The 57,671-nt window shown below is 41.3% G+C and carries 51 protein-coding genes and 2 pseudogenes (1 of these 53 running past the window's edge); 14 read left to right on the top strand and 39 right to left on the bottom strand.

The genetic code is table 11. From position 1 onward, the window contains the following. Both L4D78_RS23735 and L4D78_RS23730 read left to right on the top strand, forming a co-directional pair. Positions 1-750 carry the 3' portion of a porin gene (locus L4D78_RS23735; RefSeq protein ID WP_428469218.1) on the top strand. Its footprint begins 282 nt before the window's first position, so 750 of the gene's 1,032 nt are visible here — the last part of the coding sequence; its start codon lies beyond the left edge, outside the window; the stop codon is at positions 748-750. Positions 751-781: 31 nt separating this feature from the next. Next, the gene (locus L4D78_RS23730; protein WP_428469217.1) at positions 782-1,216 is read left to right on the top strand and encodes a DoxX family protein; all 435 of its coding nucleotides are present in this window, start codon (positions 782-784) and stop codon (positions 1,214-1,216) included. A gap of 189 nt (positions 1,217-1,405) precedes the next feature. Here the strand turns inward: L4D78_RS23730 and L4D78_RS23725 are convergent, their stop codons facing one another. The 3 genes from L4D78_RS23725 to L4D78_RS23715 all read right to left on the bottom strand — a co-directional run bounded on the left by L4D78_RS23725 (position 1,406) and on the right by L4D78_RS23715 (position 5,317). Next, positions 1,406-2,614, bottom strand: coding sequence for a phosphoribosyltransferase family protein (locus tag L4D78_RS23725; RefSeq protein WP_428469216.1), 1,209 nt, complete (start codon positions 2,612-2,614; stop codon positions 1,406-1,408). 306 nt (positions 2,615-2,920) lie between these two features. Then, positions 2,921-4,441 (bottom strand): ISNCY family transposase, encoded by a 1,521-nt coding sequence (locus tag L4D78_RS23720; protein WP_428469215.1) that lies wholly within the window; start codon positions 4,439-4,441, stop codon positions 2,921-2,923. Between the two features lie 240 nt (positions 4,442-4,681). Further along, positions 4,682-5,317, bottom strand: coding sequence for a hypothetical protein (locus tag L4D78_RS23715; RefSeq protein WP_428469214.1), 636 nt, complete (start codon positions 5,315-5,317; stop codon positions 4,682-4,684). 603 nt (positions 5,318-5,920) lie between these two features. Here L4D78_RS23715 and L4D78_RS23710 point away from each other — a divergent pair. Then, a complete protein-coding gene (locus tag L4D78_RS23710; protein WP_428469213.1) occupies positions 5,921-6,316 on the top strand; it encodes a VOC family protein in 396 nt (131 codons plus the stop codon). A gap of 213 nt (positions 6,317-6,529) precedes the next feature. On the opposite strand, the gene L4D78_RS23705 is transcribed toward L4D78_RS23710, so the two are convergent. The 8 genes and pseudogenes from L4D78_RS23705 to L4D78_RS23670 form a co-directional block, all read right to left on the bottom strand. Further along, a complete protein-coding gene (locus L4D78_RS23705; RefSeq protein WP_428469212.1) occupies positions 6,530-7,210 on the bottom strand; it encodes a M23 family metallopeptidase in 681 nt (226 codons plus the stop codon). Positions 7,211-7,423: 213 nt separating this feature from the next. Further along, positions 7,424-7,543, bottom strand: a pseudogene (locus L4D78_RS23700) (putative quorum-sensing-regulated virulence factor); the annotation flags it as partial. A gap of 347 nt (positions 7,544-7,890) precedes the next feature. Continuing rightward, positions 7,891-8,967 carry a Wadjet anti-phage system protein JetD domain-containing protein gene (locus L4D78_RS23695; RefSeq protein ID WP_428469211.1) on the bottom strand — a complete coding sequence of 359 codons (1,077 nt, stop codon included), beginning with the start codon at positions 8,965-8,967 and terminating at the stop codon, positions 7,891-7,893. A 133-nt stretch (positions 8,968-9,100) separates the two neighbouring features. Beyond that, a complete protein-coding gene (locus tag L4D78_RS23690; protein ID WP_428469210.1) occupies positions 9,101-12,457 on the bottom strand; it encodes an ATP-binding protein in 3,357 nt (1,118 codons plus the stop codon). Then, on the bottom strand, positions 12,450-13,130 hold the full coding sequence (locus tag L4D78_RS23685; RefSeq protein WP_428469209.1) for a DUF4194 domain-containing protein: 681 nt from the start codon (positions 13,128-13,130) through the stop codon (positions 12,450-12,452). The genes L4D78_RS23690 and L4D78_RS23685 overlap by 8 nt, the downstream gene beginning before the upstream one ends. 1 nt (position 13,131) lies before the next feature. Then, the gene (locus L4D78_RS23680; protein ID WP_428469208.1) at positions 13,132-14,637 is read right to left on the bottom strand and encodes a DUF3375 family protein; all 1,506 of its coding nucleotides are present in this window, start codon (positions 14,635-14,637) and stop codon (positions 13,132-13,134) included. Between the two features lie 106 nt (positions 14,638-14,743). After that, entirely contained in the window at positions 14,744-15,580 is an 837-nt protein-coding gene (locus tag L4D78_RS23675) for a BrxR family transcriptional regulator (protein WP_428469207.1), read from the bottom strand. A 127-nt stretch (positions 15,581-15,707) separates the two neighbouring features. Next, entirely contained in the window at positions 15,708-16,004 is a 297-nt protein-coding gene (locus L4D78_RS23670; RefSeq protein ID WP_428469221.1) for a hypothetical protein, read from the bottom strand. 195 nt (positions 16,005-16,199) lie between these two features. Here L4D78_RS23670 and L4D78_RS23665 point away from each other — a divergent pair, with 195 nt between their 5' ends. Continuing rightward, positions 16,200-17,030 carry a hypothetical protein gene (locus L4D78_RS23665; protein WP_428469206.1) on the top strand — a complete coding sequence of 277 codons (831 nt, stop codon included), beginning with the start codon at positions 16,200-16,202 and terminating at the stop codon, positions 17,028-17,030. A 106-nt stretch (positions 17,031-17,136) separates the two neighbouring features. Here the strand turns inward: L4D78_RS23665 and L4D78_RS23660 are convergent, their stop codons facing one another. The 5 genes from L4D78_RS23660 to L4D78_RS23640 all read right to left on the bottom strand — a co-directional run bounded on the left by L4D78_RS23660 (position 17,137) and on the right by L4D78_RS23640 (position 21,697). Beyond that, on the bottom strand, positions 17,137-17,352 hold the full coding sequence (locus L4D78_RS23660) for a DUF3820 family protein (RefSeq protein ID WP_428469205.1): 216 nt from the start codon (positions 17,350-17,352) through the stop codon (positions 17,137-17,139). A 22-nt stretch (positions 17,353-17,374) separates the two neighbouring features. Continuing rightward, positions 17,375-17,989, bottom strand: a complete 615-nt coding sequence (locus L4D78_RS23655; protein ID WP_428469204.1) for a fumarylacetoacetate hydrolase family protein — start codon at positions 17,987-17,989, stop codon at positions 17,375-17,377. Between the two features lie 102 nt (positions 17,990-18,091). Further along, entirely contained in the window at positions 18,092-18,685 is a 594-nt protein-coding gene (locus L4D78_RS23650; protein ID WP_428469203.1) for a YceI family protein, read from the bottom strand. 92 nt (positions 18,686-18,777) lie between these two features. Next, positions 18,778-20,730 (bottom strand): alkaline phosphatase D family protein, encoded by a 1,953-nt coding sequence (locus L4D78_RS23645; protein ID WP_428469202.1) that lies wholly within the window; start codon positions 20,728-20,730, stop codon positions 18,778-18,780. A gap of 94 nt (positions 20,731-20,824) precedes the next feature. Continuing rightward, positions 20,825-21,697 (bottom strand): LysR family transcriptional regulator, encoded by an 873-nt coding sequence (locus L4D78_RS23640; protein WP_428469201.1) that lies wholly within the window; start codon positions 21,695-21,697, stop codon positions 20,825-20,827. 125 nt (positions 21,698-21,822) lie between these two features. Here L4D78_RS23640 and L4D78_RS23635 point away from each other — a divergent pair, with 125 nt between their 5' ends. After that, positions 21,823-23,193 carry an MATE family efflux transporter gene (locus tag L4D78_RS23635; protein WP_428469200.1) on the top strand — a complete coding sequence of 457 codons (1,371 nt, stop codon included), beginning with the start codon at positions 21,823-21,825 and terminating at the stop codon, positions 23,191-23,193. 262 nt (positions 23,194-23,455) lie between these two features. Here the strand turns inward: L4D78_RS23635 and L4D78_RS23630 are convergent, their stop codons facing one another. The 6 genes from L4D78_RS23630 to L4D78_RS23605 all read right to left on the bottom strand — a co-directional run bounded on the left by L4D78_RS23630 (position 23,456) and on the right by L4D78_RS23605 (position 29,375). Further along, positions 23,456-24,274, bottom strand: coding sequence for a MurR/RpiR family transcriptional regulator (locus L4D78_RS23630; RefSeq protein WP_428469199.1), 819 nt, complete (start codon positions 24,272-24,274; stop codon positions 23,456-23,458). A gap of 28 nt (positions 24,275-24,302) precedes the next feature. Then, positions 24,303-25,031: an amino acid ABC transporter ATP-binding protein gene (locus L4D78_RS23625; RefSeq protein WP_428469198.1), complete on the bottom strand. Its 729-nt coding sequence runs from the start codon at positions 25,029-25,031 to the stop codon at positions 24,303-24,305. Continuing rightward, on the bottom strand, positions 25,018-25,668 hold the full coding sequence (locus tag L4D78_RS23620) for an amino acid ABC transporter permease (protein WP_428469197.1): 651 nt from the start codon (positions 25,666-25,668) through the stop codon (positions 25,018-25,020). Before L4D78_RS23620 ends, L4D78_RS23625 begins: the two co-directional genes overlap by 14 nt. A 13-nt stretch (positions 25,669-25,681) precedes the next feature. Then, positions 25,682-26,350 (bottom strand): amino acid ABC transporter permease, encoded by a 669-nt coding sequence (locus tag L4D78_RS23615; RefSeq protein ID WP_428469196.1) that lies wholly within the window; start codon positions 26,348-26,350, stop codon positions 25,682-25,684. A 13-nt stretch (positions 26,351-26,363) separates the two neighbouring features. After that, positions 26,364-27,155 (bottom strand): transporter substrate-binding domain-containing protein, encoded by a 792-nt coding sequence (locus L4D78_RS23610; RefSeq protein ID WP_428469195.1) that lies wholly within the window; start codon positions 27,153-27,155, stop codon positions 26,364-26,366. Positions 27,156-27,563: 408 nt separating this feature from the next. After that, entirely contained in the window at positions 27,564-29,375 is a 1,812-nt protein-coding gene (locus L4D78_RS23605) for an ABC transporter ATP-binding protein/permease (RefSeq protein ID WP_428469194.1), read from the bottom strand. Positions 29,376-29,605: 230 nt separating this feature from the next. On the opposite strand from L4D78_RS23605, the gene L4D78_RS23600 reads away from it, so the two are divergent. Beyond that, complete coding sequence (locus L4D78_RS23600; protein ID WP_489686024.1) at positions 29,606-30,811, top strand: multidrug effflux MFS transporter; 1,206 nt, start codon at positions 29,606-29,608, stop codon at positions 30,809-30,811. A gap of 103 nt (positions 30,812-30,914) precedes the next feature. On the opposite strand, the gene L4D78_RS23595 is transcribed toward L4D78_RS23600, so the two are convergent. From L4D78_RS23595 to parM, 5 genes are all read right to left on the bottom strand, one after another. Further along, the gene (locus L4D78_RS23595) at positions 30,915-31,391 is read right to left on the bottom strand and encodes a peptide-methionine (S)-S-oxide reductase (protein ID WP_428469219.1); all 477 of its coding nucleotides are present in this window, start codon (positions 31,389-31,391) and stop codon (positions 30,915-30,917) included. Positions 31,392-31,648: 257 nt separating this feature from the next. Continuing rightward, positions 31,649-32,035 carry a hypothetical protein gene (locus tag L4D78_RS23590; protein ID WP_428469193.1) on the bottom strand — a complete coding sequence of 129 codons (387 nt, stop codon included), beginning with the start codon at positions 32,033-32,035 and terminating at the stop codon, positions 31,649-31,651. Between the two features lie 2,580 nt (positions 32,036-34,615). Beyond that, a complete protein-coding gene (locus L4D78_RS23585) occupies positions 34,616-35,530 on the bottom strand; it encodes a GNAT family N-acetyltransferase (protein ID WP_428469192.1) in 915 nt (304 codons plus the stop codon). 165 nt (positions 35,531-35,695) lie between these two features. Next, complete coding sequence (locus tag L4D78_RS23580; protein WP_428469191.1) at positions 35,696-36,421, bottom strand: hypothetical protein; 726 nt, start codon at positions 36,419-36,421, stop codon at positions 35,696-35,698. Beyond that, the gene (gene parM, locus L4D78_RS23575) at positions 36,414-37,445 is read right to left on the bottom strand and encodes a plasmid segregation protein ParM domain-containing protein (protein WP_428469190.1); all 1,032 of its coding nucleotides are present in this window, start codon (positions 37,443-37,445) and stop codon (positions 36,414-36,416) included. Before parM ends, L4D78_RS23580 begins: the two co-directional genes overlap by 8 nt. A 476-nt stretch (positions 37,446-37,921) precedes the next feature. On the opposite strand from parM, the gene L4D78_RS23570 reads away from it, so the two are divergent. Further along, positions 37,922-39,535, top strand: coding sequence for a hypothetical protein (locus L4D78_RS23570; protein WP_428469189.1), 1,614 nt, complete (start codon positions 37,922-37,924; stop codon positions 39,533-39,535). Positions 39,536-39,626: 91 nt separating this feature from the next. After that, on the top strand, positions 39,627-40,019 hold the full coding sequence (locus L4D78_RS23565; RefSeq protein ID WP_428469188.1) for a hypothetical protein: 393 nt from the start codon (positions 39,627-39,629) through the stop codon (positions 40,017-40,019). 80 nt (positions 40,020-40,099) lie between these two features. On the opposite strand, the gene L4D78_RS23560 is transcribed toward L4D78_RS23565, so the two are convergent. Continuing rightward, on the bottom strand, positions 40,100-40,705 hold the full coding sequence (locus L4D78_RS23560; protein WP_428469187.1) for a short chain dehydrogenase: 606 nt from the start codon (positions 40,703-40,705) through the stop codon (positions 40,100-40,102). A 147-nt stretch (positions 40,706-40,852) separates the two neighbouring features. Between L4D78_RS23560 and L4D78_RS23555 the strand changes: the two genes are divergently transcribed. Further along, positions 40,853-41,737, top strand: coding sequence for a LysR family transcriptional regulator (locus tag L4D78_RS23555; RefSeq protein ID WP_428469186.1), 885 nt, complete (start codon positions 40,853-40,855; stop codon positions 41,735-41,737). A gap of 33 nt (positions 41,738-41,770) precedes the next feature. Here L4D78_RS23555 and L4D78_RS23550 read toward each other — a convergent pair whose 3' ends face one another. Beyond that, positions 41,771-42,916 (bottom strand): winged helix-turn-helix domain-containing protein, encoded by a 1,146-nt coding sequence (locus L4D78_RS23550; protein ID WP_428469185.1) that lies wholly within the window; start codon positions 42,914-42,916, stop codon positions 41,771-41,773. Between the two features lie 241 nt (positions 42,917-43,157). Here L4D78_RS23550 and nifW point away from each other — a divergent pair, with 241 nt between their 5' ends. The 3 genes from nifW to L4D78_RS23535 all read left to right on the top strand — a co-directional run bounded on the left by nifW (position 43,158) and on the right by L4D78_RS23535 (position 44,464). After that, positions 43,158-43,433: a nitrogenase-stabilizing/protective NifW family protein gene (nifW, locus tag L4D78_RS23545; RefSeq protein WP_428469184.1), complete on the top strand. Its 276-nt coding sequence runs from the start codon at positions 43,158-43,160 to the stop codon at positions 43,431-43,433. A gap of 123 nt (positions 43,434-43,556) precedes the next feature. Continuing rightward, positions 43,557-43,709, top strand: coding sequence for a hypothetical protein (locus L4D78_RS23540; protein WP_428458418.1), 153 nt, complete (start codon positions 43,557-43,559; stop codon positions 43,707-43,709). A 593-nt stretch (positions 43,710-44,302) separates the two neighbouring features. Further along, on the top strand, positions 44,303-44,464 hold the full coding sequence (locus tag L4D78_RS23535) for an Eag protein (RefSeq protein WP_428469183.1): 162 nt from the start codon (positions 44,303-44,305) through the stop codon (positions 44,462-44,464). Between the two features lie 150 nt (positions 44,465-44,614). Here the strand turns inward: L4D78_RS23535 and L4D78_RS23530 are convergent, their stop codons facing one another. Genes L4D78_RS23530 through L4D78_RS23495 form a run of 8 tightly spaced genes read right to left on the bottom strand, consistent with a single transcriptional unit; the run spans position 44,615 to position 51,552 of the window. After that, complete coding sequence (locus L4D78_RS23530) at positions 44,615-45,283, bottom strand: GntR family transcriptional regulator (RefSeq protein WP_428469182.1); 669 nt, start codon at positions 45,281-45,283, stop codon at positions 44,615-44,617. Between the two features lie 53 nt (positions 45,284-45,336). Continuing rightward, the gene (gene citX / locus L4D78_RS23525) at positions 45,337-45,855 is read right to left on the bottom strand and encodes a citrate lyase holo-[acyl-carrier protein] synthase (RefSeq protein WP_428469181.1); all 519 of its coding nucleotides are present in this window, start codon (positions 45,853-45,855) and stop codon (positions 45,337-45,339) included. A gap of 45 nt (positions 45,856-45,900) precedes the next feature. After that, the gene (gene citF, locus L4D78_RS23520; protein WP_428469180.1) at positions 45,901-47,301 is read right to left on the bottom strand and encodes a citrate lyase subunit alpha; all 1,401 of its coding nucleotides are present in this window, start codon (positions 47,299-47,301) and stop codon (positions 45,901-45,903) included. Then, positions 47,286-48,176: an HpcH/HpaI aldolase/citrate lyase family protein gene (locus L4D78_RS23515; protein ID WP_428469179.1), complete on the bottom strand. Its 891-nt coding sequence runs from the start codon at positions 48,174-48,176 to the stop codon at positions 47,286-47,288. The genes citF and L4D78_RS23515 overlap by 16 nt, the downstream gene beginning before the upstream one ends. Beyond that, the gene (citD, locus tag L4D78_RS23510) at positions 48,169-48,441 is read right to left on the bottom strand and encodes a citrate lyase acyl carrier protein (protein ID WP_428469178.1); all 273 of its coding nucleotides are present in this window, start codon (positions 48,439-48,441) and stop codon (positions 48,169-48,171) included. Before citD ends, L4D78_RS23515 begins: the two co-directional genes overlap by 8 nt. Positions 48,442-48,452: 11 nt before the next feature. Further along, positions 48,453-49,361 (bottom strand): triphosphoribosyl-dephospho-CoA synthase, encoded by a 909-nt coding sequence (locus L4D78_RS23505; RefSeq protein WP_428469177.1) that lies wholly within the window; start codon positions 49,359-49,361, stop codon positions 48,453-48,455. A gap of 14 nt (positions 49,362-49,375) precedes the next feature. Further along, the gene (locus tag L4D78_RS23500) at positions 49,376-50,239 is read right to left on the bottom strand and encodes a nucleotidyl transferase family protein (RefSeq protein ID WP_428469176.1); all 864 of its coding nucleotides are present in this window, start codon (positions 50,237-50,239) and stop codon (positions 49,376-49,378) included. A 44-nt stretch (positions 50,240-50,283) separates the two neighbouring features. After that, entirely contained in the window at positions 50,284-51,552 is a 1,269-nt protein-coding gene (locus L4D78_RS23495; RefSeq protein WP_428458409.1) for a 2-hydroxycarboxylate transporter family protein, read from the bottom strand. 355 nt (positions 51,553-51,907) lie between these two features. On the opposite strand from L4D78_RS23495, the gene L4D78_RS23490 reads away from it, so the two are divergent. Further along, the gene (locus L4D78_RS23490) at positions 51,908-52,258 is read left to right on the top strand and encodes a hypothetical protein (protein ID WP_428469175.1); all 351 of its coding nucleotides are present in this window, start codon (positions 51,908-51,910) and stop codon (positions 52,256-52,258) included. Between the two features lie 100 nt (positions 52,259-52,358). Here L4D78_RS23490 and L4D78_RS23485 read toward each other — a convergent pair whose 3' ends face one another. Continuing rightward, a complete protein-coding gene (locus L4D78_RS23485; RefSeq protein WP_428469174.1) occupies positions 52,359-53,168 on the bottom strand; it encodes an NAD(P)H-binding protein in 810 nt (269 codons plus the stop codon). Positions 53,169-53,533: 365 nt separating this feature from the next. On the opposite strand from L4D78_RS23485, the pseudogene L4D78_RS23480 reads away from it, so the two are divergent. Continuing rightward, positions 53,534-54,422 (top strand): annotated as a pseudogene (locus tag L4D78_RS23480) (IS982 family transposase). Positions 54,423-54,546: 124 nt separating this feature from the next. On the opposite strand, the gene L4D78_RS23475 reads toward L4D78_RS23480, so the two are convergent. Then, positions 54,547-57,567 carry a cadherin repeat domain-containing protein gene (locus tag L4D78_RS23475; protein ID WP_428469173.1) on the bottom strand — a complete coding sequence of 1,007 codons (3,021 nt, stop codon included), beginning with the start codon at positions 57,565-57,567 and terminating at the stop codon, positions 54,547-54,549. Positions 57,568-57,671 lie beyond the last annotated feature (104 nt).

Here is a 57,671-nt window from a genome sequence, read left to right as displayed (position 1 = left end):
ATAAGAAAGCGCTATGAATATATCGGAATTGAGCATGCTGAACTAGGTAATCTGTGGTTTGGTAAAGACTGGGGAGCGACTTATGTCCACATGCCTATCTTAAAAATGAAATATTTAGGCTTCCAAGATGTACTTGCAGGCCAAGCGGCATGGCGTAACAGTGATACGTTACTTTATAAAAATCAATTTGGTAAATGGGGTTTTGTTGCCTCAACTCAACTTTCTGATTCAACACGTGATTTTGACTATAAAGATGATGCCTTTACCACTGACGGTAACGCTTTCACGATTACATATGGTACCTCACCATTTTTCGGAGAAGGCTTTGGCATAGGTTACTCATATCATGATGCTGGGTTATATGGACCAAATGGAGACCTATATAAAGATAAAGGCGATGCAACACATAATATTGGCGCTAATTATCGCTACGGGCAGTGGTACATTGGTGCAACCATCGCAAAGTCTGACCTCAATGATAATGGAAAAAATGCAGACCTTAACAAATACACTTGGGATGTTGCTGCAGAATACACATTCAATGACAGTTTAAAATTCGTACTGCACCACGCCCAAATATACGGTAACTGGGGTAACGAAAACGAACGCTTTGTCGGCTATGGCGTTCATTACAATGTATTAACGCTTTCACCAGACTTAACATTATTTATTGAAGGCCGCGTCTCAGATGGTGGTGATAGTAATACCATTGAAGATACCCACGTCTTCGGTATGGAATACTCATTCTAAAAAATTAAAAAATTAAAAAAGGATTTAAATAATGAAACTATCACAAATAAAACCACTGTTTAAAATTTCTGATAATAATCACTTCGAACTTATTTTTCGATTAATGGTTGGCTTTATCATGCTGTACCATGGATATCATAAAGTGATTAATCCTATGGGGTTAGTTCCATTCTTAGAAATGAAAGAAATACCGTTCCCTGTACTTAGTGCTTACCTTGCTGCATATACAGAGTTTTTCGGCGGTTTAGCATTGATGCTTGGCTTAGTAACACGACTAGCCGCACTTGGTTTAGCATCTTGCATGGTAATTGCCATTATCACATTGGGTGGATTTAGTGCAGGATTGAATTCAATGAATGGAGGCCTTGAATACCAATGGACCTTACTATCCATATTTACTTTCTTCGTTTTCGCGGGTTCAGGTAAAACGTCTATCGATAACCTAATCTGGCAAAAAATCTCATAAAATTCCGCTAATTTAAAGCCCATCGCCACTGGTGATGGGCTTACTACGATTAAAAATCACTTCAGCGTTAAGTACTAGCCCCGCCTTAACGGCCTAATGACACGTTTCGGGGTAAATACTATTGCAACCTCTACCTTAGTCGTCACTCTAAACAGGAGGCTTAACGTTAGGTGATGGCTATATCAACGACTACAATTCGGACAGTTGATCAGAGAACCAAATTTTACGCTGGAAGCGAGGGTTCTTCGATGACATGTCAATTTTGTAAGGGTTAGTCTCTTCAGAGCGCTGTGGTATCTTCAAGATCTTGCACAGCTCTTGAGCCAAAAACTTCTCAATTTTCAGTACAACAATTTTCTTGCGTAAACGACCTTGCTCATCACGGTTCAGGATGGTTGGCATTGTGTTTAGTGTCAGAATCTCACCCAGAGCAGGGTTAGACATACGCTCGCGACCTTCAGTACTTGCGTAGAAATGTGAGACAGTGAATACCATGCGCTCGGGTTTTAACTGCTGAAGGAACTGACAAGATTTTACAACTGTTGAGCCGGTTCGAACCATATCGTCAAACAAAACGATACTCGGGTTGTTCAGGCCCTCGAATGTGTCTTCACTTTCTTTGTGAAGAGTGATTTCTACCTTACGTTCAGCAGTACGTTCTTTGTCTAACATAATGAACTTAGCCTTGGGTAAACCAAGCGTGTTGTACATCTCTTTTACGAAGTCGCGAGCCCCTTTGTCGGGCGCACAGAGAACGAGACCTTCGCCTTCTGGTCCGTAACTCAATATATTTGAACTCAGCAAGTAGTGAGCGTAAATCTTGTAAGGAATGAGGTTGAAGAAACGGCCTTCGAACACTTCGCTAAACATCTTCTGTACGGAAACAGAATGGTTATGCACCGTCACTACATCATCAACCCCAGCAAGCTTCAGCATCTGAGCATAGAGTTTAGAAGTAAAAGGTTGGCCATCAAACTTCTTAATGTCGGCTGTATCTCGCTCAGTCTGAGTATCCCCCAAATCTGCACGAGGGCCTCGATCTTGAGCTGAGAAAAATAAATCTGGCTCAACCAATACCACACGGCTAGCACCGTTTTCTTTGGCCGCACGCGCAATGATGAAGTTGTGCATGGCCAATTCCTGGCGGCTTGTAATCAGATTACCGGTGCTTACAATGACAACAATCTTTCCTTCTAAGCTATTGCCGATATTCTCCATGTCATTTTCATCTGAGATAAAGCGTGGGCAAAACTCAGTATTCATGAAGTGCTTCATGCTGATTACATCGGAGATATCTTCCTCCTGGCCCATAGCATATGCGACATCGATCGCGAAAGGGTTGTCGGAAGAATTACTGACAATCACTACATCGTCTGATTGTGCATTCTGGATGCTCATAGCATTCCTTATCAATAAGAAAGAGAGTTAATTGCGTGTATTCTATTACAGAATGAACAAAACGGCAGAGAAAAACTCCAGTTTGTACGAATGACTTTAAGACTGGCGGCTAGCGCATTTAATTCCCTAACCTAAGGAGGCGTTACAGGCAAAAATTTGTCCTGTTGACTGTTTAGATCTAATGACATTTCACGCCAACCGAATTAACTACCAAACGATCTGTCATTACTGAGGGAACTTGACGGGATAAGTACCAATCGATTCTGTCATGCTCTTACATTCTAGTCAGGATTGATATTTCTCGCCTTACACGTCGATATTCAGTGATTGTGATTTTTTGATCCTAAGCTCTCTGGTGCTGAGTTTTTCTTCCTTCCAGATGTTTTTAATCGTGCCGATACTCACGGTGATGTCGTGTTCTTTTAACTCTTTCATCAGTTGCATTAATGTCGCATGAGGGTTCAACAGCGTCAGCTCGATAATCTTGTCTTCTGCGTGCTCTGGTATACGGTTCTTACTGCGTTTGAGGGGCTTATTGATTCGCTTCAGGCCTATCGGCCCTTCCTCTGCCATTATCTTCTGATAGGTGTAAAGGGATTGGCGGGAACAACCAAGGATACGGGCTGCTTTCGATATACTACCCAGCTGTTCAACTAGCTCTAATGCTTCTATTTTCCGCTGAACCTCTTTGCCGTATTCACTGCATTTACGAGGCTCTACTAGCTCTGTAATATCTAGCCGACGATGGCCAAAATAAGCGGAGAATGTGCCATCGAACTGGCATCGGATCTCTACTTTTTGATTCTCAATGGAGTAGCGGATAGGCGAATCGATAACATACCTTTTGTTATCAAAGCCAAACGTATGATCACGTCGTATTGTTCGGTATTCTTTCTGTACGCATATACTGCTCATATCTAAATCAGGGGGTAAGCGCTTAAAGGCAGAACGTGCACTTTTAGGCTGAACTCGAACCTTTTTATCCCAATAATTTGGTATAAACTCTTCTTGTAAATACCGATTCGCGCCCTCCATATCGGTAATGTTGTGTAATCGTAGTTCTGGTACCAGCCTATCTTGGAAGGTATCGAATGAGCGTTCAATGCGTCCCTTTCCTTGTGGTGAGTTAGCAAAGATAATTTCAATACCGAGCTCTTCACAAGCTCGTTGCATCTGGGAGAAGTTGCTTCGCTTGGGACCACCGAAGATACCCGCTCTATCGACGTAGAGCGTCTTAAATACCCCTCGTTTCTCAATATAAGCTCTCATCACCCTCATACAGCCTTCGGTGGTCTCAGAGGGGAAAAACTGAGCATGAATATCACTGGTGGCATCATCAATCATCGCTATCAAACAAGATTTCTCATCCCCAAACCAGCGATGAGGACTCCCATCCATTTGAAGCATTAATCCTGGCAACTCCATACGCTCTCTATATTTTCTTACTCGACGTCTACGTCGCTTCGCACGTTTAACATGATGAATATCGTGGGCCCAAGAGCGTAAAGTTTCACGCTTAATGGCGATCCCCTCATTCTTTTCTAGAAGCTCGGAAAGATGCTGAAGATTGAAATCGAAGTACTTGGTTTGAATGAGGCCTTGAACTTCCTTCTTGAGCGACTCAGGAATTTTATTGGCTGGAGAGCGACCTCTATTGCCATGAATCACGAACCGAAGGCCTTCTGTACGGTAACGACTTAGGTAACGCTCAATGGTTCGACGAGATTTGTTGAGCAAGGTTGTGGCACTATTGATGGTGATCTTGCCATCGATAACTTTGCTGATGATATCGACAGTAAATTGGGATTTTGAATCCATATAGAACATCCTTAACACCTTCTAAAGCTCCATTGATTACTTTAAAAGGTAAGCTAATTGAGTCCCGTCAAATTCCCTCGGTAGTTAACGTAATGACAAAGTCGCTTGGTAATTAAGATACGACAGAATCGCTTGGTGATCACATTAACTACCAAACGATCTCAAACTCGTTTTTGGACAAAACTGAGTCAGTGATTTGACTAATTTAGGAAGTGATGAATAACTTTAGCTAATGGAAAACCACCATGGTTAATTTACCATGTAGTTAAAGTGAGCAGGTTTTTCTCCATTCTTTGAATAGTATTGATTTATCTGTTTCACTAGATGAACATTATTGGTTACTGGGCACTCAGCGCTAACTCCTCTTCTTGCCGGACAAGCAACCCCATGAATCATAGTCAAAACATGCGATACACCATCGGAGAATGGCAAATTATATATTTGATGATCAGGAGTGTCTTTATACAATAGATCATAATTATTTAGCTTTGGTTCAAATTTGGCATTGTACATATAGCCACTTTCATATACGTAACCTAATGGACAAGCTACCTCTTCTCCTTTAATACATAATTCACGAATATGGCTAATGTCTTTACTACTAAATTCATAACCCTCAAACACATACCTTCCCAATAATATATGCAAGTCAAGCAACCCATATCGTCCATATTGGTTTAGGTGATTTTTCATTAATTTATCAAATGTTTGCTTATCATTGTTTCGCATGACCGTCATGAACTCAAGAGATACCAACCTATGATCTATAAACACTAAGTTGATTGCTTTTCGACCAAGCTCAGTCGAAGGAATGATAAACGATGAAATGAATATAATTGGGATTGTTAATACGATAACCTTCCTTAGCATGTGATTTTTAGTCATCCTGCTGTAAACCTCTCATAGCTAACATTTCAAACCACTTTTGATGATGCGGAAACCAAAGTGATAAAACAACTATGATAATTTTTCATCGATCACAATTTGAAGCTTAAATGAGTCGAAACAGTTTTTTCGCTATACATGTAGGAACTCAATGCTAGTCCACTATAAATCCGTCCCATAGATTATATTTATCACCCGACAAGAACGCTAAACTCATGAGAAAAAGTAGGCATAAAAATCCCTCATGAATTTAATGTAAAACTAGCTATAACAAGAAAAGGGGCAAAGTTGTGTTACGCACGTCACTGGACAATACAGAGCTAAAGGACTCGTTAATTTATCAAAGCATAAATTACTTCAGTTATACCAAAACTGACTTCCCTAATCTTTGTAGGGCTAGATTTATGTAAGTAGATCAGTGCTGGAATAGTATTTCGTACAGGGTGTGACCGTCTTTATCAAAAACCGGCGACTACTCCTCCTGATTATTAAGTGAGAGAATTTCGTATCACGGTTACCTTTGCTTACCGAATATTAAGAGAGGGTAAAACAGGTTGCACATATAATGTGTTCAAGTTTTATCTTGAGGAATAAGGAAAGCATATGAAAACAAATAAATCTTCAACATGTTTTTGTACAACTGAAGTTGATTCTTGCCGTGAGTTCTACGTTAAGTACTTTGGAGCCCAAATAACATTTGATTGTGGCTGGTACGTCATACTTAAAATCGGCCAAGATGGCACCGAACTTTGCTTTATTCAGCCACAAAAAAACATGCCAACCTTTCAAGGTAAAGGTGTAATGCTGAACTTTAATGTTACTGATGTCGACAATGAACATGCTCGCCTTATAGATGCTGGCTTAAACATCATCATGCCACTTGAAGACCACCCTTGGGGAGACAGAGGCTTTTCAGTTGTAGATCCAATTGGGAATTCTGTTTATATCTACTCAGATAGAGAACCAAACGATGAGTTCAAACAATATTTTAGCGGCTAACAAGTCGAATTAAATGGATTGGTTATTATATCAATAACTGTTGAGTAAGTTCCTAACTGCTGAGATTGAGTATCATACTTGTTCATTGACTCACAATAAAAGGTCTGCTGCTTGCTGGCCTTTTTTGTTACATATCAAAAATAACATAGATGTATAACTACATGGCAATTTATTGTTACGCCAAAAAGCAACTGTCACGCATTAGTACGAGGTTCAAGAAAATCTAATCGGGTAAGTGCTGCTTGGAACCCCATGCTCAACAGGCTCCCATGTTTGATTCTGATAAATAGAATATTTGTCAAAGGCGCACGGATACCCTTTGGCATTTCTGATATCAACTCGATCCATTAGTTGGAAATGCAAATGAGGTGCTGTGGAATTTCCTGAATGGCCTAGTCTAGCAACTACCTCACCACGACAAACTAAATTACCTACTTCATGTTTAATTGAGCCATACTGGGCATGAGCAATCAGGGCGCAACATTTCTCGCCCTCAATGATTAGGTAGTTACCTGTCAGTGCATGCACTTTCCCTTTCTGATAGGAAAAAAAGATGCCATTAAACAGAGCTAAACCTACATCACGAATATAATGTAGTCGGCTGCGCTCTTTTACTGACGTAACGACCTCGCGGACTACACCATCAAACGGAGCATGTATGGGTTCCCCCCAACTATATGAGTGACCTAACCTCACCAATCCGAGCCAGTATTTCCAACGAGGTTGATTATGCCAACTAACCGAACCATTCTCGTCCGCTTCTAACCTATAGAAATCATAAGCGTAGGTCATCCCCCACTCATTGGTACCATGACTAGGTATTTGGTCTCCAGGGCAGTTCAATGCATTCCATTTACCGCGCAGCGGCGGAGAAACAACAATTGGCTCCATCATGTTTCCTGTTCGTGAGGTGGCAAGTTGCATATGCTCAGACAGATTAGCGACATGAATAAAACTAAGTCAAGTGACGCTTTACCAGCATTAGGAGTAGACAGTGCTAACACCGAATGGGGCGATTCTAAGTTAGCTGCCATCAGCGGATTACTTTATAAGTGATACCTTCAGCTGCAAAGTGCCCTATCCCCAAGCAACAACCACATAAACTACTTAATCACGCCTTAACGGCCTAATGACACTTTCTAAGCCTTCGATTTTAAACTCTAAAGCCAACGCCATTAGCGTGCCAAGCTCGCCTTCAGGGAAGCCCTGCTTTCGAAAACATAACACTAACAACTTTTTTCAAGTAACTACAGCGCCGCCTGGCAATTAAAGTACGACATAATCGCTTAGTGATCACACATATCACTCAATCTTCGTAACTCGTCTATAGACATGAACATATTAGTTTTTCAACCTAAGGGTAACGGTTCATATTTGTTCATGTCTTGCGAATGATTGAACTGCTGCCGACCTGTATCGCACTCAATCAATGCCACAGCAATTGCTAAACTCAACCAACCCGAAAAAATGCCAATTTTTACGAGTCACTCTTAAAGTGCTTTCTGTACACCATCACACCATTCATTGCATCTTAGTGTGTGCTTCAGGTGCTACTTTTTACAAACCTTTAATTATCAAAGCAATCTATCTGCCAATTTGATAAATTCGTGCTCTAGTCGATTGTTGCAATCAGAACCTTGTATCTCACTAAGATAATCAAACAACTTACGCTCAGTATCTGTAAGAGCGTCTAATGACTCATTTGTTAATTTAGGCCTATAAGTAACAGCTGATGCATCATTATCAATGAAAGTTTGTATATTCATGTAACGAGACTCTACTTGAGGGATACGTTTACGCAGTCGGTTCAATATATACAGCCCCTCAATATCTAAGTCTCCGATATATAAAATATTAGGACACTGCCTAATGAAGTCGACCTGCTCAAGAATGGTTACGGCATTACCTAAACCAAATATGCACATCCCCTGCTCTATGTTATCGAAGTACAAACCTGGCTTTTCATTCTCAAGTATTACGATGGTAGAACAGAGAGGGCCAAGCTTGCTACCAATGATGTTTAAATCCTTCACAGGCATCGTGATATCGGTTGCACCATGAAAGAGATCATCGAGTTCACTGCCAATTAGTCTAAAGCGCACAGTTGCCGGTGGTGTCACAAGCCCTGTATATGCTTCAAAGTTCGATTCTGTGTCGTCATTGTTAATTAGTTTTAATGCGGTAAATAGAGATGTAATGTTCTGCTCAATCCACTTGGTATGCACGCCTTCAATATCTACCTGCCGCATATACAAGCCGCTATTGGGGTTCTCAATAAACCATTCAACAGTGTTTGTTAGGTGTTTAACATCTATCATTGAAGCTTTGACAAACCACTGACCACATTTTTTGGGAAGTAGTGACAAGCGCTTATTCAACAATAACAGCGCTTTGTACTTATCCAATAACTGTTCAAGATCAGGAAGTAAACCCGTTAGTTGAAATGGAGTTTCGATGTTTTCAAAACTCAACTCTTTAGGATAGCGTTGGTTACCCCACTTTTGAAAACACCTATCTTGCCATTGCGCATACTCATTAAGAAAATGATCATTCCACGCAGTGTAAAACTCTGTTAACCGATTGATGTTCTTCTCAAAAACTTGTGTAGTCATTGGCATGATAGGGAACTTTGGTAGCTCCCGTTCATTCATGTACAGTTCTATTAGCACGTAAGGTTGATTAGTTAATAAGTCCGTGCAATAAGCGTTCAAAAGGTCGAGATATAGATCAGGTAACCAATGCAGTGGATCATCCTGTGTGCGTATTTTTTTTGTCAGCGAAAAGCTAGTCATCAGTTAATAATTCACCTTGCTTCATGTAAAAACGCTCTTCCTCGTCATAACCGATTTCCAATTCACGTATGTATGAGTGCTTCTCTTGCTCAATGCCAATGCTAATCGCGTTATCAACAAATGGTTCGATAACCGTTAGAGATTTATTTGGCGTTCCAATGATTAATTGAAAACCCATTTTCTTGTAGACATTCAAAACTGTATTAGTGAAGTTAGCATCTGTCCTGATAAAGGCTTCATCTAGAACAATTGGTGCAAACGTAGGAATATTTCGATTGTCACCTGTTAAATGATAACGAAGAGCTGCTGCCATGACCGTTGCAGTAAGCTTCTCTTTTTGGCCTCCCGATAGCTCACCGTCTGTACCATGAATAGGGCCATTATCTTCTGGATTTTCTGGGTCGATCTCTTTGGCGTAAAAGCTAATTTGCTTTCGAATATCGAGTGCATTCTGGATAAAGGTTTTGTCGGCAGGTTCACTCGAATTGAAGCGATCAATAAACGCTTTGATTTCGTTAAATCGACGCGTTTTACCTGCATCGCTTATATCAGCTAAGTCTTCTGTAACACGTTTTAGCATTAACTTACATTGCGCAGCATCTTGATTGACTATCGTATTGAAGTCTATTTTGAGGTAACGACCATTATTGTAGTCAACAGTGCTCAATGCTTCATTTGTTTCCTCTAATCGCCCCTCTATCGTCTGACGCGCCCACGCTAGTTTATTGCGAAGTCCTGTAACATGGTTAATCAAGGTGTCATTCAATAAATGTTCAAATTTCTTTTTGAAGCGCACAATATCTTCATTGGTGATGCGTTCGTAGTAATTGAGGAAGTGGTTCAACTCGACAAGGTCTGCTTTCAGTCCTTGTTCAGCTTCCACCTCTGGAAAACGATTTACAAAGCGCTCTAAGCGCTGTCGAATTGAGCCCTCTACTTTGCCAATACTGGCACTAATGATATTAAGCGAACCAAGTATACTATCTTTAACTATTTCATCCTTTTGCGAGACTAGGCTCAGTGTCGCTGTATCTGTATTTACACTGTACAACTCAGAAAGCGCTGATTGAACTTCGTTAGGTATAACAACGATAGCTTTATTGTCGATCTCCGTTATAAGGTTTTCTACGTTATTTTTTTCACTTTCTTGCTTTTCTCGCTTAATAGTTAAGTCAACTATCAATTGATCAATCGACTCCTTCTCGTTAGCTATCTGTTCTATAGAATCACTAAGAGATTTGAGTTTATCGTTACCATTTTCTAGATTGTTGATCTGCTTTGCTAAGTCATCAGCACGTTTACAGGCACCGAGTAAGTCAATATCACTGAACTTAACCTTGGCAAGCCCCTGCATAAGAACTATCGATTGGTTGTTCAAAGTATTACTTTTGGCGGCCTGATCTTCCTTCTGTCGCGCATCCTTAATTTTTGTTTCAAGGTCATATAATCGGGATTGCAAAGAGGCAATCTTTTCTTCGTTATTCCAACCTAGGATCCACCGTCCCCTGTCATTGATGTTAAACCGGTCATCTTTTCTGTAGCGACGAACACCTTGACGAATAAGTCCTTCCTTGGTCAGTCCCTTGACTTCCTCTTTTTTGAAACTGCTGATATCATTAAAGCAGCGGTAATCACCGAATAACTCACTAATTTTTGCCGCGACATAACTGTATAAATCACCTGACTTACATTCGAGCTTGTTCACTACAGAATCAGTGTGTAGATTACTAGCGTGTTGGTAGTTGAGCGATTCAACATGATTGTATTGCAAGATGCCTTTTAAGTGATGAGAGTTAACAAACTCAGTAACCTCATTAAAGTGCTCATCGGTTACTAGTAAGGTCAAGCTAAAGCTGTGAAGCAAACGCTCTATTGAACCTGCCCATTGCATCTCACTTTTTTTAACGCGCAGATACTCAGCAGCATATGGTAAATCATCAACATTCAAGCCAAGGTGCTTGCAGATTTCGTTACGAATACGAGCTGCACGCCCATCAATCATGGAGTTTGAATCTTTCATGAGTGCGAGATCAGTTTCTACCTTTTCCTTGTGCTCTTCAAGCCCCTCCAACTTTACCGACGCGTGGCCAGCGTCGATAAACAGTGACTTTGAAACTCCCTCGAGTTCTCGTTCCTTTTTCCTACAGCTTGCTAAAGCTTCAGCGAAAGATTGTTCATCAGTGATATCAGACGGTATGTCACATTTCTTTAAAGCACCTTTAAATTGCTCAAGTGAAGTTTTAATACCCTGCTGAGAATCGATAATATCTTGTTGAGTATTTTTTAGTTTAGCGATAGCATCGCCACCCGCAGACCGATATTCAACGTTTAGATCGATTAGTGTTTGATCGTGCTTAGCTGATGTTTCACGATTAGATACTATTTCAGCGTTAAGGCGCGTTACATCAGTTTCAAGCTGAATGGAAACACGTTTTGATATTTCTCGTTTGAGCAGATCAGAGTAACTTTGCCGATAGTCGCGATTTGAAGTTACATTTTTCTCATCAAGCTTCAAATTAACCAGTTCTTTCTCAAAACCATCAATCTCTTCCAGTAGCTCTATTTGATTTTCCAGTGAGCGAATATGCTCATAGGTTTGATTAATGTCGATGAACTGTGTGGACATTTGCCTTACGACATCATAAGTCTCGGGTTCATCAATCATGAAATCTTTCAAGAATGCATCGATGTTACCTAGGTTTTTTGCCGATTGCGCTTTATGCAGCAGTGATAATGCCTTTTCGGAATCAATACCTAATTCTTCGCGCAGCAGATTGAAGTACTCCGTCGGTGTATCGGGGTAGCGAAAATCATTGGCTGGTGGAAATAGTGCTTTTAGCTGTTTTAAGCTCTCAAAACGTTTGATTTCTTTAATGCTGAAATCCCGGTTGATGATCAAATAAATGCGTTTGATATCATCCTGAGTCATCGATTTTTTATTGAGGTATATGAGTTGGCATATCGTCACCGTGCGACCATCACCGCTTTTATAGGTCTGAGCTAAAACCGAATAATTTGGTGCAGTACGCAGAAACTGTGTTTTCTCTTGATTGTTGTTATCACCCTTTTTGCTCCATGCACCTAACATATAGGTCACATCGTTACGGTCGGAACGCTTCTTCCCATCATTAGTTGAGGCTAGGTTGTAACGACGCTTAACCGATGGGACTAGTAATGCCGAATTCGCATCTAGAATCGTCGATTTTCCTGCACCCGATTGACCGGTAATAACAGTGCCAAGCTTTGATGTATTGAAACTGTGGTATCCACTGAAAGTACCCCAGTTATAAATTTGGAACTTGTCGAGATAAAACTTTTCATCTTCGTACATTTGGAATAAATCAAGCATTGGGATCACCTTCCACTGTACCATTCTGTTTGTTGGAAAACTGGGATAAAAAAGTATCCACTTGCTCAGCACCAATTGCGACTGAAATAAAAGGGCGAATAAGGTAGCGCTGCTCATCATTTTTCATGAGTTTGAGCTTTTTTAGGACTCCATTTTCGAGTGACTTAGTAATCGCACTGCTCATCGCTCTGTCATGTTTTCGTTTATCCTGTACGGAGCTAGGCTCAATTTGATCTAACTGAGCAATGATTTCACTTTCTTGAATTATTGCCTCACCACTCAATCGCATTGCCTTATCAAATTCACTACGCAAGAAAATCCACAAGTACGAGTCGTATTTATTGAGTCTTAAAGTGCGTAGCAGACTGGGGAGTGACTCGCCAGCCGCATTCTTAAGCGTTGTGAGATAAGCAAAATTAAAAGTTGTGTTGATGAGTAGTCGAGCACCATCAAATTCAAATCGCTCGTTCAGCTGCTTCACATTGTTCGAAATAATGGTATATAACGCTTGTTGTGTATCGGCGTAGATAATTCCGCGCGACAAGGCTTGGTAAGCAGCCCTTAGATCTTCACTGGTTGTTAACTCATGCTCAACTTCTTCTGTTTCGATTGTCTTAGGTACTGAAACAAGTGTTTGTGGTTCAGGAGCATCTATTTCTATTGTGTTATCCATATCAGTACACCTCATCAACTTGTCTAGTAATAGTGCTGGTAAAGTAAATCAGTGGTAATCGCGCGTACTTCCTAATTGGTGCGTCACTGTCAATTCCAATGAACTCATATGGAATGCGTTCAAATTGTGAGGTATCGATGATTCCGTATTTATCACCAAGAACCAAATAGCCAATAAAGCTAGCGAGACCAAGCTCAATAGGGTATTTCTCTATTATATCTGAGAGTTTGATACCAACCTTTTTATCGGAGGTGTTCGCTAAACTGGTGTTAATTGTGAAGATTAGCCTACGCCAGTTAATATCAGTTTCTAGGATAAGGCTTTTTGCCTCTTCTAAGGTCATCGCAGGGTTGGAATAATCAGGCTCTGGAAAGCTACCCGTATCCATGTAAAGTTCTACAGCGCTTATTTGACGCTTTTCTAGCTTTGGGAGTGTGACTTCCAATAGTTCATCTTTAATCGAAAAGTTATCTTTTACACTTATGAAGGTGCTCATCGCATCTTTGATTTTCTGATTCAGTGCAAACACCGTATTGTCTTGATGGTATCGAACGAAAGAGCTTAGGGTTTTGGAAACCACGCCTGTCTCATCAGAGACTGACAAACACTTGGTCATGAGACGGCGACTCAAGTTTTGTAAGACTTTGCGCTCTTCTGGTGGCACTTCCGTAATAAACGGTCTTGACAGTAATGATTCAATGTCGTTTTCAAACTGTGACTGTAATCTCGAGTTTTTCATCATTTCCCAAAAACTGACAAATGACCGACCACTGGCCTTGGAGTAAAGCTCATCAAGAGAGTCAAAGGTAAAGTCTAGTATGGTACCTTTGTTTTGATCTTCTGCCAGATTGATGACTTTTTTTATTATTTCAGCGTTAACATCCCGCACATCATTACTTACCTGTATAAAGTCACTGTCTAAGCTACCAAGCAAAAGGATAATGGTCTTGAAATCTCGCACCGCTTTTTCATTGTCAACAATTTCAATATCACCGACTTCTAGTGCTTCTATCTGACGTTTTATCTGGCGTTGTTGATTTTCTAAGTCTCTTAAACGCTCTCTCTTATCCTCTGATGTAGTTATATTGAGCTTATGTACCTGTGACATTAACATTTGCATGTAACTGTCATTAAGCATGATATCCTTATTGTTCAGTGAATGAACAAAGTCCACCGCAAGTTGCGCTTCACGGGTAAAGCCTATCTCGTATTCTCCATCACCTAACCCTTGCTTGTATTGGTAGGTTGCGAGGTAACCATGATTTAACCAATCATTAATGTAATGGACGTGATCCGACTGAATGTTCTCATATACCTTAGCCATCTTATTGAGGTGCTTTTTCACCTCAGCATAAAACTCTTCTCGCTGGATACGAGGCTTCTTTTCAAACAAAAACGATAATAGTGCCAACACCCAAACAGAATTAGATCGAGTTAAAATATCCCACGACACATTGCTTTTTAGTTGGGCAAACGTGTCGAGCTTGAGTTTCAGTTCAGTATGCATCTCACTCTCCAATAACTCAGCACTTCACAGAATCTGATGAGTAATATCAACGCGTTGACCCATAGACTCAATACTGTAATTTTATCTATGTAAAACTTTTAAACAGTTAACCTTTAAATCGGTAAGGTTCTAATGCAACCCAACAATGTGGCTCAACAATGATCTGTTGCCCTTCCGGGTTTTGATTGTAGGCATCAAGTCGCAAGTTCTGAATTAAGTACTTAATCAATGCAGCACGACATGGAATGACCAACAGGCCATTGGTCATACGGTAATCCAACTCAATGCTGCGGCGCTTTGCACTAGATAAACGAGGATCTGGCTGAAGTTTGAGTTCAACGTGTGTATTCCACTCTTTATCATCAGCTTTGAGATGTGTTGCCGAAGCTTCAAAGACTGGTACATCGTTGAACCGCGACAACACAAAATCTTTAAACAATTGAGATCTTTCACACCAAGCTCTGGTATGCCAACGAATCCCATCGAATACGATAGAGTGCGGACTAATAATACGACTTTCATTCACGCCACTTGTGACTGAGAAATAGCCGATATCTAAGCGTAATTGCTCTCTACAGGCTTTTATCACGCAACGAATGAGTCTGGGGTCAATATTTCGAGTAGGTGTAGGCAGTAATTCGATATTCAGTGGGTTATCGACTGTAGTCTCAAAAACTTCATCATAAGCTGTACCAAAAAACGACAGGTACTCATTAAAGTTTCCACGTGTGACCTGAGGGATGAATGCGTCACTTACAAGATGACGTTTTAATTGACCATCGTAACCTGCAACATTCTGTGGATAGTGCGTCTTGTAATCATCAATTTGGCGTTGTGCTGTCGTTCGGGAGATACTGTAATAGTCCTGTAGTATTCTCGCATTCACACCACCTTCCCATAACAGGCACACTTCAATGAATTGTAATCGTTTTATACTTTCCATGTTCTATACTCGCGTTATTGTTGGAGCACTGGTATTGCTGAAACTGTGCTTCCATTGACGTACAGCACGAACACCATCTAAGAGCACTAAAAGCATTTTTTAATGTTCAGCTTTTGAACTGTAGTGGTCAAACTTCATTGCTGAAAAATGAGACATAACAAAAGTTCAGCTCACTATGGGCATAAATGAATAAGACAGTTCGGCTAACACCTATATGAACAGAGGTGTGTTGGCTTTGTTCAGCGATGATACATCTTTGAAAAACCATCACATCTGTTCTAAGGCTATCATTGCCATGAGAAATCACATCCGCTTTAAGCGATTTAACCACGTTATCTAACCCTTCGATTGTTAATGCAAGGCACAACTTAAGCAAGTCGGCCAACTCTCCATTGGATCCACCTTTCTTATCAAACAACAACACTAACAACTTTTCTTTGGTAAGTTAGATATGGGTTACATTTTCTTGACCAGACTCGGCAACCATATTTTTAGACAACGACCCAAGCCCCACTTAAAACCCTTTCCAATAAACATTTTGCAACAAAACCTTGCTCGCTGCACTGTCATTTATACGAGATAATTCATTGATTTTTATGAATTAGACAGTGGAAGTGTCATGAAAAAAGTAATAATAGCCGGCGCTATATTGGGAGTGTTGTCAGGTTGTGGGGGTGATAGTGATGGTGGTGAGGGAGACAAAACACTATCAGATAGCGAAGTATCAGCACTCATTCAGTGCAGTAACCTAGCAGAAGCCACTCCATGTACTCAGAATGTCTATGGTTCTTGGGGTGTACTTGTTTCACAGGATTTCCAAGATGATTACTGTACTTCGATGTATTGTTTTGCCGATGGTAGTTCGTCACCAGAGTTCCCTAATCTCACCCGATTTAGAGATAATGGCGAATTAATACCTGTTTATTATTTGGATTCTAAAGATTCTCGTTTTGAATACGCCTTGAACAAAGCTGAAGAAATCATTGGATATCAACTCTTCGATAGAAAAGGAGTCATCTCACTTGAATTTGATGACACCCCATTTTTTGATATCGACTACTCAGATCTGCCTACAGACTGGGGATTTATTTGGAGTCAGGGGACATCAGCAGGGAGTTGTAGCTCAGGAACGGTTTCAAGGGCACCATACAGCAACAGCATTGTTTCTTATGCTATAGGAAACGATTATGGTATCGATAAAACCAAGTGGAGTGGCGGATATGCATGGATAAACTTAGACAGTGCAAATCCTGACCCAAATTGTACAACAGTTGCGAGCAATGAAGTAAGTTTGCATGAGCTAGCGCACGCTCTAGGCATGAATAATCACTTTGACGGTTTCGGGAACGGTGCGGCATTCAATAAAAATGCAGAGCGTGTTTTACGCAATATGTACAGTAAGCAAAACCCTGCCGGTCAACCATTTGACTCGTTAAATATTGAACCATAGGCGAAAACTAGCGGTCATGTTTAAATACTAGGCACCAAATTGAGGGGGGAGGTTGTTGTCAGCAGAGGGACAACAATTCCCCCTCTCAAACAGTCACACAAATCACTTAATCAAGCCTCAATGGGCGTATGACACTCTCTAATCCCTCAATCTTCATCTCAAGGGCAAGTGCCATTAGCAGACCCAGCTCTCCTTCTGGAAAGCCTTTCTTTTGAAACCACAGTAGATACTCTTCAGGCAAATCTATTAATACCCTACCACTGTATTTACCAAACGGCATTTTCATATTCGCCAATTTAACAACATGCTCTTGATTAAACATCTACTGCTCTTCTTCCTATCGATTATGCACCCACTAACCACTGTTGACTCAGTAATCTTTGCTCATCACAGATTAGTGATGCTTCAAACACAGCGTCAGTCGGTACTTTACCTACACCAGCAGGCGTACCAGTCATAATAATATCGCCATCTTCGAGTGCCATAAAGCTTAATACTTCACTTAGAATTACCTCTGGTGAATAAATCATCAACGATGTACCACCTTGCTGTACACACTCATTATTGATTGATAAGCATAAACCAAGCTCACCCTGCTCCGGTAACGGTACAAAATCGGTAAACAATGCCGAGCCATTAAACGCTTTACTGCGCTCCCACGGTAATGATTTGGCTTTCAGCTTACTTTGTACGTCTCGCTTGGTTAAATCCAATCCTACCGCTACCGCAGTGAATTTTCCGCCTTGATATAGGTACGAAAGCTCCGCTTCATAATGCAGTGCATCTTCATTATGGGTTGCTAACAGTTGGTCTGAAATGGCTGAGTTTGGCTTTAAAAAAAGTACCATTTCTTCCGGTATTTCATTGCCAAGTTCATGAATATGCGCAACATAGTTACGTCCGACACAAACAATTTTATTAGGCGTGATTTCTGCAGAACCAAAACGTACACTTTTCATTTTCATCCCTGAAGGTTTAATAACAGCTTAAAATTAATAACCAAACTATCACTGATCAAAAAAGTCGGCAACGGCCGACTTTATTCATAAGCTTGATAAGGGTTACTCTTCAGCAACAAATATTAGATTCGCAGAAACTGGCACGCTAAGTAAAATGCTGTTTAGCTTTGCAATGTCTTTCAGCTTTTCAATACCAACATCTAAGCCAAACGCCGCCGATTTAATTTCAACAGGCTGTAACGTTGTCACTTGCAAACCACCATTTTCAAGCCCTGTAACCTGCACTTTCGTAGCAAGCTTTTGGGTTTCACCATGTAAATCCAGCTCAAACTCTACATCCGTTGTCATGATTTTACCTGGCATCATGTTCTTCAACGCTTCAGAGTCAACACTTGCAGTAAGCATTGTTAGAGGGTTCTTTTCTGTATCAAAGAGCTCTTTCTTCATACGTTCATCGCGTATTTGAATATTGGTATCAACACTGGTTAGGTCAATCGAAAGTTTTACATCTCCCTCGTCAGTAATGGCTCCAGCAACGTTTCGAAATTTATGCTGCTCGAGAACTGAATCATTCTTTACCGATGAGAAACCCACTGTTGAGTTTGGCCCATCTAAGCTCCAGTTTGCCACTGCTGATGATGTGCCTAAAATAGACACCATTACACCCAAAAACATTGCTACCTGCTTAACCACCATTCTGCCTCCTAGTACTTTATTATTGGTGTGACTATAAAATATAGCCAAGTTATCAATAATTTGTCGTAAATATTGGAGGCATAAGCTTCAAGTTACTTTATGGGTGGAAAGGAAACGCGTTCGCCTTCCGCGGTTAAGATAGCAATATCGATTGGTTTTCCGTCTTCATCTAAGCGAATTTCACCAATGGCACTTTGGTTTATTAAACGGTGATTACCGTGAAGATCAGGATCTCTCTTATAGATTTTGAGGCGTTTACGCTTCGTCAACCAATTTAATGGTGAGCGAGGGCTATAGAGTATCCGATCCATGAAATCGCATACCCTTAACAAGGCATTGGGGAACTCATTCTTAATACCACTTGACGTAATTTGGTAGATATTCGGGCTACTTTTACTAAATCGAAGCTTGATGTCATAAGCAAAAGAGTAATGAACATCCCCCGAAAGAATCACAAAGTTAGTCGGTGTTTTAGAGTGGGTAAAAATACTCAACAACGTATTGGCAGAACCCGGATGTGCCATCCAGTTTTCCGCATCAATTAATAGTGGTTGCCCTATCCATGTCATGCCTCGTTGCAGCATCTCGATAAACTTAACACCAAACATCGGTGCGGGTGACACAATAATCACAGCAGGTTCATTCAGTAATGACTGCTGAAGCTCAGTCAGTGCTTCCCAATCCATCAAGCCAGAAGGTTTATTCATTTTCGATTCTGAACGCCAGCGACGTGTTCGAGTATCAAGTACTAGAATTTTAGGGCTTGTTTCAATGGTATAATGCCATTGTTCAAATCGATATAACTCACTGATCAAGCCATCTTGATTCTGGCTACTCGGCTCAATGAAAACCTGCTTTACACGTTCAATAAAGCATTGATCAAAATGTTCAGGGGCATTACCCCAGCCTTGGAACAGCCAATAACCAATCAAAGCGTTACCAATAATACGGTTTGAGAAATCATGCCCGTAGGCAGCTTGCTCCCAGCCTTTGGTTAGGTTCCAATCATCTGTTACATCATGGTCATCAAAAATCATGTAAGTCGGTAAATGTGCAAGTAAGCGGCGAACTTTCGGCAATCCTTCCACAAACTCGTCAATGTGCTCTTTTTCATCAAGCCATAATTGCTGCCACTGTGGCTCTAGCGCATTATTGGCATGAGTAAACTGGTTTTCCCTTAGCCTGTTGCTATTAACATGCGCCCAAAGTTCAGGCGACCACACCAGTAAGTACATTGCGATAAATTCAGCTAACGAGATCAGGTGATTACCGGACTCCCTTGAACTAAATACCGGAACACGACGGCGTAACCAGCCTTCGATACGAGGAAAACGGTCGATTACCCCTTCACCACCATCAAGGTAATGTGGCAATATTTTATCGCGGTGGTAATAGCAATGTTGATGCTGATATAACGCCGACGCAGAGCTTATCGGTGCATCAGTGAAAGACTCATCATACAAGCCGAGCACATCAATAACTTGATGAATTGCATCGAGCATTGGACCTGCGACATGATCGGCATAAATCTGGTCGCCACTCATCATTAATAATGAAGGGCGCTCAGACAAAGGAAGATTCGCAACTTTATCGTCAGCAGCAACGAGGCTATCTTTACTTGGATAATGCGGGTTACGGCAAGACCCATGCATAACGTAATCAGCATGCGTATTAATAACAAACTGAGGACGCGTTTCTTGCTCATATAAAAGCTCAGGCACAATCTCTGATAATAAGCCTTCGCTCGTTCTTATCTCGTATTCAAGCGCTTCATTAACCGGAAAGTCGCCTTTAAACGTAGCTTGGTATACCCAAGCTTGTTCACCGAGCTGGATGTGTTCACCATCACTTAAATCGACCTGATAAAAAGCTACGTGCTCTCCTCCACGATACAGTTCAAATGTCCCCGCCAACGGTGCTGACACCGCCAGCCACAAGGTTAATTCTGTTTTTGTACATTTACGCAGAATTGGCCCAGCAAGTACCAGTGGCAATGATGAGCAAGGCGATTTTTGAGTGTGGTTAATAGCTGACTCAGCAGGCATACTTGGTTAAATCCTCTACAGGCAATTTATTGTGACAATATCAATAAATCGTTGTTTTTTCTATCAGAAGAATGTCACCTTTCTGTCAGTACGGCTAAAGCATGTTACTTAATTCTTCATAAAACCAATCCATGACTTTCCCGCAGCCTTTGTCACGTCGCTTTACAGCCCCAATTTCGACCCACAAAGGTTCTGGGACCTCTTCTGTAGACAGTTCAACCAACTCACTGGCGTACCACTTTTCTTTCGCCACATGCTCTGGTACTAATGCCCAACCAATACCTCTTATCACCATGGCCGTTATTAGGTAATAGCTGTCAATATGCCAATAGTTTGAAGAAATAGGTGTAGCCTGGGTATGTTCCATTCTGCCGCGTATTACAAGTTGCCGATAACAATTAAGATCACTAATTGTAGGGGCCTTTTGTGCTGCTAAAGGGTGTTTACGTGCAACAATGAGCGAGTGCTGAAAATGCCCCACTGACATAAATTCTAATGAATCTGGGATTTGCTTCACATTGAAAAGGATACCAATATCGGCCTGTTTAGTCGCAACCCATGTAGCAATGTCGTCTTGAGAACCATTTAATACTGTCAGTTTAAGCGTTGGAAACACTTCAGCAGCTCGGCCAAACAATGCTTCAAAAGCACTTATCGGTAGTGCCTCTTCCATCGCAACCGTGATGGAAACTTCTTCTCCCGTTGTGACGGTCATTGCCCGTGAATTTAAACGCTGGCACTGAGCAAGTACGGCTTGAGCCTCGATATACATATCTTCGCCTTCTGGCGTTAGTACTGGCAGCCTTGCACTACGGTCAAACAATTCAAAACCTAGATCTAACTCAAGGTTATTGATTGCGGTACTAACTCGTGACTGTGCTTTCCCCAATTTCCTTGCGGCAGCAGAGAACGATCCCTGCTGTACAGCCGTTACAAACGCATCTAATTGGTCGATGGTCCAATTCATTGAAGCCCCGTTTATATATATTTATTCAACGCATCATACCATCCGAAAATCGGATAGATAGTAACTTCAACCAATCTGTAAAACATAGATAATGCACCACAGAATCACATATACCAGAGACAATCATGCAAGAGACTATTCAAACCCCTATTAACAACGACAGCATAAGTAAGACTTTCTGGCGTTATGCTATTCCATCGGTTGCGGCCATGTTGGTCAACGGCCTATATCAAGTCATTGATGGTATTTTTGTTGGTCACTACATTGGTTTTGAAGGTCTCGCTGGTATTAACTTAGCATGGCCTGTTATCGGTATTATTGCTGGATTAGGTTTATTGGTAGGCATGGGCTCTGGTAGCCTCATTTCCATATATAAAGGTGAAGGCCGCGAAACCAAGGCACAACAAGCGCTATCAACCGGGCTGATCTTGATCGCGATAGCGGGTTTGCTCGTCATGGCTCTACTTACCATGATAGCGCCATCACTCCTGATCGCTCAGGGTGCGACAGGTGCCCCCCTTGAAATGGGCAACGCATACATTGAAGTATTCACTTGGGGTGCAGTATTTACGATTGCGGCAGGTGCCCTGCCTATGCTTATTCGTAATGACGATAGCCCTAATTTTTCGACAGCATTGATGGTGGCCGGTGCAATAATCAATATTTTCCTTGATTATCTTTTCATTGCTCACCTTGATATGGGCTTGAAAGGTGCCGCGATTGCCACCATCATCGCGCAAATCAGCATTACTGTTACGGCGATTGGCTATTTTTTTACGGCACACTCAAAGTTAAGACTTAACTTGTCATCGCTGCGATTTAACCTTGGGATTGCCGCTAAGTCTATCGGCTTAGGTACATCTAGCCTATTCATGTACGCTTACTTCAGCTTCGTTGTCGCTATTCATAATAAACTATTTATGGATTATGGTAGCGCAGTACATGTGGGTGCTTTCGCCATTTTGGGTTACTTAATGACAATGTACTATTTGTTTGCCGAAGGTATTGCAAGTGGCATGCAACCACCAGTCAGCTATTACTATGGTGCTGGTCAGGGTAAAAAAATTAGGGCAACACTGATACTTGCTATCAAAGTTGTCGTGCTATCTGGCATTGCATCACTGATTTTCCTCAATGTGTTTCCGAATACACTGGTAAATTTGTTCAGTAATAGTGATCCTGCCCTTGCAGCAGAAACAGTAAACGGTCTTCGTCTGCACTTATTTGCAATGTTCCTCGATGGCTTTATTGTGTTGTCTTCAGTGTATTTTATGTCGGTCAATCAAGGTGGTAAAGCCTTAGCAATTTCCGTGGGCAATATGCTAATTCAATTACCATTCTTATATTTTCTACCAAAAATCATTGGTGTAAACGGTGTTTGGCTTTCAATGCCACTCTCAAATGTAATCCTTACGTTGATTGTGGCACCTATGGTATGGAAAGACATTCAGAAGAAGCAAAACGATGACCTATATCTAAGGGTGGCAACAGCCTAATTGCCAGCAACCTGAGAATATTTTGATTAAAGTAACAAAATAAATACTTCATGCTAGATGAAAGAGTCAAAAGGATCTGGCGATGTCAGATCCTTTCCTCTGTTGTAGCGTTATCAAACCTCTGTACATTCCTACTGATTCAATTCAAATTTACGCTAAATTTATATCTGCCAGCCATTTGCACGACGGTCGTATGGAACTAATGCTTACCAGAAACCATTCTTTTCAGTTTTTAAATTTTCATTCTAGGCTGCTCTAAAATTTATTCGAGCTCGTTCAATTGCGAATAATGAGTGCTAATTTTGCTACTAACTTTGACTGCATCCGCACCTAAAGCGCGGTAGGTTTTGTTGACTAGATACGAGATTAAACTCATTGGCACAGCATAGCTGTCCAACGGGTTTTGGTTGCTCATATGGCAAATAAGGTAGTAAGACACGCTTGGGATATACTTCTGTCCCGATTGGTCGGTGATAAGCAAGGTATCGTGCTCCGCAAGCTGCTCTAGGATTTCAGCGAAGTAGTTGACCCTCCGGCGAATGCCAATAACGATGACAAAATCTTTAGAGGTCACCGCTGCAATGTCTTCACCAATAGTTTGGCCAGGAAAAGGCAGCAGATCCACATTATTTCGACACTGCATCAACTGCTGTCGAAAATGCAGAGCTAGGGGATAACTATTTCGATAACCGATAATTTTGATGCGCTCAGATCTTGCAAGCTTCTCTATTACTTCGGTTAGATCCTTCTCGCCAAGTTGTGCCCAAAGCTGCTCCATTGAACGAAGCTCTTGCTGCAGCTCACTATCATCCATTGGCTCTGTGAGCACAGGCATGCCCTTATCTCGTTCATTTAACAGCTCACTTCTTAGTGATAAATGATTGTCATAGCCCAAGACCCGAATAAAACGGCTAACACTGGTTTTAGAAACGTCACACGCCTCAGCAATTTCATGAGTCGATAACATCAATATCTTCTCTGGATTAAGCTGCAAGTAATCTGCCAAACGACGATTACTCTTAGTTAGCTCAGAGTAATGCTTTGTTATTCTCTCACTGAGAGGGTTACTTGTCGGACTCATGAAACGCTCCTATTCCCTGTAATATCAGCTATCGTACTGCAGATAGAAAGCTTTGCAACTCAGGTGTTTGAGGGTTAGCAAACACCTCTATACTGTCACCTGATTCCCACACCTTGCCTTCATTCATGAACACAACTTTATCGCCCACATCGCGAGCAAAATTCATCTCATGGGTAACAAGAACAAGCGTCATTCCCTCAGCCTTGAGTTGCTCTAACACCTTAAGAACCTCACCAACAAGCTCTGGGTCAAGCGCAGAGGTAATTTCATCACACAGTAGCACCTTGGGAGACATAGCTAAAGAACGAGCTATCGCAACGCGTTGTTGTTGACCACCAGAAAGGTTGGCTGGATAGGCATCAAATTTGTCGCCCAACCCCACCTTATTAAGAAGCTCTTTGGCGATTTCTTGGCATTCTTCAGCGCTCTTTTTTAACACCAGTTTTGGTGCAAGCATAACATTCTCACCCACAGTTTTATGGGGGAATAGATTAAAGCTTTGGAACACCATTCCGACGCTACGACTAAGTAATCTAAGCTTGTAATCGTCGTCTTCGACCGACTGACTATCAACGATGATCACGCCTTCCTCATAAGTCTCAAGCCCATTCATGCAACGCAGCAAGGTACTTTTACCTGAACCACTGCGACCAATAATGGAGATCACCTCACCCGCTTTGATCTTTAGGTCAACACCCTTTAAGACATGGTTATCGCCATAAAACTTATGGACTTTTTCTACACTAACGAGTGACATGGTTTTTACTCTCCAGGTATCGAGCCAATAAAGACAAAGGAAAACAAATAACGAAATAAAGCAGCGCCACGAAGGCAAAGACTTTGAACGGTTGGAAGGTTGCGTTGTTTAGCATGGTGCCGGCCTTGGTTAGTTCAACAAAACCTATAATTGACGCCAAAGCCGTACCCTTAACAATCTGGACAGAAAACCCAACTGTAGGGGCAATGGCCATACGCATAGCTTGAGGCGCGATGACATGTCGCATGCTTTGAAGGTAAGTAAGTCCTAATGTACGACATGCCTCCCACTGTCCCTTTGGCAGAGCTTCAATACATCCACGCCAGATATCATGGAAAAAGGCACTACTAAATAGCGTAAGAGACAGGATCGCTGCCGACCACGCACTCACCTCGACACCAACCAATGACAAACCAAAGAAGGTTAAGAACAGCTGCATCAATAAAGGCGTTCCTTGAAACACCTCTATATACACCTGAATAACTCGAGTAATAATAACGCTGCGAGTACTACGCAGAAACGTCAACATTGCCCCTAACAAACCACCACCAATAAACGCGATAATGGAGAGCAGCACCGTCCAGCGAGCGGCCATAAGTAAATTTCTGAAAATATCCCAATCGGAGAATTGCATCATATTCTTGGCGCTCCTATAACGATGGGTTCTTAAAAGTGACCTGTTTCACCATGAAAAACACCTGTCGCATTAACATGGATAACAGTAAATAGATAAGTGCAGTAATCAGGTACGCCTCAAAACTTAAAAAGCTTCTAGATTGCGCAAAGTTAGCCGCGAACGTAAGCTCTTCTACAGAGATCTGCGACACCACGGCAGAGCCAAGCATTACGATGATGCATTGACTCGTTATCGCCGGATACACCCTCTGGTATGCAGGAGGTAAAATGATGTGCATAAAAGTTTGGCGATTAGTTAAACCCAGCACTCTGCCAGCCTCCCACTGCCCTTTTGGTGCAGCCTCTATACCGGCACGGATTATCTCTGCACTGTAAGCCCCTAGGTTCACAACCATTGCGATAGAACCTGCTTGCCATGCAGTTAGCTTTAAGCCGATTGCAGGTAAACCAAAGAAGATGAAAAACAGCTGTACAATGAAAGGCGTGTTACGGATCAGTTCTACATAACTAGCGCATATCAACCGCAGCCAGCGTTGTTTATTGATACGTCCTGCTGCACAAACCGTTCCTAGCAACAATCCACCAACTGTAGAGATCACTGTAAGTTGAATTGTTGCCCAAGTGCCAGAAAGAAGCTGTGGAATATAGGGAGCAAGACCAAGTAAATCGAGGTGATAACTCATGAAGACTTCCTACTTAAGCGCCAAGAGAAGCAGGGAATGGTGCCTTCAGCCATTTTTGAGAAATACCTTCAAGCGCCCCCTCGTCTTTAGCTTTTAGGATCAAAGTATTGATTTCATTCAATAGCGCTGTGTCACCCTTCTTGATACCGATAAAACAAGGAGAGTCTTTCAGCATAAACTTAACTTGAGGCGCCTTGTTTGGGTTGCGGTTGGCGATTTCGGTAACCACAAGATTACCGGTAGCAATCAACCCAACCTGACCCGAAAGGTATGCTGATAATGTCGCGTTATTATCTTCATAGCGTTTCAATTTTGTGCTTTTTGGTGCTAACTTGCTTAATTCGATGTCTTCAACTGAACCTCGAGTCACGCCAACGGTCTTGCCTGCAAGTTCTTCAGGTGTAGACACCTTCTCTGCGTCACTACCAAACACCCCTAAGAAAAACGGCGCATAAGCATTAGTGAAATCAATCGCTCTCTCACGCTCTGCGTTTTTACCAAGGCTAGAGATAACCAGATCTACCTTGCGAGTTTGAAGGTAAGGGATGCGGTTAGCGCTTGTTACTGGCACCAGCTCTAACTTCACATTCATTTGCTTAGCAAGATACTCTGCCATATCGATGTCGTAGCCTTGAGGATTCAGATTAATATCAACAGAGCCGAAAGGAGGAAAGTCCTGTGGAACCGCTACTTTCAATACGCCACTCTCTTGAATGGATTCTAACTGGCTTGCGTTTGCAATCTGTATAGTCAGCAACAGTGATGCTGCCAATACGGATTTAATTACTGTCTTAAATACGTTCATGTGGAATTTCCCTATAAATGAAATTGAAACAATTGAAACAACTAAATCAATTACAGCAACGAACGTGCCAAAAACGACATTCAATAGTAAGCCACTGTTATTTATAGATTTAAAATAAATTATGGTTATTCATAAAATCCACAATGAATAGAGTGAAGAGTTTTATTGGTGCAGAATGCTCGAAAAAGAAGCGATCACAACTGAGGTCAGGATAGTAATTAAGCATTTTTATCCCGGTCAATAAAGCTGAACCCTAAAGAGTGCAAAACGACACGCCGAACACCCAAAGAGTTTGGGCAGAACGGAGTGCAATTTCGTGAAAGCTACGTCGTTATCTATAGTGTTCTGGGGGTCACCCGCTGTAATCACGTATAGACTCTTATCGAACCTAGCGGACGTAAAGCAGCATTAATTACTCATGTGCTTAAATTGCAGCTCTACCAAGCGTTGGTATAAGTCACAGGTTTTTAATAATGACTGATGATTACCGATATCCACCAAGCAGCCTTGATCCAATACTGCAATTTGATCGGCATGTTGAATAGTTGAAAGGCGGTGAGCAATAATCAAAGTGGTTCTACCCCGCATCAACTCTTCCAAGGCTTGTTGAACATGATGTTCACTTTCACTGTCTAGTGCGCTGGTAGCCTCATCAAGTAACAATATTTTCGGGTCTTTTAAAATCGCTCTTGCGATAGCAATCCGCTGACGCTGACCACCAGAAAGTCTCACCCCTCGCTCCCCTAGGAAACTGTTATACCCTTCTGGCAGATTCATTATAAAATCATGGGCATGTGCCTTTTTAGCTGCCTCAATAACCTGTTCATCTGTTGCTTTTGGGTTGCCATAACGAATATTGTGGAAGACATCATGACTAAATAGCGCAGGTTGCTGTGGTACCAACGCCATTTGTTTACGCAATTCATGTGGGTCAAACTGACGAATATTAACGCCACCTAATGTGACCTTTCCTGCTTGAGGATCATAGAAGCGTTGTAATAATTCAAACAACGTTGTTTTTCCTGCACCCGACGGGCCAACAAGCGCAAGTACTTTTCCTTCTTCAGCCGTCAATATTAGGTTCTCTGCCGCGGCTTGATCGGGTCTTGAAGGATAGTGGAAAGTGACATTCTCAAATGCAACTTCAGAAGAATGCGTGTGAAGTGGAGAAAAACTTTGACTGGGCGCCACAATATGGCTTTCAACTTGAAGTACTTCTATCAACCTTTCTGTCGCACCTGCGGCTCGCTGCAATTCACCTAATACTTCTGAAATCGTCGCCAATGAGGACGCTACCATAATTGCATAGAAGACAAACGCACCTAAATCACCCGCTGACATAATGCCGTTAATGACATCACTGCCACCGACCCAAAGCATGCCAGCAATCGCACTGAATACAATCACAATCACGCCAGATATCAATATGGCACGCTGTTTAACGCGTTGGCGACCAATTTCGTATGCCTTTTCTACTTCATTTGAAAACGACTTTCTTTCTTGCGCTTCGTGACTGTAACTTTGAACAGTCTTGATATGCTCGATGGCTTCGCCCGCATAACTCCCGACATCGGCCATAGAATCTTGGCTCTGACGAGACAACGCTCTTACACGGCGTCCGTACACCAGTATTGGTACAAGGATGAATGGGACCGATGCTAATACAATTAATGTAAGTTTTATATTGGTCGCAAATAGCATGATGATTGCGCCGACACACATTAATGCGCTACGCATCGCCATCGAAAATGAAGAACCGATGATGCTCTGCAGTAACGTCGTGTCAGTCGTAATGCGTGACATAATGTCACCACTACCATTCGTTTCAAAGTAGCTAGGGTGTAGCGTAATCACGTGGTTGAACACTGCGAGCCTTATATCAGCACTTACACGTTCACCCACAGAAGAGACTAAATAGAACCGAAAGAATGTTCCTATTGAAATGCACACCGTTACCGCAAGAATAAATTGAATCGCACTGCCGAGCTCTTGTATCGATTGTTGGGCGAACCCTTCGTCAATCAAAATACGAACGCCATGTCCTACAGATAACGTCAACGAAGCCGTAAAAATTAGCGCGACAAGAGCAGCCAATACTTTCCCTTTATAGGGGCGAATAAATTTCACTAACTCAAATAAAATGGCTAAATTTTTGCCTTTTGCATGTGTTTGAGCGCTTTTTATTGGCACTGTTTCGTTTGACGTGGATTGAGTTTGCATAGATACGCCTTTCTTTTGGCCTACAGCCTTAAAATTAAAGCCGCAAAAACAGCTGATGCGATATACTTATCGCGGCATTTCAACTTATCAAAGTGCATGTTCTGCCGTCTACACATCTTTTGACCGTTTACATATATCAGCAAAGAATTACAAAAGTTAAATTCCACATTGACTTAAAGTTAGGTTTAAGTTGTAAAGTGTCTCGACGTAGTAAAAATGAGAGTATCCATTTGAAAAAGCCACAATCAGTGCTGGGTAAAACCGGTATGTTATTCTTCCTCGTCATCATTAGTGCTTTTCCACCACTGACTATTGACCTGTATTTGCCTGCGTTGCCACAAATGGTTAACGTGTTTAACACCGACCAGTCAATGGTGAACTTAACGCTAAGCAGCTATTTCGTCACTTACGCAGTAGGTCTACTCTTTTGGGGGCCATTAAGTGAAAAGTTTGGCCGTAAACCTATCTTATTAGTTGGCATAGGCGGCTACATGCTAGCCAGTATCTTTTGCGCACTGGCGGGGAATATTGAACAACTCATTGGCGCTCGCATACTCCAAGCATTTGCAGGAAGTGCCATCACAGTCGTCGCCACCGCCATCGTCAAAGACCTTTATGATGGTCGAGAGCGTCAAAAAATCATGGCTACCATCATGTCATTGGTCATCATTGCCCCAATGATCGCCCCTGTTCTTGGCGCATTTTTACTTCAAGTCGCATCATGGAGAATGATGTTCGTAACACTAGCCATTTTTGGTGCTTTCGCTTCATTATTAGCGTTCTGCTATCAAGAAACGCTCGAAACAAAATACGAGGGATCAATATTACGTTCTTGGGGAAGGCTTGGTGTGGTCTTAAAAAACCCAAGATTTGTTGCATTACTGACGATTTTTTCCATAACGCCAATGGCGCTGATGGCATTTCTTGCAGCAGGTTCATACATCTATATCAATGGGTTTGGACTCACCGAGCAGCAATTCAGCTACGCCTTTGCGTTTAATGCGTTATGCGCCTCATTTGGCCCAACGATTTATATGAAGCTATCTCGCCACATTCCTGTTCAAAAAATAATCACACTTTGTTTCTTTTTCCTTGCAGCAGCAGGCGTATTAACTATCTCGATTGGCCACATGTCGCCTTTGATTTTTGCCTTTATTGCAGCACCCGCAACCTTAATGGTCATTACGATGCGAGTACCGGGTACTAACTTAATGCTCGATCAACAAGACCACGACACAGGCTCTGCTGTGGCATTAATTCAATTTTGCGGCATGATTTGTGGTTCGCTAGGAATGGTATTAGTGTCTATTCGCCCTGAATCTTTAATCGAGAATCTCGGTATCATTCAACTTATCGTTGGCATCACTGGCGGGAGTTTGTGGCTACTGGCTAGAAATCGCCCCTTTGTCACCGACAAGCTGGTAAAAGAGGTATAAGTGAGACCTTGAGACCTTGAGACCTTGAGACCTTGAGACCTTGAGACCTTGAGACAATATTAAACCGACACCTTGCGTGTCGGTTTTTTTATTTCCGCAGTATCTATTCATCTTTATATTTGTGCAGGATATTCTTTGGTATATGGCAGTAATCGTTAGGGTGTAAGGTGAGCCTATCTTGATGTTCAGCATCACTTTTTACATAGTTGGTTAACGGCAACACCTCAATTGCAATCTTGTCAGCATCATCTCGCGCTTGAAGGTAGCAAGTCACTAAAGCCAGATGCTTGGGATTCTTGCTGTAAATACCCGTTCGATACTTTTCACCAACATCTTCCCCTTGCTTGTTAATACTATAAGGGTCAATGATTTCAAAGAAATAATCCATCAGCTGTTCAACAGAAACTACCGATGAATCAAACTGGGTGCAAACGCACTCGGCATAACCATCATACTCTCCTAAAGTATTGTCAGTAGAACCGTTCGCACGCCCAGCTTCTGTTGAGACAACACCAGGCAGCGTCTTCATAAATTCTTGAACACCCCATAGACATCCCCCCGCAAAGTACAACTCTTCCATCATTTCTATCCCTTCAAACATTTTTGTTGGCAGCTACATATAGTAAACAAACTATTAGGCAACCCACACTAGTTTAATTATGTCGCACATTGTTGAACAGAAACAACTAAGGTCTTTCACTTAAATACAGTCACCACATTTGCAAGCTTCTCTTTTATACCCTCACCATAGGGCGAGGGTTTAAGGGTTTCACAACGAAATTTGAAAGAAGAAACAAACTCAGGTGACTGTTTATAATAAAAAGCTATGCTTGAACCTTAAAAGTAGATTCGAAAGCCAGCTCTTGCTTCCAACTCAATATCGAGTTCATCCAAGTAGATAGCTGGGGTTAAATCAACATAAAAGCCCATTGGTTTAACGCGGAACTCTGCACCAATACCCGGCGTTACCGCGACATAGTGTTTATTTCTATCCACATACTGGCCACCAAGGAATAGATATAAAGGTGTTCCTTGTACCGCATACGTTTTATTCACACCGATACCAAACTGGTCATCAAGACTGACATTGACTCTAAAACCGTTATGTTTCATATCAATTCCCCAGAAAGGGTCACCAACAGACAAGCCAATGCCAGTTTCCGCTTTGACGGCCATCGAAGCAAACATCCCAAAAGCCAACATCAGAGTAATTATCTTTTTCATTCTATTTCCACTGCAATACAAAGTCGAAATAGTAAAACGACTAAATATGTAAAATGTTAAAAAGTCAGAGATTTAACCGACATTTTACAGTGCAGGTTAGATTTTATACGCTGCTGGACAATGACTAACCAAATGTGGATCATCATGAGGCTTTGCGATCATATTAATACTTGTATGAGATTCTCCCTTAGGGATATTTATTACAACAAAATACCTTGTGTTCACAGATATAGAGCTAGCACACTACATTACTTTTGGATACTAATTAGTCAATGCTTTACTAACTAAGTAAATTAGCGCATGCATGGAAAGATAACGCTATCATGAATTACTATCTAGCCATTTTAATAAATAAGGTTAATACCGTATAAAAATAGTACCTACATAGATAGGTGGCTATTTTTCAAGAAATTTAAACATTGTTAATTTATGAGCTTATCGTTAACTAGTTTAATCCATTTGTTATAAACACTTTAACTAACAACCAATTACAATTACTACTCTTTGTGTTTACAATCTTATTTTCCTCGCGACAGTCTTTCTTTCACTATAAAGCCATGAAATAGTGCAAACGAAAAATTAACAACAACCCAAGCTAACATGCTCCGAAAAAAATTTGATGAGGCACATCAAAACAATACATGATTGCAATCACAATTAAACCAGCAGCAGGAATCCCCAAGAAAATCTTTTTTTCATAATTTATAAAAAAATTGTAACTCATAGTTCATTCCAACATATTGTTAAGTAAAAATTAAGGGACAATTCATCAGCTACCACTTAACGATAGATTACAGATTCACCTACACATTAGTTACAAGCTTTGTGTTTATTTTAGATCATGATTGAGCTAGATTAAGTCTTCACAATAAAATGATTGCGACCTAGTAAAATGACCTTTCTCATAAAACTCAATTCACCGCTTATCATGGCTATCTTTAGCCTTAAGCCAAAGTGTTGAAATAACAGTCAACGGTACAAGAGCAGCGCATGAATATACAAAAAAATACGCATACGCCTTTAACCGTAAAACATCAAGAGCCGCAAAGGCGTAAAATATTCCGAGCGTTGTTGAAAAGTAAACTAACGTAAACAGGTTTAAAATCAATATTTTTAACATGATATGTTTTTTTAAAAGCATATAAAAAAGGCCTACTTATTGAAGCTAAATTTCAAATAAAGCCAAGCAAGTTATAGCGCTAGTACAACTCATCATACAGCTCCTTATAACGACCATACTGCTGGTATGCTTCCCACATATATCCAGCTGACTTTTTGGTAAAATACCCAGTTACAGACAAATATTTTACAAACGCATTCTTTTGAGCAGCGCTAGATGAATACTGGTATGCAAGTTTCAGCGAATGACCGAACATCTCTTTTAAACCTCATCTAACTATTACTTATTAAAAACATGGTATTTTCATCCCTCGTTCTGTAACCCCATCAGTTATAAACTTTATTCACAACTCTTTATCATCAACTTCAAACGTCGCATCACTAAAGTAATTAACAATTTCACTTTTTAATAACTTAATTCTATTATGCTGGAATTTTGGGTAATAATCTAAATCCACATAAATCTGATTAAGATCATTAGGGATTTCACCATTTTTACACCAATGTTTTGTGAGCAATTAATTCATCTCCATCTCATCTGAAGAGAAGCTAGATCTCACTTCCAACGGCGGCGCCTTAGCAACACAAAGTACCGGAAATAACATAACAAAGACTAATAGCACCTTATATAACACAAACACATATCCAATAAACAATTACTTTTATAAGAGAAGTAACTTTCATTCCTTCATTGTTAGCTTTCATTATCATTGTTTGATTCTGTGGCAACTAAGTTATAAAAACAACTAAGTAATTCTATTAGATATCACAATTTAGAGCTTAAACTTGTCGAAATAATAGGTTAGAGATATATAAAAGATTTTTATGCTACTTCGTTCTCTACCCCCCATATAAATACTGTTCTTTCAACCTTACAGGGGGCTTACTAAACACAGAGAGAGTGTTACTCTGTTGATGAAACTTTACAACTGAGCATAGTCTAAGAGTAAATTAAAATCTATTTAAAGACCGAACAATACTTTCCCCGAGCTTGAAAAAACGCCTTACTTATCTGCGTTTTCCATCATTTCAAAACATATACTTACTGGAAATAAAATCACAAATATTATAGGAAAAACAAAGAAGCTGAACAGCCCTAACAGTATTTTACTCATCTTATTATTGATTCTTTTTGAAACAACTTTAAATACTCTCATCATTAATATCAACGCACTAATAGCTATACTAATGAATATATGATAGAGGCTATCATATATTCATTTAGTACATCTCCATTCTCCCCCCAAGCTATTTGATATGCATAAACGCCAATTAACACATATAGAAACAAGCTAACTTGAATCTTTACTTCTTTAGTAATCATACTCTACTCCACCACCAAGCATATAAAAGTGATTAGCATATTCGACCCTTCTTCCATCATCATACATTTCTAATACGTTCTGCTGAGCTGATTAACTAAACGAGAGCTGCTTCTATCAACTCGTTACATCATGCACACTAGATAAGAACTGCCGTTTGAATTTCTTTTGATTTCATCGCATGCTGATACCCTATTTTTGTTATACGCATTGGCGTTACTGGCATGCCATAGAAATCTTTTTTCGCCCCCAGTACTTCTGCACCGATCTCTTTTACAATACTGACTGTGGTATCGCGAGCATCGATTAAAATTTCATCTTCTTCTGCGAGCATGTTACCTAAAGAGTGATGAGCAAGGGCCTTACCAATTCCAAGCCCTCTAAATCGGTTGTCTATCACGAAACGTCCCCAATGCCATACCCCACTCTCTTCCCAACAGGCGACGGCCCCTAAAACATACTCGCCTGAACGTGCAATCCACCACTTTTGAGGAATATCAGCTGAAAGTGGCACTAAATGCTGTGGAATACTTTGCTCTCCTGAGAATGTATCATTTATCAGAGCGTCGATTTCAGCACTGTATATAGGCGTTAATTCTTCAATTTGAACTCGTGCTTTATTATTGGTCGCATTTTTACGGAAGGCACTCAGCCTAAGCGTTCTTAAACCATGAATAACGTCTTGTATTTCTTCTGAATCAAGTAAACCTAGCATTTGAGACACTTCAGTATTGGCTGCATTGTCGGCTTCTTTTAGCCTATCTAAACCCTCAGATCTTAACGCTAAGATCTTCTGGCGCTTATCACTTGGGCTTGGTAGCACCTCCACATATTCTTTCTCTACAAGCGTATTCAATGTTCTGCTAAGCGAGGCTTTTTCGATACTTAGCTGAAGAGATAGCTCCGAAAAAGGTGTTTGACCATTTTTCCGTAAATAGGTTAAAAGGTGTACTTGCGTAAGTGACAGTCCTGAATTTAAGCAATTCTTATCAAGCAAGCCTAACTCTCGGACTAAGTAACGTAGCTCGCTCCTAATTTGTTTTACTGATGACATTAACCCAACCCAAGTTTGTTGATAGTATCAACAAGTTTGCACGTAAAGATGAAAATATCAACTCCACCGCACTATTAGTATAATTTTCAACCATAAAAAAAGGACCTGACAAAGTCAGATCCTTAGAGTGCTATCAATCTAGATTAGTGCAAACGCGTTAGTTAATTAAAAAATGCCTTTCTTTTTAATCTTCTGGACATGCGCTAGTCGTTCATTTAAGTCGATAACAGGTTCAGCCTCTTCTTGCACTGAATTTGCTTTAGTACCAACCGTATTTTTCGATAAATTTCTTATCAACGTCTGTTGAGAGGCCAACATCGTTTTTAACTCAGCCAGCTCTTTCGCCTGAGAATCAATCATATTGATTAACTGGCTATTTTGTTCTGCCGTCGTCGACATCGCATCAGAAACTGCACCAATAACATTTTCAGTTTCAATCAATAATGATGAAACAGGCGCCGAGCCAAGCTGCTCACGCGTTAAGGCTGACTCGTCTTTAACTTGCTGACAAATAGAATTTTTAAGCATCTCAAACAACTCAGCTTGAGCGGCATTACCTGCTGCTGAATCACTGCTTGCACTGTTATACCCCAAACCTTTAAGTGTGTTACCTAAGGTAAATTCGGTTACTTGTGCTTCTGTTAGCTGCGCACTCAATTGCTGTGACAGCTCAGGATTCAGCAAATGTAAAAATAACCCACTTAAGTACACTTGCTTATGTACATGTGTCGCATTGTGTAAAGCTACGCTGTTTTCATTACCTGTTGCTGCGTTTAGCCTCGTTAATTCTTCTGCCCACTGATGTAGCACTTTACTGGCGTAAAGATCTGCTGGGTTATTCAGTGGGTCTAGAAAAATCGAATAGCTAATACGCTTTAGACGATTAGACATTCACCGCCTCTTGTTCTGGCATGTTTACCGCTTCACCATCGGCATGGTACAAGCAAAGTTCGCGAGCCAACGCTTCTTGTGGAGTGTCGACTAGCACAACGCGATCACCTAGGGTTTCATAGGCTTTTTTCACCGCTGGATAAATTAAGCTTGCGCCACCACCAACGAGGTATACTCGGTTCGGGTTTTTCGCAAATTTCTTCGCTTCATACGCAACCTGCTTGCCAAGTTCATCGATTTTAGTTTCAATCTTCTCAAGAATAAGCGGTATCTGGCTTTCATCATTTACAACGTCTCGTACAAAGTCGAGATTTCCACGTTGTTTTATTAATTCGTTCGCCACTAGGTAGCTTGAATCACTGTCTGCTACAGCAAGTGATTTGCGGGCCACATCGGTCACCATAGAAACGCCAATTTCGTTATTGCCGTATATAGCGGATACATCATCGAATTCACCGACAATCACCCCCATATCGAGTGTAGTGCCACCGATGTCGACGACTAACGAACGGTTAAACTGACTAACAGCCTGCATGGTAAGCGTTGAAAGGACAGCTGGTAGGCTTTCTGGCATTACTTCAACATCAATAATGTCGAACAGTTCGCCTTTATTTAATTCGATTTGACGCATAAGATTATCACGCTTACGAGCAATTTTATCTTCGTTTTTCTGGCAATCTTCAGCGTTGTAATACTCAGTAATTGGCAGCGTGACCACCAGCTTGACCGGTCCTGGCTCAACCCCTGTTTGTAGCATTGCATGATGTACAGACAACAGATTCAAGTCATCGTACTGGTAATCAACGTGTGTCGTTTCCAGTGCCTTGTCGGATGTCATGTCGTAGGTATATTTGGTTGAGCCAATCGTGTAGTTAAAGATCTTCTTATCTTTTCTTAACGCAGCGCTCTTCCAGTTCTTACGAAACGAGTTCGGGGAAATAACGGTATGTAGTTCACCATTTTCAATCCAACTCACTTTAACGTTGGTTGAGCCGTCATCAACTGCAAATTTACGTGGCGTCATCGTGATCCTACTTCTATTCTCAATGCGATAAATACTTGTCTGCGCGGACGTTAATAAAAACCTAGCCATGATGGCAAACCCAGTACTTGTGAATTGAAGCGACACAGCAAAAAGAAAATATTCTGAATTTTTATTTAAGTCTGAGTTAATTTGGTCGATCTGGCTTAATTAATAGCAATTAAATGTCGCCAAATACGTTTATATTTAGCCGAGACAGTAGAGTGAAGGCGCTGCTTCCTTGCAGCTTTTTTATTTCCCTTTCTACACGTCATGTAGTCGGTGTTAAATTACTTAGCATTAATAATGCATCTTAATCAATTGTTGTATTAGCATCTTCCTGCTTTAAATCTTGCCATTACAGTCATAACTTTATATACATAGATTACTATTTAGTCAGTCGCAAAAATGAAATATCACTGAAATTAAATCTTAATGTATTCACCTTACTTTGTGAGCCAGATAATTATGAGGTGTGTATGTTCATTAATAAAATTAAAATGCATAAAACTGCTTTATGTGTGATGACGGTTTTACTTGCAGGTTGTAATTCTAGTTCTAACTCAACAGATGATAAAACCACGCCGACTGGTCGTTGGATGACAGGTGATTTACACGTTCACAGTACGGTTTCTTCAGATGCTCGCGATACCATGATTGATATTCTTTATCATGCCTTTGATGAATTTAATCTTGATTATGTTTTCTTCTCAAACCACATGCGTGATAGTAGCCAAGACCATCAAGATAATAATATTGGTAAGCAACTCTATTACGAGGCAATGCGTGACTATGAATTACCTGAAATTAAGTATTTGAAAAACAGGCTCTACGAAAATAAAATAATAAATACCACATTCGAGTGGGATATGCCGGGGCACGAGCACTACAATATCGGCCTTATCGGCTCACCAGAACAACAAGAAACAATCCTTGAAGCCGTTAAACTGTTTGAATACAAGTTTAGCTATCAAAACAGCATTGACCTTTTTGACTCTGCAGACATTGCAAGGTGGAATGAATTAGGTATTAAACGCTACAACGGTGAAGATAAAGACCAAGCAGGTAAACATCAAGATGCGATTAAAGCACTTGCATGGCTACAAGAAAACTATTCAGATTCTAGCTACGGATTACTAAACCACCCTCTTCGTTATGAAAACAGCTATACCATTGCAGACATTCGCGACCTAAACAGCGCTGCACCTGATGTTTTCTTCCTTGTTGAAGGAATGGTTGGGGGGCAATTTGGTAACGGCCGTGGTGATTACTCCCTTTCAGGCGGAAGCGCTGGTGTCTTCGGTGGCGTAGACCCAGTAGTCGCTGAAGTGGGTGGTTGGTGGGATGCTCTGCTAAGTGAGGGCCGTAAAATCTGGAATGTCGCCAACTCCGATCATCACTTCAAAATTCGTGAACCCTATACCAGCAGTTACTATCCAGGTGAATACGCGAAAAACTACACTTTCGTAAAAGGTGAAAACGAACAAGCAATCCTAGAAGGTCTTCGTTCAGGACAAAGCTTTGCTGCCTACGGTGATTTAATCAATGCCTTAGACTTTACGATTAGCACAAATGGTAAGCAAGCATCAATGGGAGACGAGGCTCACGCATCTTCTGGCGATGAAGTGACTATCACTGTTCGTTTCAAGAGCCCAGAAAGCAATAACCTAGAAATTTCAGCCGGTGATGGTTACTTTGGCATAGGTGATAACCCAGGCGTACACCATGTCGATCTGATTGCAGGCGCTGTGACTGGTATGATTGATGCCAACTCGCCTGAATACGATAGTGCCAACAATTCAGATGCTAAAGTGGTGAAAAGCTTCACAGAGAGTGACTGGAAACTGGATGGCGACGGTTTCTTCACAATGTCGTACACATTTGAAGCTGCTCGTGATGAGTATTACCGCCTACGAGGTACTGCATTAGATTATAACGTTGACGGACTCACTGTTGATGGAGAGCCACAGAAATGGCTTGGCCTAGATAAAGGAACAGATGAGAGCGATCTCGCATTTCGTAATCGTGTAAATAAACGCACTTATCAAGATGTCTGGTTCTATAGTAATCCTGTGTATTTATCATTGATGTAGCCCACTGCAATAATAAATTATGCGATCTTGATTCTTCTCGAACAAGATCGCTTGTTTCGCATTCACCGCCACCCAAAATAAGCTGTAATACATGAAAAAATTGATTATCTTTTTCTTCTTTGTCGCTTCATTTCAAGCCTATGCTTGCCTTGATGAGCGATTTCACGGTGACTTCCTTTCCCCACAAGGAATGCCGCACAATACATCACTTCATGTGCCAACCTTTGTTGAAGGCGAGAACGGAAGCGTTGAGTTTGATATTCAAATTGAAACACACCGGAAAATCGATTCACTGGCAATAAAACTAGTACCAAACCCTAGAGTTAAGATTGAAGGCGACAATACGTTACTCGTCATCGACCAGTTATCGCATACCGTAAAAGCAACCGTGAATGAAGGGCAACGCGGAGCAATCCGTTTGTTAGTTACTGGCAGTATTGATGGAGTAGCGTTTCTTGAAAACCGCTTTATTATGGTTATGTAAGGGCTTAAGATGTTTATTCCACACTGAGCATGTCGATAATGCGAGCCCGTAACACATGTTAGGGCTCACTTCGCCTACGATTAAGCGTCTACAACAATAACTTCACCCGTAATAAAGCCATCAACCGAACGCTCAAAGGCTTTACCAACTAGCGTACTCGATACAGGCTCAAATCCAGGCATCATGTCGCCGTAAACATCCCACGCTTCTGCTAGAACCGTTGGGTTTACCACATTGATTCGAGTGTTTCTTGGCATTTCATAAGCAACACATTTAACGAAGGTATCAATCGCACCGCTTGTTGTTGCATCAGCAATGGCGAACGGTATTGGCTTAATATTCAAAATGCCACTGATTAGCGTAAACGAACCACCATCGGCAATGTACTTTTGACCAATGCGAACTAAGTTAATTTGCCCCATCATTTTGCTCATGACTGTTGTCATCCATTGCGCTTCTGTCATCTCGGTAAAATCAGCGTATTCACAAACGCCAACGGTATTAACAACAGCATCAAAGTGCCCTACTTTTTCGTACAGCGCTTCAATGGATTTTTCGTCGGTAATATCAACAATGTGGTCTACATCACCAGAACGACCAGCGGTAATAACCTTATGATTACCAAGGCCTGAAAGTGCTGCTTGACCCATTTTACCTAGAGCACCAATTAAAATTACTGTTTTCATTTTTCTCTCCAACCGCTGAATTAACTTGATGGAAGAATCTTAGTCATTCAGCCTAACAAAAAGAAACAATCATTATTTGTTAGTGATACAAGTTTTTATTGTTAAGCTGTTTAGCTAACAATGCAGGTATCAAAGTAGTGATGGATAATGAGTAAATTAGACCGATTAGACATGAAACAACTGAGGGTTTTCCAAGCGTTGATACGTGAAGAAAATGCCTCGAAAGCCGCTAATCAACTTGGATTAACACAACAAGCTGTGAGCGAGCACCTTAAAAAGCTCAGGGACGTGTTTGATGACAGGTTGTTTATTAGAAAAACCAACGGTTTTGTTCCCACACCATTTGCTCAGGAGTTATCCATCAGAGTTGATAAGTTACTTATTGATTTCAATACACTGTTGTCACCAACAACGTTTGAGCCCGAAAAAGTTAGCGGTACTTTCGTGATTGCAGCCACCGATTATGCTCAACAGGTTGTTTTGCCAGCCTTGATTGCAAAACTAAGGGTACAATCGCCGAATTTAAAACTCATCGTCAGAGACTTTGAAATCGATAGCCTTCATGAACTGATGCAAAGCGGTAAAGTCCATTTAGCCATTGCCTTCCCCGATTACATCCCAAATAGTTATCCAATAATAAAACTGTTTGAAGAGCACCATGTCTGCGTTGCATCAGTAAGTGCATCTATATCGCAAACCACGCCTTCATTGGCTGATATTGCCAATTACCCAACGATCATTGCTTCACCATCTCGCCCAAACTTTAAGGGCTCGATTGATGATTGGTTCTCGACATTTGGTTTGAAGCGAAACATTGTGGTATCAGCACCCTGCTTCTCTATTGTCCCTATGTATCTTGAAACAACCGACTCGATTGCTTTTCTACCATCGAGAGCGATTAAAGGGTTAGACATTGTTGAAATTCCACTAGAAAAATCACCTGATAGTTTTGATGTTATCGCAGCTTGGCATCCTCGCTACAATGACGACCAACTGCAAAAGTGGGTTATATCGTTACTTGATGTCGAATAAAGGCATCGGCGTATTTACTGCTGCAGAACGCCTCTAAACAATCCGTTGGATCTGATATTTATCGCATTGATTAAATTGAGCAAACGCCGAGAGTTCGTCTTCTAAAGCGGTGAAAAATGGTTCTTTTTTTCTTAATGTCGATTCTAAGAAAAGATTAAGCACCTGCAATGTCGAACTGTGTTTGTCTGCTTTACAATCTGCTCGGGCGACGAGCTTCCCATCCCATAAAATGGGTAGACAAAAGTAACCATACTGACGTTTGGCTGCAGGTAAGTAACATTCCAGCAGGTAATCAAAATTAAACACAGCTTGTGCTCGTTTACGCTGAATCAAGAGGTTATCAAACGGGGATAATATCTTCGCTTTTTGGCGGTTTAAGCGTTCGTTAAGCCTTTCGAATGCCCCTGTATATGTGTAATAAACCTTGTCATTCATTTTAAATTGCACGACTTTATCGCTTCCACACAATTCATTAATGGCGGCTTTGACGAGGGGTTTAACACCTTTGAGTAAATATGAAATTTCCGACAAATCACCAAAGCCATGAGCACGTAAATAGCGTAACACCAAAAAATGTGCATATTCTTTCTCTGTCGGCACCGATACATCAATGTTGTTTGGTAGTACCCGTTCAGTAAGATCATATACCTTATGAAAATGCTTACGATCGGCAATCATCAAATCACCCTGCATGTATAAGTTTTCTAATGCTTGCTTGGTTGGTTTACTGCCCCAACCATTACTCTTTTTACTTTCAGACGTAAAATCTTTTGCCATCAATGGCCCTTCATCCTCAATACGCTTTAATACATCACGCATCAACTTATGATCACGCTGAAACCAGTGATTTTGCTTACCTTCTTTTAGTGCTAATTTACGTGGCAAGCTATATCGGTAATCTTGCATGGGAAGGTATGCAGCGGCGTGTGACCAATATTCAAAAACCGATTTATCTGCCACTAGTTGATTAAGCAATGATGTTTTATAACCGGGGTTACGGCTCCAAAGTGTATGATGGTGAGCCCTTTGCACCGTTGCGATAGTATCAATCTGTACATACCCTAGCTGTATTATCGAGGCCAAGGTTTCAGACAGTGCATTACCTCGTTGAGGCTTCGCTGGTAAACCTTGTGATAACAAAGCGAGCTTTCTTGCCATAGGTAACGTGAGTGACTGCATAATAGAAACGAACCACCTTTTAAATTCAACCAAGCAAGCGGCTAACGATATCGCTTGCAACTTGATTTAGCCTTTATCCAGAATAACTAGCCCAACCTTATACTTCAATGATGAAGAAAGCAGGTATCGCCTTACCGTTATCGTGTTAGCAACGCGGTAATCGTGTAAAACACGTGCTATGTCAATAATCGCAAAGCCGCACTTTCATAAAATGGTCAAAACACTGCTATCTATTTAGATTATGAGCCAAACCGACATTCAACAAACTATCGCCAGTTTCACGTCAATTGAGCAAGCTCTCGATTATTTTGATATTGGCTTTGATAGCCGCTTTATCAATGAGCATCGTACTGAGTTAGTAAAACGCTTTAATGGGTATTTGATCCTTGAAAAGCCTGATGATTGGTTTTCAGGTCGACGAGCTCTTAAAAATGCCTATTGTAAAATACAGCGAAGCCAACTCGATAAGCACACGCGATCTGCTTGCCGTGGGTGCACCTCTTGCCAACGTCGATAAAGCCTTCAGAAGAAAATTGAATCAACACGATTCATAACCCGATTAGTCCGTAAACTGAATACCTGATTTAATACTGATGTTGAGATTTGTCATTCTCTATTCTCTCATATTCAAGGTATATAAATGTTTGCAGTTGATGATCTAGTCGTAGCAACTAAAGGGGTTGATTTAGGCCAAATGGTTGTTACAGGCACGAGTGGTGGTGATTTTTACGTACACGTGAAAGCGGGCGATAAAAAGCTTACTTACCCAGCTCAAGATTTAAAAAAAGCATAAGACATTGCTGACTAATCGCTAAAAGGTAGCTAACGAGCTACCTTTTTATTATTCACCTATTATCACTCTTTTCATCCTCCACCAGCCTGTCTAAGCACGTATTTCCCAGTTGATAATTCAACTCAATATTGTCGTATAATGACCTATATACATTTATCTGTATTACTCATAATGTCATTAAATAGAGGCATTCATTGAAAAGTTAGGATAACAGCTTAAGAACTATAAAATTTAGCCGCTATTACATCATTATCCATATTCTAAAAGTCGTTTAATCACACGGCTTTTGTATCAACTACATGACGTGTAGAACGGATATAATTAAGCTGCAAGGAAGCAGCACATAACCTCACACTTTGATTAAACCTCTCCTTTAATCAATTTACCTATTCCTTTTACTCGCTATTCAATTGATCAGAATCAATTTTGTTTAACTTAGCTTTATACCCTAAGAGCTTAGAGTATGACAGCTAGCCTTAATCTGGTTAAAATACATACAATGCGTATTCACCAACCCGTTAGGTAACATGACTTGTTTGTGATTTTGATGCACTGATTCCAATTAGTTTTATTCATTGTTTAAAGGAGTAATCATGAAAAAGGTAAAACTAGCTGCTTGCCCGATATGTGAGTGTGAAGATATAGGTAAGCAGAAGCAATTGGGTATTCTAACCGACGATTTTGTTTGTAGTCATTGTCACTACATAAGTGAAAAACGTGAGTTTTTAAATACTTACAAACAGATCCACCGCTAAGAATGAGTATGCTAATAGCATAAAGCAATGACGTTCCTGAAATGGTCTATTGCAGTCAGAAGGCTACACCATTCTGACTGTATACATTGCTAATACAATAGTTTTAGTCATGATTTACAGAAGCTGCACTTACAAAAAAGAACAACTTAACTATTCTTTTTCTTTATTTAATTGCTGCAACAAACTCATAAATCGATGCTTACCTTGCAAAATATGATCATGCATTGCTTTGGCAGCTCGCTCACAATCACCATCAACTAAATAATCGATAATCTGGCAGTGTTCATCCGTCGAGTCATTGACTGAAGTACTTACCTTGAAGCTACGTAAACAACTAAGTGTTTGCTTTTTATTTAGGTCATCTAATAATTCGACTAACAATGAATTATCACATAGTGAGTAAATAGCTCGGTGGAAATCCCAGTTTTGCTGCATAGCATCACCAGGACGATCGTTATTAAAAGATTCGATCATCTCCTGATTTTTTCGCTTTAACTCTTGAGCGATTTTTGGGCTTATATTTAATGTAGCCTGCTTAACCGCCATTAGTGCTAAGTGCGCCCTTAAATCAAACATCTCAAGGGTTTCGGTAAGGCTATAGTCACGTACAAATACCCCTTTATGAGGCACAACTTGTACCACACCCGTCTGCTCAAGTAACTTGAATGCTTCTCGGATCAACCCTCTACTATGGCCAAGTTCTTGAGTAAAGCGAACTTCTTTGAGGTGTTCACCGGGCTCAAACTCTCCGGAAAATATTCGCAATTCCAAATCGGCTACTAACGCCTGTAAGCGAGTCGATTTTTGTTCTGCAACCACCCTAACCCCTTTTTAAATAGTCACTTTTTAGCAACTAATATATCGCGATGGGATTAGATAGCAACCTGATTTAGTTTATTCGTTATCGCGTCCCAAACCTCATCAAAACTATGATTACGGTTACGAACGCAAACTGCCGCCATTTGCTCACACAATATGCAACATCTTGGTGATAAATTAAGCTCACTTCGACCAACAGTAATACCTTTACTGTTTATCAAATCAAAGTCCGCCAGACGCCCTAAGGGGTCGTGCTGTTCAATCTCAACAGTCATTCGTTTCAACTTTGCGCTGGGCGAAGAAACTACCCACATAATGTAGTTTCCATCAACAGAATCCGCTTCTACTTTGGCTGTTACCTCAATATTTTCACTCTCTAATTTAGCTTCAAACTGCTGAGATAAACGTTGCAGCGCCAATTGGCTTTGGGGTGGGTTTTTATTTGTGCCCGGAATATTTAGCGCTAAACAAATAACACAGGAATTATAACGCTTAGCTAAGGATAAACGTTTATTCCAACGCTGTTCTCGGGCGTCTAAAATAGCTGAGACAATTCTTTTTTCTTGATTCATGCATTCTCCAAAGATGCCGGTAAACACGCGTTTACCGGCTTTGATTTAGCGGTAAATCTGATCAAGGATAGAGCCATCACGGTACTCGACCGTAGCAATATGCTGCTGCCCCTGTTTGCGTAGTTCAGGCTCTCCTGCAATCATCACGGCTTTTTTACGTAATTCCTGCATCGTAAATACTGGCAGACCTGCATCACGGCACATCATTGCTAGTTCAGGACGACGAGGGTTAGGAGTAATTCCATACTCTGTAATCAGCAGGTCGACAGTGTGGCCTGGTGTACTGATCACCGATACTTTATCGACAACGATAGGTAAACGAGCGCGTAATAATGGTGCGACAATAATCGTCAAGTCTGCACCTGCGGCAGCGTCACTATGCCCTCCGGAGCCGCCGATAAGGATGCCATTCGAATCGGTATGAACGTTGACATTAAAATCTGCATCAATCTCAGTTGCCCCTAGCAGTACTGCGCTTAACCCTGCAGTAAAGCAAGACTTACGTTGTGGGTTAGCATATTGGGAGGCCGTAATTTCATGATGGCGAATATTCTTAGCCAACGAGTTTACTGCCGCTAAATCAAAACACTGAACATCATAAATGTCTTGGAATAGCCCTTCTTCCAACATATCGACAAAATAGCCTGTTATACCACCGAGTAAATAGCCCCCTTGCACCTGAAGCTGCTGCATGCGCTCTCGAACAAAACTGGCAGCTGCTAGCGAGGCGCCTCCGGCCCCTGTCTGAAAATTAAATCCATCTTTAAGCAACCCAACGGCTTCTATACTTTTTGCTGCGTATTCAGCAATAACTAACCCTACAGGGTCTCGAGTAACTTGTGTGGTACCAGACACAATACCTGCTGGATCGCCAATACGGTCAACTTCGACCACAAAATCAATATTAGTATGCGATAACGATATATGTTCTAAGGCGTGATCAAGTAGATTATCCGTTATTGCCACTACGTATTTGGCATGCTCGGCATCTGCTTGTGGATACCCTAAAGAACCACAAGCAGAAGGTCCCTGCGCCCCCGATGCATTACCATGAATATCAACCGTTGGTGTGGCAATAAAGGCAACGTCTATGACTAACTCACCCGACTCTATTGCACGGGGACGCCCCCCATGAGTACGGAACATTACTGGTTTGCTCAGTACTCCTTGTGAGACTGCTTGCGCCATTGGACCGCTGATATAGTTAGTATCAAGTCCTGTCACCACACCTTGCTGAGCCATCTCAACTAATACATGGTGAGCACTAAACACTGAGCTTAAAGCTACTTTTAAATCTTTGATCCCTAAAGCCGCGATTTCTTTCATCACTAATTCAACCACATAATCGCCATTACGTAGGTGATGGTGAAAAGAGATCGTCATGCCATCTTCCAAGCGGCTAGCTAGAATGGCTTCACGAAGGGAGGAAATTAATTTTTCATGCATTGTGAGGTCCTTTCTGCATTTTCAACGCTATTTAATATACGTAGAGCACGCTTCACAATAGGCCCGTCAACCATGGCTCCATCAACGGAAAACGCGCCTTTCTTATCATGCTCAGCTTGTTTCATTGCGATAACGATACGCTTTGCCCAGCCTAACTCCTGCTCTGAAGGAGCAAAGACCTGATTAACAACTCGAGTATGTAACGGTGATATCAGGGCTTTTCCGGTAAAGCCCATTTGTTTCGCCAGCTCAGCGTCCTGTCGTAGGTTGTCTAAATCATCAATAACAGTAAATGGCGTATCGATAGCATCAATACCGGCAGCTCTTGCCGCATTCACCACACGGCCACGTGCATAAGCAATCTCCTCACCGCTTAAACTGCGTTTAGCCATTAAATCTGCCGCTAAATCTTCCGCCCCCAACAGTAAACCTGTCACCCTAGGGTCACTGCACGCTATCTGAAATGCATTTTCAACGGCGAGTGCACTTTCAATAATGGGTAATATTTGTATTGAATTTAGCGCTAATCCTAAACGCTGCTCTTCTCCGAGAAGAGCTTCGCTGAGTTGTTCAACCACTTGACGACTATCGCACTTAGGTAATAAGACCGTGTCGATCCCAGCGGAAACCACAGCCCGGAGATCGTCTTGCCAAAACGGTGTATCAAGGCCATTGATTCGGGCTATACGCTCTAAACCTCCACATTCTAACGTTCGATAGGCTTCGCGAACCAAAATTCTGGCTGCATCTTTCTCGCTGTGGCTAACCCCATCTTCAAGATCAAAAATGACAGAATCAGCTCCAAGTACTGGCGCACTGATCAGCATTGCTGGCGTGTTGCCTGGCACAAATAACACCGTTTTCCGTTTAAACATGATCACCTCCAGCCCGAAGAATTGCCGCTTCAACTCGCGCCCTTATAACGCAGTCTAACGCGCCTTTATCTTGTATTTTTATTCGGGCCGCGCTAACACCAAACTCAGTACATACACTATATACTGTCGATTTTATCGCCTCTCCAAATTGAGCAAATACGATACTTTCGACTGCGATATCAACTTGATTTCTTGCGGGGTAAACCGAAACTAAACAATCGTTTGACTCCAATGAGCCAACCATTGCTGATTGCACTAATTTCATTTTAAATTCCTTTATATAACGCCGTCAGGCCAAGCCTGATGCTCCATAAGATAAATAGCACTACTCAAAGCAAGTAGGTCTGCGCAGCCGCCTGGGCTAAGACGACGAGCTAAACACTGCTGTATCAATAAGTTATAACTTTCCAGTCCACTTGGGCTAAAAACCGAACCTTCCGATAGAACATTCTGAGCTTGCTGTTGCAGCCAACGTAACCCTTCAATACCGCCTCGGTGAAGTACTGTTGTATCTTCAACTTTTGCTATTAGGCTTAACAAAGTATGTTGCAAACTACGCTCAAGATTACCGCTTTGCATTAATCCGACCTGCAAAGCCGGGAGGGCGTGATAAATGACCGAGGGCAAACCGCCTTCCACTTCGCCACGGATCCCCTTAACGCCATATTGCTTATATAAACGCTCACCGTAGCTGCGGGGTTCAGGGTTATTGTGCAACTCGCGTTCACAGAGTCCTGAAGTCATATCAGAAATACCTTCTGCAATATCTAGCGCATAAATTTTTCTATTATTTACTGATTTTTGAGCAGCTGCCGCAGCGGCGAGGCTTCCAACAAATAACATCCCGCGATGAGTGTTCACCCCTCTTGTCGCGAGCATTAATCCCTGTTCCCAGACCGGACCGTGTTGTCTCAAGGTCTCGAACAAACTGCGGTCACATACTTGAGCTTGCTGACCGATTTGTGCCGCTTGGTAAAATGCCGGCAGCATTGCAGTGGAGCCAGAGATAAAACTATGAAAATTCATGTCATCGTGGGCACCTTGGCTCTCTGGGCAAACCAAACCAGGCTTGTTACTACACGCAACTTCGTGCAATACACCTTGATGAAGCAAACTCGATATATGCCACGCCTGGGCATTGAACTCAGTACTTGCTGAACGTTGAGTTGTGTTTAATTCTTCCATGCTCTCTCTCCTTTTTACTCAGAACCTCTAACAGATAAAGCCTTAGCTGCTATGGGGTGAAGCGGTACTGAGTAGTTGGATAAAGCATGTTGGTATTCCTGCATCGACTCGCCCGCCATACCTTCTATAACAAACACTTTTTTGACGTTCAGAGCGGGTACAATTCGTTCAGCAAAAACAGCAGCAGCAAGCTGGCTATGTGCCAAAGCGTGATTTTCGATACCACAGAAGTAATCCGGAAATAAATCGGCACTGAGAACATACGCTGAAGGTGCTATTAGTTGGCAATTAGGCAAACCATCACAAGCTTGCTTCAATTGTTGATATTGGTGAGTGTCTGTCAATTCCCCCTCAGCCAACACTAGCAGTTGCTCACTGCTGGCGGCAGCTTGCTCGACAACACTGAAAAGCGCTGGACAAAAATCGGCGATTCGTAATCTCAGGACTGCTAGATTTCTATCACTCATAGAAAATTGCTGCTGCAAACCCTCAAGCCAATAGCCAATATCAGGCCAGCCGTATTCAAACATCGAGGCTTTGTCACTATTTGCCACACAGCTAAAACCCAACTGCTCAAACTGACGATTTTCAGGTTTACTAAACAGGAACATTTGATCGTACCCTGCATCGATGGCGGACTTGAGTAATTCAGTTATCAAGCGGCCAAGTAATTGCTGGCCTCGGTATGCCTTCGCGATACAGATACCCAATATCAGCTCTCTTCGACGATGACCAACAGCCACCATCTTTACTCCATCAAAAAATCCAACGGCGATGTCTGGACTGTCTATCGGTAATAGTGCTTCGCATTCAAGTAATGCGGCGGCATCGCTAAAGTCTTGCTCAGTATTTAAAGTTCGAAGAAAAAGTGGCTGCATGCCGAACTCCTTATAGGCAGGGAGCATCGCTCCCTGCAAATACGCTAAAACAGGAAGGGTACTGTCACGCCAACAATCACGAGGATCATTGCGCCACCAATTCGAGATGATATTTGTGCGAAAGGAATAAGTTCCATACGGCGTGCAGCCGACAATACTGCTATATCACCAGTACCGCCCATATTCGCCATACATAAACCCGCACAGAGTGATGACTCGATAAAGTAGAAACCGACCAATCGACCGCCAATACCTGCGCCGACAATCGCCCCTACGATAACCGAGATAACTAACAGTACGTTTTCAAATGTTACAGCGTTAATGACCATTCCCAAATCGGTATAAGTAACACCGACACCCACAAGCAGAGGCGTTGTCAGGTATTTCGCCATGAATGAAAACCAAGTAGCACAAGCATCTTCGATCAATTTAGGGAAGAAATTACCCACTTTAAGAATCGCAACGGTAATGATCATCAAAGCGTAATAGTGGACACCCGGAATAATCAAGTTCAGTAACCGCCCAACCAGTAACAATGAGCAAGCGGTAAATATCCCAATAGCTAATGTTCTAAAGCTTAATTCCCGATCCTCACTTTTGACGTCATCATTCTGCTGAGACACCATAAGTTGACCATTACCAGTAAGCGATGGATGCCTGTTGCCTAAGCGGTATAACATTCCACCCGCAACAATCGAGGCTACATTACCTAACGCCATTGCAGGGATCAGTAGTGACAAAATTTCATCTGTTTCCATTGCTATGGCATTATTAAAAATTTCAGCAATGGGTAAAGCACCAGCACCTAGGCCGCCTCCCATGATTGGATAGGTTATAAAGGCCACACCATTACCCGCACCATATCCAATAAGCATTGCCACCATTCCGCATAGCAATACGGCAAACAGTAAGCCCATTACTACAGGCACGGCAAAGCGTACACCCGCTTTAATGAGTAACTTTGAATCAATACCTAAAATCGACCCAACAACCAACGATGCAATGTAGAAAGTTAGAAAGCCCCCCCCTTTCATAAAGTCATCAATTACGACTTTAGTGGTGTCAGGCATAATGCCCCAATACACCAAGGCTGCGCTTAAAAACATGCATACGATTGGACCACCACCCAAGTAGTCTTTCACTATGGGTGTACGGTCTCCTACATGTTCAAATAGATAGCCCAGCGACATCATTATCGCAAAGCCTCCAACTAACCCACTGGGCAGTTTTCCTAACAAAGCGGCACTACAGCTAATTGCCAGAAAAATCATAAAATACGGTAGAGGGATATCCTTTATGTGAAGCTTGTTCATGAAAGTCACTCCTAGACTCACTAAATAATATTGAAGAGGCTCGCCTCTTACATTGAACTACACATTTATAGATTGTCCTACAATCTTATGAGCGACAACTTAACTTGTTAAGAATTTGTATACTGATCACAAGAAATATACAAACAATGATTAAATCAAGGATCTACATCACTAGATCGATATGAATAGCCCGAGGTTCATCGTGGACTTTATCATGGGGTATGGCATTGCTATTTCCGTTAAGACGTAGCTAACTTCTGTTTCACAATCTCTGATATCATCAACACCATCATCTAATTACAAGCAGCTGCTAGCGACGATGGAAATTAAGATATTCAACAAGGATTAAATAACAATGAATTTTGAAACGATGTCAGATACCGCGCTGTGGGATATCGCTAACCCACTAATGGATAACCTGATAGAAGGATCGACGGAAATCAATCATGCAAAACATGTTCACGATTTTACCCAACGCATGCGTGAGATTGTTTCGCCAGAGTACTTCGACATGATTTGTAAGCAATATCAGCAAGAAAAAGGCTTTTTCACTCATCGAGAGCCTGTCGCTATTTTCAGGCGTCCAGACTCTGTTGCCTTTATATGGAAGCAATCATTTACCAAAGTTCAAGGGGAGTTTGTTGCGGAAATCGTGCTAGTTTATCGTAATAATCGTTTACTTATTGACCATACCATGATTTTCTAGACTCGATTATTATACTCCCCCCTCAAATCACCCTATATTATTAGCGATAGAGGACATCGATGGTTTGTTCAACGCTATCTTTTTTAAATAAACGCTTGTTTCAACTTACCTTCTTATCAACAAGATAAACGCCATGACCGTGCCATTTTTTCCTTTCAATTTCTGAGAGCGTTGCGACCCTTAAAATTTCTTCTGCAACATCTTCTCGGCTTATGCTTATTTTGGCATGCTTGAGAGGAAAATCATCTTTGTTTAATCCTGTAATATCAAAGCTATAGCCGTAGTTTCTTTTTGCTGGGGCGTCATTCAATGCTGCAGGCCTAAAAACAACAAACTTCAGGCCATCATTCGCAGCATGGCCGAGAAGGCTTTCACTTTCAGTCACATTTCGATAAACAGGAAAGATATGGGGAATAATGTTTGCGATTACATTGTAGTTAGCAGGCCAAGCCGTGATAGATCCACCAGGAATACCTTCAGTACCGACAGAGCTATGGTAGAACGTCTCTACCCATCGGCTTTTCTTCATCCCTTCAATAAGCGCGCTAATAGTATCGGTGTAAACACAATAGCGAGTACTCAACATATCTTTGAACTTCGTAACACCAACAAAGCAACAGACAGCATCAATAGTGCTATCTTGCGTAAGAATAGTCTTGTAAGAACCTGCGTTTAATATACTTATATTAGTCGCTTTTAATTCACCTTTCTTTTCAGACGGTATAATTTTACTTTCTGTTAGTTTCGTGGTTTTAAGTATTTCATTCATTCGCTTTAATGCATCATCATCACTATTCGCTCTACACATTGCAGTTACGCTATGACCTTGCCTTAAGGCATTTTTGATGAAGATCCGTGCTCCTCTTGATGTAGCAGCGATGACCAGAAAGTGACGCTTTTCATTATTCATAACATACTCTATAAAATAAAATTTCACATACTTTAAACTATCCCCCCTAGGACAGAGTCAACAGCAATATCAATGCTAATATCGATAACTAACAATATTAAATATAAATATGAGCTTGATCTAATTTATTCACTTTATTGCATTGACTTAGAGCACACTCTAAGTTTTAAGCTTCCCTCTAGTTTAACAAGAAAATTTAACCGGGAAATTAAACATCAGAGGCAAAAGATGAAAACAAAAACACTCGGTAATACAGAAATGAACATATATTAACCTGAACTCGGGATAAAAATAGAAGGGAACTAAAAGCTGGTTCAGTGATCAGATCTTTCGACCAAGAAGGACTCATCACTTAGGAACCAGCTATGGATAAATTAGTAGACTTATTTTGCCATGTCGATGACTTTTTGTAAGGTTTTCCTACCTCAGTGGCAAAAAATGCAACTGGAAAGTGGTGAACGTAAGCGCAACCGTAAAGGCCGGATGTCTGAAAGTGAAATAATGACCATCATTATTGCCTTCCATATGTCCCATCAACGTGATTTCAAAAACTTTTACCTTGGTCTTATTCATCGGCATTATAAAAAAGACTTTCCCACATTACTCAGTTACACCCGCTTTCTTGAAGTGATGCCATCAGTACTTATTCCATTGAGCTCCTTCTTTACATATGTCAAAGGAGAGCCGACAGGCATTGAATTTATTGATTCTACAAGTATTAAGGTATGCCATAACCTACGCATTCCACGTCACAAGGTGTTTAAAGAAACCGCAGCACGAGGTAAAGGCACCATGGGCTGGTTCTATGGTTTTAAACTTCACATTATAACCAATCATCTTGGTGATATTGTTGCCGCCAAGCTAACCCCCGCGAACACTGATGACCGAAAGCCCGTTCGAGAGTTATCAAAAGGGCTACTCAATAAGCTTTATGCTGATAAAGGTTATATCAGTAAAGCACTGACTGAAGATTTAAAAGAAGAGGGTATAACCCTAATTACGACTCATCGTAAGAACATGAAACCTAAGGTGTTAGCCGCTTGGGATAGAGCAATGCTGTCAAAACGGTTCATCATAGAAACCATTAATGACCAGTTGAAAAACATCTCTCAGATAGAGCACTCTCGGCACAGGAGTTTACATGGATTTATGTTGAACTTGCTCGGAGGGCTAATTGCTTATTGTTTGAAACCAGAAAAGCCATCACTAAACATCACAAACACTGAGAAATCAGGGTTGATGGCGATGGCTTAAACCGATCTGAGGTTATATTAGCTATTAAGCCCTCTCAACGATGCCTCGTGGTTATATATGTCTTTTTTAAGATAAAAAAAACAGCCACCGATATGGTGGCTGCCTCAAAAAATGGTGGGTTAATTTAGTCTTTAGTCATTTTTAGCTCAATACGATCCCATTCAAGTAGCTCAGTGGGCGTAACATCACTTTGTGAGTGACTTGAAGCATAGTCTTCCGATGTACGATAAGTCACAAATGGCTGTCTTGTTTCCCACTCGCCATCATAGAAAGAAAACTTATCTAAAGCTGACTTATCAACCACTGTATAGGTAATAAATCGACTTGTTGGGCGGCCCAATGAACAATAGTCACCCGTGTCGAATGAAGATGCTTTCTTCTCTTTCCCTAGGTTGGGTAGATTCGCAGTATTTACTGATGTAGAGCAACCTTCATAACGCTGAACATAAACCCGAACATCTGCATCAATCTTTCGTCCAATATCAGACACATTATCCACTGACTGCATGCCTACAGAGAGAGCAATCCCTTTGCCATACTTTTGTAGTTCTTCATCCGTTGGTTGTAGTACCTTTGTACCAGCAAAACTAATCGCCGTTTTTTCATACGGGCGCTTAACGTAATCCACCGAACTTTCTACAGGCCTAAAGACAGGTGTCAATGTGAGATCGCGTGTTGCACTGCCTTCTACAGGCGGTGTTATTTTCACAACGCCTGCAAGCGCTAACGGTAAATCGTAATAGAGTTCACTCTGCTCTTCAGTTATATAAATATCTGACTTCTGCACTGCAAGGTAGTCTAATATGGTGAATTCACCTGTATTAGGGTTCACAGCGATATCACCATTATCATAAGTACTATAGGTACGAGAGCCATATGATTCAGAGTAATCGAGTATCACTTTTTTAAACGGTTCATACGCATAAGCAGCCCTTACAATCTCTACCTCAGGGCGCTCAGTTTTTCGAACGAAAGCACTCACTTCAAATGTTCTCTGCTTATAGTGAGCTGTTTCCTCAGCAGTGACTTCAACAGTAAACTCACCAGTAGAGCGAATATTAAGCGCACCATTTACATCCAAAGTAACAGGCGAAGTCTGCACATTCTGTAGTCTATAACTTATCTGACCTTTTGCATCTTCAATTACAGGGGAAATCACGCCACCTACCAAGTATTCTGTATGCGGATATGATACCAATACAGGATTGTAGGCTTTATCAATTGTGACAGTAAAATGCGTAGATGCTGGTTCATATTGCTCATTACCAGCATCTGTTACTTGAACAATTGCACTACCAACATTTACTAATGTCATTTCACCTGTAAGGCGATCAATGGTAATGACATTCGAATCACTTTGATCATCCACGATATCAAAACTCAGATGTCCAGTCCCCCCACCGATTGTTGGTGGTTGAATTATGGTTTCTTCTTCTGAATATGGACGGTACACATTCCCATTAGCATGCAAACGCGAATCAGCAGGGTTAATAATAACATTCAATCGCTTGGAGCTAGATGCTTGATAATTTTCGCTCTCTGCACGAACAACGTCAAAACTCGCTGTTCCGCTGCGTTTAACCATAAAACACTGGTCGGCTGCATTATATTCAGCAATCTCATTATCAGATGATGTAATAGGAGTGACATTTATTGCCCCCACAGTCCCGCTTATATTGGCTTGAACGCAATAATCTGGGAAATATGTGGTTGTAATGTCTTCAGCAGTAAAATCAGGGTGCGCAGCTTTTAAGACGGTTACTTTTAGTGATGTCGGAGACGATGCTAGATAATTATCACCACCATCATCATAAACAGATAAGTTGGCAGTACCCGCTTTCAACACCGTAAATTTATTGCCTGATAAGGAAAGAACATCAGTATCACCGGTTATAGCAAGTCTACCTAGCTGGCCTTCCATCTCAGGTGTAACAATCAACCCTTCACTATAGGTATACGTATCTGTTTGATTTTTTAACCCAGGGTGGACAGCAGGTACAACGGTGATCGAAAACCACTTCTCACTCGGATAGTAATTATCGTTTTGATCATCTGTTGCTTTTAACTCTGCATATCCAGCATTAATAATACGTACAAGCCCTGTTTGTTCGTCAACTTTTACAACATTTTCCCCATAGATAACCTCAAATCGTACTGCTGCAATGTTGTTATTCACTGCGGGTTGATAAAGAAAGTCTTTAAGGTAAGCTAACTCACTATCGGCAATACTTAGTTCAGGTCGCTCCCCTTTCATAATCTGAACAGTAAAGTAAGCCGTTTGCTCTACATCACCATATTCAGCACCCAATTGCTGAGTCACTTTAATTCGAACAGCACCGGTTTTATTTACTGTCATTAAACCATTCGTTTCACCAATGGTGAGCACATCGCTATCTTTGTCATCAAGCTCAAAATAGTATGTACCGCTATCTGTACCACTAACCTTTATTGGGCTTAATGTCATCCCTTCTTTAAAGGTTCGATCGATATAGGAATACATCAAAGTATTGGGATCAACAGCATCAATCGCTAAAAGTGCCGTGACACTTTTCGAACGATAGTTACGATCTCCACTATCTATTACCGTAACCTCGACTTCGCCAGGAGTACCTGTTGACCAAATATGACCGGTTTCTTCATCAAAATTCACCATGCCTTCAGGCTCAAAAGTGTAGCTTAACTCACCTTTGTTCCCTTGAATTGGCAAAAACATCTTATTACTTTCAATCGTTGGCAAATCAACAGTCGATACATTGAAATCACTATTATCAGTTTGATCAACAGTTACGGTAAATATCGTTGAAGAAGTCCGATAATAACTACTTTTATCTTCAACCAAAACTTGTGTTTCACCCGCGGCAAGGAGCCTCATCTCACCAGTGTAAGGGTCAACCCAAACGACATCCTCAGCCGCACCATCAGCAATTTGGTAGGTAAGAATGCCATAGAAATCTGAAACTTGCGGATAAGCGATACCATACTCTGAAAATGTAAGAGAAAGGTCATTGGCAGATAACGTAACACGCTCTTGTTTGTCTTGGTGCACTGGCTTTGTAACATCCTCATTTGATCCACCACTTCCACCGCCACACCCTGAAATTAATATACTTAATATTAATATGGTTGTTTTAAATAGTCTTTTCATATAGTCCCATAAATAATAACCACCACTAAAGTAGTAAGTAGGCAATTGTTCAGTGTTTTATTTTTGTAGATTATATATTCAGGTTGCATTCAGCTTCAATAGAG

Source organism: Photobacterium minamisatsumaniensis, assembly GCF_050336695.1.
Lineage (GTDB): Bacteria > Pseudomonadota > Gammaproteobacteria > Enterobacterales > Vibrionaceae > Photobacterium > Photobacterium minamisatsumaniensis.
The sequence above is the reverse complement of the archived record's forward strand: the minus strand, read 5'-3'. Positions and strand labels throughout refer to the sequence as shown.

What these genes read in the sequence shown, in the direction of transcription:
- L4D78_RS23565 (WP_428469188.1), top strand. Translation starts at nt 39,627, where the DNA reads ATGAAAAAATTGATTATCTTTTTCTTCTTTGTCGCTTCATTTCAAGCC.
- L4D78_RS23680 (WP_428469208.1), bottom strand. Translation starts at nt 14,637, where the DNA reads ATGCATACTGAACTGAAACTCAAGCTCGACACGTTTGCCCAACTAAAA.
- L4D78_RS23485 (WP_428469174.1), bottom strand. Translation starts at nt 53,168, where the DNA reads ATGAATAATGAAAAGCGTCACTTTCTGGTCATCGCTGCTACATCAAGA.
- L4D78_RS23655 (WP_428469204.1), bottom strand. Translation starts at nt 17,989, where the DNA reads ATGAAAAGTGTACGTTTTGGTTCTGCAGAAATCACGCCTAATAAAATT.
- L4D78_RS23550 (WP_428469185.1), bottom strand. Translation starts at nt 42,916, where the DNA reads ATGCAGTCACTCACGTTACCTATGGCAAGAAAGCTCGCTTTGTTATCA.
- parM (WP_428469190.1), bottom strand. Translation starts at nt 37,445, where the DNA reads ATGACGCCACGTAAATTTGCAGTTGATGACGGCTCAACCAACGTTAAA.
- L4D78_RS23720 (WP_428469215.1), bottom strand. Translation starts at nt 4,441, where the DNA reads ATGTTCTATATGGATTCAAAATCCCAATTTACTGTCGATATCATCAGC.
- L4D78_RS23660 (WP_428469205.1), bottom strand. Translation starts at nt 17,352, where the DNA reads ATGTTTAATCAAGAGCATGTTGTTAAATTGGCGAATATGAAAATGCCG.
- L4D78_RS23725 (WP_428469216.1), bottom strand. Translation starts at nt 2,614, where the DNA reads ATGAGCATCCAGAATGCACAATCAGACGATGTAGTGATTGTCAGTAAT.
- L4D78_RS23675 (WP_428469207.1), bottom strand. Translation starts at nt 15,580, where the DNA reads ATGGAAAGTATAAAACGATTACAATTCATTGAAGTGTGCCTGTTATGG.
- L4D78_RS23715 (WP_428469214.1), bottom strand. Translation starts at nt 5,317, where the DNA reads ATGACTAAAAATCACATGCTAAGGAAGGTTATCGTATTAACAATCCCA.
- nifW (WP_428469184.1), top strand. Translation starts at nt 43,158, where the DNA reads ATGAGCCAAACCGACATTCAACAAACTATCGCCAGTTTCACGTCAATT.
- L4D78_RS23475 (WP_428469173.1), bottom strand. Translation starts at nt 57,567, where the DNA reads ATGAAAAGACTATTTAAAACAACCATATTAATATTAAGTATATTAATT.
- L4D78_RS23570 (WP_428469189.1), top strand. Translation starts at nt 37,922, where the DNA reads ATGTTCATTAATAAAATTAAAATGCATAAAACTGCTTTATGTGTGATG.
- L4D78_RS23695 (WP_428469211.1), bottom strand. Translation starts at nt 8,967, where the DNA reads ATGAATGAACGGGAGCTACCAAAGTTCCCTATCATGCCAATGACTACA.
- L4D78_RS23620 (WP_428469197.1), bottom strand. Translation starts at nt 25,668, where the DNA reads ATGATGCAATTCTCCGATTGGGATATTTTCAGAAATTTACTTATGGCC.
- L4D78_RS23710 (WP_428469213.1), top strand. Translation starts at nt 5,921, where the DNA reads ATGAAAACAAATAAATCTTCAACATGTTTTTGTACAACTGAAGTTGAT.
- L4D78_RS23585 (WP_428469192.1), bottom strand. Translation starts at nt 35,530, where the DNA reads ATGTCATCAGTAAAACAAATTAGGAGCGAGCTACGTTACTTAGTCCGA.
- L4D78_RS23535 (WP_428469183.1), top strand. Translation starts at nt 44,303, where the DNA reads ATGAAAAAGGTAAAACTAGCTGCTTGCCCGATATGTGAGTGTGAAGAT.
- citD (WP_428469178.1), bottom strand. Translation starts at nt 48,441, where the DNA reads ATGAAATTAGTGCAATCAGCAATGGTTGGCTCATTGGAGTCAAACGAT.
- L4D78_RS23500 (WP_428469176.1), bottom strand. Translation starts at nt 50,239, where the DNA reads ATGCAGCCACTTTTTCTTCGAACTTTAAATACTGAGCAAGACTTTAGC.
- citF (WP_428469180.1), bottom strand. Translation starts at nt 47,301, where the DNA reads ATGCATGAAAAATTAATTTCCTCCCTTCGTGAAGCCATTCTAGCTAGC.
- L4D78_RS23650 (WP_428469203.1), bottom strand. Translation starts at nt 18,685, where the DNA reads ATGGTGGTTAAGCAGGTAGCAATGTTTTTGGGTGTAATGGTGTCTATT.
- L4D78_RS23635 (WP_428469200.1), top strand. Translation starts at nt 21,823, where the DNA reads ATGCAAGAGACTATTCAAACCCCTATTAACAACGACAGCATAAGTAAG.
- L4D78_RS23630 (WP_428469199.1), bottom strand. Translation starts at nt 24,274, where the DNA reads ATGAGTCCGACAAGTAACCCTCTCAGTGAGAGAATAACAAAGCATTAC.
- L4D78_RS23610 (WP_428469195.1), bottom strand. Translation starts at nt 27,155, where the DNA reads ATGAACGTATTTAAGACAGTAATTAAATCCGTATTGGCAGCATCACTG.
- L4D78_RS23490 (WP_428469175.1), top strand. Translation starts at nt 51,908, where the DNA reads ATGAATTTTGAAACGATGTCAGATACCGCGCTGTGGGATATCGCTAAC.
- L4D78_RS23605 (WP_428469194.1), bottom strand. Translation starts at nt 29,375, where the DNA reads ATGCAAACTCAATCCACGTCAAACGAAACAGTGCCAATAAAAAGCGCT.
- L4D78_RS23705 (WP_428469212.1), bottom strand. Translation starts at nt 7,210, where the DNA reads ATGATGGAGCCAATTGTTGTTTCTCCGCCGCTGCGCGGTAAATGGAAT.
- L4D78_RS23515 (WP_428469179.1), bottom strand. Translation starts at nt 48,176, where the DNA reads ATGTTTAAACGGAAAACGGTGTTATTTGTGCCAGGCAACACGCCAGCA.
- L4D78_RS23595 (WP_428469219.1), bottom strand. Translation starts at nt 31,391, where the DNA reads ATGGAAGAGTTGTACTTTGCGGGGGGATGTCTATGGGGTGTTCAAGAA.
- L4D78_RS23590 (WP_428469193.1), bottom strand. Translation starts at nt 32,035, where the DNA reads ATGAAAAAGATAATTACTCTGATGTTGGCTTTTGGGATGTTTGCTTCG.
- L4D78_RS23555 (WP_428469186.1), top strand. Translation starts at nt 40,853, where the DNA reads ATGAGTAAATTAGACCGATTAGACATGAAACAACTGAGGGTTTTCCAA.
- L4D78_RS23690 (WP_428469210.1), bottom strand. Translation starts at nt 12,457, where the DNA reads ATGCTTGATTTATTCCAAATGTACGAAGATGAAAAGTTTTATCTCGAC.
- L4D78_RS23665 (WP_428469206.1), top strand. Translation starts at nt 16,200, where the DNA reads ATGAAAAAAGTAATAATAGCCGGCGCTATATTGGGAGTGTTGTCAGGT.
- citX (WP_428469181.1), bottom strand. Translation starts at nt 45,855, where the DNA reads ATGAATCAAGAAAAAAGAATTGTCTCAGCTATTTTAGACGCCCGAGAA.
- L4D78_RS23540 (WP_428458418.1), top strand. Translation starts at nt 43,557, where the DNA reads ATGTTTGCAGTTGATGATCTAGTCGTAGCAACTAAAGGGGTTGATTTA.
- L4D78_RS23730 (WP_428469217.1), top strand. Translation starts at nt 782, where the DNA reads ATGAAACTATCACAAATAAAACCACTGTTTAAAATTTCTGATAATAAT.
- L4D78_RS23640 (WP_428469201.1), bottom strand. Translation starts at nt 21,697, where the DNA reads ATGAATTGGACCATCGACCAATTAGATGCGTTTGTAACGGCTGTACAG.
- L4D78_RS23505 (WP_428469177.1), bottom strand. Translation starts at nt 49,361, where the DNA reads ATGGAAGAATTAAACACAACTCAACGTTCAGCAAGTACTGAGTTCAAT.
- L4D78_RS23580 (WP_428469191.1), bottom strand. Translation starts at nt 36,421, where the DNA reads ATGTCTAATCGTCTAAAGCGTATTAGCTATTCGATTTTTCTAGACCCA.
- L4D78_RS23560 (WP_428469187.1), bottom strand. Translation starts at nt 40,705, where the DNA reads ATGAAAACAGTAATTTTAATTGGTGCTCTAGGTAAAATGGGTCAAGCA.
- L4D78_RS23495 (WP_428458409.1), bottom strand. Translation starts at nt 51,552, where the DNA reads ATGAACAAGCTTCACATAAAGGATATCCCTCTACCGTATTTTATGATT.
- L4D78_RS23625 (WP_428469198.1), bottom strand. Translation starts at nt 25,031, where the DNA reads ATGTCACTCGTTAGTGTAGAAAAAGTCCATAAGTTTTATGGCGATAAC.
- L4D78_RS23615 (WP_428469196.1), bottom strand. Translation starts at nt 26,350, where the DNA reads ATGAGTTATCACCTCGATTTACTTGGTCTTGCTCCCTATATTCCACAG.
- L4D78_RS23685 (WP_428469209.1), bottom strand. Translation starts at nt 13,130, where the DNA reads ATGGATAACACAATAGAAATAGATGCTCCTGAACCACAAACACTTGTT.
- L4D78_RS23645 (WP_428469202.1), bottom strand. Translation starts at nt 20,730, where the DNA reads ATGCCTGCTGAGTCAGCTATTAACCACACTCAAAAATCGCCTTGCTCA.